Genomic DNA, 57,052 nt, shown 5'->3' on the forward strand with positions numbered 1-57,052 from the left:
CTCGCCGACGCGCCGGTCCGGGTGACCCTGGTCGACCGTCACGTCTACAACATGTTCCAGCCCCTGATGTACCAGGTGGCGACGGGCGGCCTGAACGCCGGCGACGTGACGTACTTCCTGCGCTCGCTCCGGGCCCGCCAGTCGAACGCCGAGTTCCGTCACGGCCTGCTCACCGGCATCCGCACCGACGAGCGCATCGCCGAGATGTCCGACGGCGAGCACCTGCACTACGACTACCTGATCCTCGCCAACGGCGTGAACACGAGCTACTTCGGCACCCCCGGTGCGTACGAGTACGCGTACTCGATGTACTCCCGCTCGCAGGCACTCCGCATCCGCGACGAGCTGTTCACCCGGCTCGAAGAAGCGGCGGCCAACCAGGGCCCCGACGAGATCCGCATCGTGATCGTCGGTGGCGGTGCCACCGGCGTCGAGATGGCCGGCGCGCTCGCCGAGCTCCGCGACCAGGCGCTCGTCGGCGCGTACCCGGAGATCGAACGCGGCAACATCTCGATCACCCTCGTGCACCGCAGCGGCGAGCTCCTCAAGCCGTTCGCCCCGCGCCTGCGCCGCTACGCCGCCAAGGTGCTCCGCAAGCGCGGTGTCGTGCTGCGGCTGAACACCGGCGTCTCCGAGGTCGAGCGCGACGGCGTGATGACCGCGGACGGCGAGTTCATCCCCGCGTCGCAGGTGATCTGGGCGACCGGTGTCGCCGCCCACAAGGAGGTCTCCGGCTGGGGCCTGCCGCAGACCCACGGTGGCCGCATCCAGGTGAACGACGACCTGAGCGTGAAGGGCGCCGAGCGGATCTTCTCCGCCGGCGACATCGCCGCCCAGGACGACGCCCTCGCCCAGCTCGCCCAGCCGGCGCTGCAGGGCGGACGGCACTCGGCGCGGCAGATCGTGCGCCTGCTCGAGGGCAAGGCCACCGAGCGCTTCAAGTACTTCGACAAGGGCACCATGGCGACGATCGGCACGAACGCCGCGGTCGCCCAGCTGCGCGGCGGGATCACGATGGTCGGCCCGGTCGCCTGGCTCGCCTGGGTGTTCGTGCACATCACGAGCCTGCTCGGCGCCGGCAACCGGATGTCGACCCTGACCCACTTCTTCGTCCGCTACGTGTGGTTCATGCGGAAGCGCTCGATCCCGATCGTCGGCGACGTCCGCCCGGTGCGCCCGAACGGCGACCGCGAGCCGGACCCCTGGCAGCTGCAGAAGGCCGAGTAGCCGCGCGCGTTCGCTCGCACGCTCGCTTGGTGAGCAGGAACGGTCGGGTCCGCACGTCGGACCCGACCGTTCCTGCTCACGATGTGTGTGCGGTGGACGCGGGGCGCGACGGCCTGGAGGCGCGGCGCGGGCCGGCCACGGGCCTCCCGGCCGGCGCGTGGTGCGCGGGGCTGGCGCCGACGCGTGGTGCGGACCCCGGGACCGCAGGGCAGGCCGACGAGCCTGGTGCGCGCCGCTCGTTGAGACTCCTCTTACCCGCGAGGAGGACCCTGGTCGGCGACACGCAACCGAGCAGCGCGGGGAGGGACCATGGCGACGACCACGCTGACCCACGCGCCGACGCAGGCGCAGCCACAGCACCACACGGCCGCCCCGGAGCGCTCCGGAGCGGGGACGCCGCAGGCTCCGCCAGCCCCGCTGACGCACCGCGCACCCGCGCTCGACGGACTCCGGACCCTCGCCATCCTGGTCGTCGTCCTGTACCACCTGCACGTGCCGCAGTTCGAGGGCGGCTTCATCGGCGTGACGGTGTTCTTCGTGCTGTCCGGCTTCCTCATCACGACGCTGCTGCTCGGCGAACGGCGTCGTACCGGGCGGGTGCGCCTCGGGACGTTCTGGGTGAAGCGGTTGCTCCGCCTGTACCCGGCACTGCTCGCGTTCGTCGTCGTCGGGCTGCTGCTCTGGAACTGGGTCGGTGACTACAAGGGCGCTTCGCTGCAGTCCGGCGAAGCGGCGTTCATCGCGCTGACCTACACGGGCAACCTGTTCCGCGCCTTCTGGGACACCTCGCAGGGCGTGTTCGCGCACACGTGGAGCCTGTCGATGGAGGAGCAGTTCTACCTGGTGTGGCCGCCGGTGCTGGTCCTGCTCGCCGCACTCCGGGTCCGCCGTCGCTGGCTGTTGACGGGGCTCGGGATCCTGGTCGTCGGGGCGTCGGCGGCGTCGTGGGCGAGCTACCGCAGCCCGAGCGGCGGTGCCACGCCCGACGTCTACTTCTCGCCCGTGCTCGGGGTCGTGCCGCTCGCGATCGGCTGCGGACTGGCCCTGGTGCTCGACGACGAACGGGTGCGCGTGCGGGCCGCCGGGGTCCTCGGGCACGTGGCGACCTGGCTCGGTCTCGTGCTGCTGGTCGGGGTGCTGCTCTGGATCGACGATGACTGGACGCAGCACGCGTCGACGTTCGGCATCGTGCTGCCGCTGACCGGGCTGATCGCGGCGGTGGCGATCGGCGGGTTGGTCTCGGTCCGCTCCCCCGTGTCCGCCGCCCTGGCCTGGACGCCGGTGTCGTGGTTCGGCCGCCGGGTCTCGTACTCGGCGTACCTCTGGCACCCGCTGGTGATCGCGCTGCTCGGGACCTTCGCGATCGGCCCCTGGGGCACGGTCGGCCTGGTCGGCGCGGTGGCGATCGTGTCGATCGGTGCCGCGTACGCCGTCGAGGTGCCCGTCGAGCGGTTCCGCGCACGGGTCCGCGCGGGTCGCGATGCCGCAGCGCCTGCCGCGCCCGCGCCCGCGCCCGCGCACGCGCCCGCGCACGCGCAGCGCATCGAGTGAGCAGAACACGTCGAGTACGGCCCGCTGACCCGACGTCTTCTGCTCGCTGAACGCCGCGGCGATCGGTCACCGTAGGCTCGCCCCGTGCCCATCGAACGCGTCGACGTCCTCGTCGTCGGCGGCGGCCCCGTCGGGCTGTTCCTGGCGGCACTCCTGGCGGCGCAGGGCGTCGACGTCCGGGTGTGGGAACGCCGAGCCGAGCCGCCGACCGGTTCCCGGGCCATCGGCATCCACCCGCCGTCCCTCGACGCGTTCGCCGCGATCGGCCTGGACACCGCCGTGCTCGCCGAGGCGTCACTGGTGCATGCCGGCGTGGCCCGGAGCCGCGGTCGGACCCTCGGCACCCTGCGCTTCGACCGCGCGTCGCCGACCCACCCGTACGTGGCCACCCTCGACCAGCACCGCACCGAGTCCCTGCTCCGCGACCAGCTCCGGGCCAGCGCACCGAGCGCCCTGCGGACCGGCACCACCCTGACGGCGCTGTCCCGGCACCCCGACCACGTCGACGCCACCGGGACCGGACCGGACGGCGACACCGTGACGGTCCGTGCGGCCTTCGTCGTCGGGGCCGACGGTGCCCGGAGCGCCGTCCGCGACCTGCTCGGCATCGGCACCACCGGCCGGGAGTACCCGGACCGCTACGTGATGGGCGACTTCGCCGATCCCGAGGCGCCGTCGGCCCGGTCCGCCGCGCTGGTCGACGTGGGCCCGGACGGCGTCGTCGAGTCCTTCCCGCTGCCGGGTGCGCGTCGCCGGTACGTCGCCCTGGTGCCGGACGACGACGCGTTCGCCTCGGCCGAGGGCAGCTGGACGGGCACGCCGGACCCCGCGGTCGTCGCACGCCTGGCCGCACTCGTCGCCGAGCGCACCGGTGTCGTCCCCGACCACGCGACCTGCTCGATGACCAGTGGCTTCCGGGTGCGCCGCCGCACCGCCGACCGCGTGGGCGTCGGCCGAGCCGTGCTCGTCGGGGATGCCGCCCACGAGATCAGTCCGATCGGCGGGCAGGGCATGAACCTGGGGTGGCTCGACGCCGCCGAGTTGGCGCCGCTGCTCGCCGGAGCGGTCCGCACCGGCACGGCCGGGCCGTGGCCGGGCTACGCCGCCCGCCGCCAGGCAGCCGCCCGCCGCGCGGCTCGGCAGGCCGAGGCGAACATGGCACTGGGCCGTCCGCTCGGCCCCGTCACGGCGACCGGCCGGGAGGCGCTGCTCCGAACCGCCCTGTCCCTGCCGACCGCGCACGGCCTGGCCCGGCTCTACGCGATGCGCTGGGCCTGACGGCTCGCGTCCGGCGCACCGGCGCAGTCGCGCAGTCTGTTCCGCGTCGTCAGGCGACGAGTCGCGCGCCCGCGAAGCCGAGCTCGACGACGAGCACGAGCGACGACGCGATGACCAGCCGGAACAGGGTGCGTGATGCGCGCCCCGCGAGCACCAACCGGACGCCGACGACGGCGAGCACGGCCACCACGACGGCACCGAGGACCGCGAGCACGACGCCGAGGCCCCGCACCGGGTCGTCGCCGAGGACCTGTCCGCCGAGCACCAGTGCTGCAGCGACGACGAGCGAGGCGAACGCGACGATCCCCGCGCCGCGGAGCCCGAGCCGGTGCGGGAAGCCCCGCACCCCGGTGGCGGCGTCGTCGACCAGGTCGGGCAGCACGTTCGTGCAGTGGATGGCGATCCCGAAGACGGCCCCCGTGGCGATCGCCCACCACGCCGGCCACTGTCCCTCGGGCCCGGCCGCGACGGACACGACGGGCAGCAGCCCGAAGGCGACGACGAACGGCGCCACCGACCACACCGAACGCTTCAGCCCGGCGTCGTAGGCCCACCCGGCGGCGACCAGCACGAGGTGCGCGACCGCGGCGACCGGCCCGAGGAACAGCGAGAGCACCACGGCGATCCCGGCCGTGACGTAGGCGGCGGTGCGGACGGTGCCGACGGCGATGAGGCCGCGGGCGACGGGCTTGTCGCTCCGCCCGACGGCCCGGTCGCGGTCCGCGTCGATCCAGTCGTTCGCCAGCCCGATGGACAGCTGCCCGGCGACGACCGTCAGCGCCACCAGCACCACGAGCCACACGGGGTGCCCCACCGCGGCGGCGATCACCGCTGCGAGGACGGTCACGGTGACCGTGGGTCCGGGGTGCGACGACGCGAACAGCAGACGCGCGGTCGACGGGGTGCGGCTGGCGGTCACCCGGTCAGCGTACGGATCGCCCCTGCGCGGTCGTGGGGCGGATCACGGAACCGCCGTCACCTCGACGCTGAACCGGTCGACGAGCTCGCGCTTGAGCACCTTGCCGCTCGGACCGAGCGGCAGCGCCTCGAGGACGTGCACCACCCGCGGGTACTTGTACGCGGCGATCTCGGCGGCGACGAAGTCGACCAGGACCTGCGGCTCGACGGACGCGCCGGCGTGCAGGACCACCGCGGCCTCGACCTCCTGCCCGTGCACCGCGTGCGGCACCCCGAACACCGCGGCCATCGCGACGTCGGGGTGCGTGGCGAGCACTTCCTCGACCTGCCGCGGGTACACGTTGTAGCCGTTGCGGATGATCATGTCCTTCGTGCGGTCGACGATCGTCAGGTACCCGTCGTCGTCCTTCGTGCCCAGGTCACCGGTGCGGAACCACCCGTCGACGATGGCCTCGGCGGTGTCCTCGGGCCGGTCGAGGTACCCGTTCATCAGGTTGTGGCCGCGGATCACGAGTTCCCCGATCTCGCCGTGCGGCAGCATGACGATCGCGTCGCGGACCTCGGGGTCGGCGATCTCCACGTCGATGCCCCACACCGCGGTGCCGATGGTGCCGGGCCGCGGCGGTTGCCCGACGTGGTTGAAGGTGGCGACCGGCGAGGTCTCGGTCAGCCCGTACCCCTCGTGGATCGGCGCGTCGAAGACCTGCTGGAACCGCTCGAGCACCGCCAGCGGGAGCGAGGCGCCGCCGGAGATCGCGTACCGGAGCGTCGGACGGGCCTCGGACCGGGTCGCGGCGTCGAGCAGCGCCATGTACATCGTCGGGACGCCCATGAAGATGCCGCAGCCGTGCTCGACCATCGCGGCGAGCGCCGTGTCACCGTCGAACTTCGGCAGCATGACGAGCGTCGCGCCGGTCCGGAACCCGGTGTTCATCGTGCAGGTCTGCCCGAACGTGTGGAACAGCGGCAGGGCGCCGAGCAGGACGTCCCCGCGGTGCATGTCGAACGTCGTCATCAGGTTCGTGTTGACCTGTTCGAGCAGCGCGAAGTGCGAGCCCTCGGCACCCTTGGGCTGGCCGGTGGTGCCGCTCGTGTACAGGATCGTGGCGGTGTCGAACGGGTGCCGCGGCACGTAGGTGTCGAGCGGTTCGCTCTGCGCGGCCAGGGCCTCGAGTCGGTCGGGGCCGGCCGCGGACCCGTCGTCGGTCGTCGCCGGTGCGAGCACGGTGACGACGTCGACCCCGGCGAGCTCGGCACCGGCGGCGCCCTCACCGAGCAGCGGGGCAGCACAGACGAGCAGCGTCGCGCCGCTGTCGCGCAGGACGTACTCGATCTCGCGGCGCTTCAGCAGCGCGTGCACGGGCACGGCCACCGCGCCGAGGGCCAGCGTGGCGTAGTAGACCCGGGGGAAGTCCGCGACGTTCGGCACGAGCATCGCCACCTTCGACCCCTCGGTCACGCCCCGCGCGCGGAGTGCCCCCGCGTAGGCCAGGGTCTGCGCCCACAGCTCGGCGTAGGTCGTGCGGACGTCGCCCACGATGACGGCGACGTCGTCCGGGTAGCGTGCCGCCGACTCGGCGAGGATCGCTGCGACCGACGCGGTCGCGCGGGTGGTGTGGGTGTCGTGCATGCCGGTCTCCGTCTTCGTCGACGACCTCGTCGTCGTCACCGCCGATCCTACGGCTCGACCCGGCGGACCGGTCAGGCGGCGGACGCCGCAGGTTCCCGCCGGCGCACGAGCACCCCGGACGCCAGGGCGATCCCGAGCAGGACGACGAGTCCGCCGACGGGCTCGTTCCACCGCACCCGCTCCCCCAGCACGAGCACACCGAGCGCCACCCCGACCACCGGCGTCAGGTACGTGACGGTGGAGGCGCGACCAGCGCCCCACGCCTGCACGAGCCGGGTGTTCCAGGCGTAGGCCAGCCCCGTGCCGACGCAACCGAGCGCGATCATCGCGGCCACGATCCTCCCGTCCAGCTGCACCGGACCGGTCGCGATGACGGGCGCGACCAGCAGGAGCATCCCGGAGGCCAGCGTCAGCTGGACCGTCGCCAGCGTGACCGGGTCGTACGCGCTCGCCACCGCGACCCGGCGCAGGTAGGCGAGCCCGATGCCGTAGGACGCGGTCATGCCGAGCAGCGCGACCTGCCCCGGCACGCTCGCCAGGACCTCCGGGTCGGTCAGCACGTCCCACGGGCCGACCAGCACGAGCACCCCGACGATGCCGAGCACGATCCCGAGCACCTGCCGTCCGCGCAGCCGTTCGGACGGCACGAGCACCGCGAGCGCGGCCAGCGTCATGATCGGCGTCGTCGCGTTGTAGATGCTCGCGAGCCCGGACGGCACCGTCTGCTCGGCCCACGCCATCAGCGACGACGGCACCGCGTTGAGGAAGACCGCGACGACCGCCAGGTGCGCCCAGGTCCGCGGCTCCCGGGGCCACCGCCGACGGGTCGCCAGGAGCACCACGACCAGCGTGACCCCACCGAGCACGGTCCGCACGGTGGCGACCTGCTGCGGGGCGAGACCGTCGAGTCCGATCTTCGCGAAGAGGAAGCTCGATCCCCAGGTCAGGGCGACGAGGGCGTAGAGGAGGGGGTTCACGTGGCCTAGTGTCGGACCACCGGGTGACATGCGGCAAACGCATGTTGCTCATGCTGCCATGAGGAGGACGCATGACCGTCTCGGTCCAGCAACTGCGCGCGTTCGTCGCCACGCTCGACGCCGGGTCCTTCACCGCGGCGGCCGCAGCGCTGGGCGTCGGGCAGTCCGCGGTGTCCCACGCCGTCGCCGGGCTCGAACGCGAGGTCGGCGGCCCCGTGGTGCGCCGCGGCACGGTCGCCGCCGCCACACCGCTGGGCGACCGCCTGCTGGCCCACGCCCGCAGCGTGCTCGCCTCGGTCGAAGCCCTGGAGGCGGTGGTCCGGCCCGCGACGGCGCGCGGCACCGTGCGCCTCGCCGCCGTCCCCACCGTCTGCCAGGGCCTGCTGCCGCGGCTCCGCGAACTGTGGGCGGTGACCCTGCCCGACGTCGACGTGCAGGTCTACGAGGGGGACGACGACGAGATGCCGGAGTGGCTCGAGGCCGGCACCGTCGACGCCGCCGTGCTCGTCGACCCCTCGCCGGTGCCCGACGGCGGCGTGGTCGTGGCGCGGGACGAGATGGCCGCCGTGATCCGCCGCGACCACCCCCTCGCCGAACTGCCCGCGCTCACCCTCGACGACCTGCACGAGGACGGTCTGGTGGCGGGCGGCGGTGGCTGCGAGTACCAGATCCAGAAGCTCCACGAGCTCGACGGCCGCCCGTTCCGGTACGCCCACCGGGTGCGGGAGATGAGCACGATGTTCGGGATGATCCAGCGGGGCGAGGGCGTGTCGATCGTGCCGACCCTGGGCCGCGGGATGCTGCCGCCGGACCTCGTGATGATCCCGATGACCCGGCGGCTCGAACGGACCCTGGTGCTGAGCGGGCCGTCGTCCCGTGCGTGGCACCCGTTGGCGCGGGCGCTGGTGGACGCGGTCTGAGACGGGTGGCTCCTGGTCAGGCTGCTCCGGCAGCTCCGACCTTCGGCGGATCCGCTCGTCCCGACGGCTCCCTAGGCTCGGGGCATGACCTCGACCACGCTCCCCGCCGTGCCGCTCGGGCAGCGTGTGTGGTCCCAGACCTGGCGTGTCGCCGTCGCGGCCCTGACCGGGCTGCTCACCGCGGGGCTCGTGTGGCCGACGATGGACACCCGTGGGTGGAGCGACCTGCACGTCGGCGCACTGATCCTCGGCGACGTGGGTGCCGGTCTGGCCGCCCTCGTCCTCCTGCCGTTCCGGCACCGGGCACCGCTGGTGATCACCGTCGTCATCGGTGCCCTCAGCTCGGTGTCGACGTTGGCGGTCGGGGCGGCCGCGATCGCCACGGTGTCGCTCGCCACCCGGCGCCGGGCTGTCGAGCTCGCCGTCGCCGGTGTGGTGCTGCTCGGTGCCACGGTGCTCTACGACGTCGTCCTGGCGCCCCCGGCGGACGACATGCCGCTCTGGCAGATCTTGATCGCGGGCGTCGTCGGCATCGCCTTGCTCGTGGTCATCGGCATCGCGATCGGGCAGCGCCGGGCGCTCCTGCTGTCGCTGCGTGAGCGGGCCGCCCTGCTCGAACGCGACCAGCAGCTGCGCGAGGACCGTGCCCGCGAGCAGGAGCGCGCCCACATCGCCCGCGAGATGCACGACGTCCTGGGCCACCGGCTGTCCCTGGTCGCGCTGCACGCCGGTGCCCTCGAGTACCGCGGCCCGGGGCTCACCCCCGACGAGACCGCCGCGGCGGCCGGGGTCGTACGGGCCGAGGCGCACTCCGCGCTGACCGACCTGCGCGACGTCCTCGGGGTGTTGCGCGACCCCGCGGCGACCGGCGGCGACGAGGTGACCGGCACCGCGCCTCCGCAGCCGACGCTCGTCGACCTGCCCGACCTGCTCGACCAGGCGCGTTCCGGCGGTGCGACCGTCCGGGCGCGCGTCGACACCGACGGCGCAGCAGTGCCGACGGCAGTCGGCCGGCACGCCTACCGGATCGTGCAGGAATCGCTGACGAACGCCCGTCGGCACGCCCCCGGACAACCCGTCGACGTGGTGGTCGAGACCGTCCCCGGTCCCGGGGTCCGGGTGGTGGTGTCGAACACACTGACCGACGGACCTGCGCACGCGGACGCGTCCGGGAAGACCGCCGGGCACGGCCTGCGCGGGCTCGCCGAACGCGCCCGGCTCGTCGGCGGGAGCTTCCGCGCCGGCAGCGACGACGGACGCGTGCACGTGGTCGAGGCGGTGCTGCCGTGGACTCCGTGACCGCTCCCGTCCGCGTCGTCCTGGTCGACGACGACCAGCTCGTGCGCGTCGGGCTCCGCATGCTGCTCAGCGGCGACGACGGCCTGGTGGTGGTGGGCGAAGCGGGCGACGGGCTCGAGGCCGAAGGCGTCATCGCCGCGACCGCGCCCGACGTCGTGCTCATGGACATCCGGATGCCCCGGTGCGACGGACTCGTCGCCACCGAACGCGAACTGCGCCGCCGACCCGACCTGGCCGTCCTGGTGCTGACGACCTTCGAGGGGGACGACCTCGTGCTCGGAGCGTTGCAGGCCGGCGCCCGCGGGTTCCTGCTCAAGGACACCCCGCCGCACGAACTCGTGCAGGCCGTGCGGACCGTGGCGGCCGGGCGCTCGATCCTGTCCCCGTCCGTGCTCGACCGGGTCATCGCGTTCGCGGCCGGATCCCGCTCGGGCCAGGCGGCCGGTGGTCCGGGCGGCGCACCGGCCGGGCCACCGGTCGATGCCGCTGCGGACGACACCGAGGCGCGCCGGCTGCTCGCCCTGCTGACCGAGCGGGAGCGGGAGGTCGCACTCGCCGTGGCGAACGGGGCGTCCAACGCGCAGATCGCCGCCGACCTGTACGTGGGCCTGGCCACCGTGAAGACGCACGTCGGGCACGTGTACGAGAAGTTCGGCGTCGAGAACCGGGTGCAGCTGGCACTCGTGGTGCACGCGGCCCGGCGGGGAGAGCCGACCGGGTGACCGGGTGACCGGGTCGCCGGGGCGCCGGGTCGCCGGGTGACCGTGGGCTGAACGGTCGACGGTGCCCCCTCGGCAGGATGGACCGATGGCCGAGACGCACGTGAAGACGTTCACCACCGCGGACGAAGCGGCAGCCGAAGCCGCCGGGCTCGCCTGGCTCGCCGAGGCCGAGGACACCGGAGGCACCCGCATCGCCCGCGTGCTCGGGCGCCCGACCCCGACCGTGCTCGACCTCGAGCTGATCTCCGACGGCTCCCCCACCGCCGCCCAGGCGGAGCGGTTCGGCCGCTCCCTCGCGCACACGCACGCCGCCGGCGCCGACCACTGGGGTGCGCCGCCCGCCGGCTGGACCCGCGGTGCGGCGCTGCGGATGGGCCGCTCGCGCACGCCGTTCGTCACGGCCGAGCAGGCACCGGCGACCTGGGGCGAGTTCTTCGCCGAGTACCGGATCCGCGACTTCGTCCGCCGCATCGTCGACGCCGGCGGGTTCGACCACGCCGAGGCCGCCGTGTTCGAGCGGGTCGCCGCACGCATGCAGGACGGCACGCTCGGGTCGCCCCAGCCCGCGCTCGTCGGGGACCGACCTGCACGCCTGCACGGCGACCTGTGGGCCGGCAACGTCCTCTGGCCGACGGACTCGTCCGAACCGACCGGCGCCGTGCTCATCGACCCCATCGCGCATGGCGGGCACGCGGAGACCGACCTGGCACTGCTCGGGCTGTTCGGGCTGCCCCGGCTCGAGACGGTGCTCGCCGCCTACGACCGGGAGTCACGGCTGGCCGACGGCTGGCAGGAGCGCGTCGAACTCCACCAGCTCGCGCCGCTGCTGCTGCACGTGTTCCTGTTCGGCGGCTCGTACACCGGGGCAGCACTCCGGGCAGCGCAGCGGTACGCCTGACCCCTCGCACCGTGCGGCTTCGCTCAACCCGTGCGAGGTTGCTCGCCCCGGTGCCGCCGCCGCACCGTGCGGCCTCGCTCAACCTGTGCGGGGTCGCCCGCCCCGTGCCGGCGCCGCACCGTGCGGCCTCGCTCAACCCGTGCGGGGTTGCCCGCTCCGTGCAGCGCTACAACCGCGCACCGAGCAGGCGACCCCGCACGGACCGAACAACAGCGCACCGTGCGCCGCGCCGCCGCCCGCCACGCCTCCGCCCGCCGGCCAACCGCGCACCGTGCGGCCTCGCTCAACCCGTGCGGGGTTGCCCGCCCCGTGCAGCGCTACAACCGCGCACCGAGCAGGCGACCCCGCACGGACCGAACAACAGCGCACCGTGCGCCGCGCCGCCGCCCGCCGGCCAACCGCGCACCGTGCGTCCTTAGCCCGCACATAGCCGTCGCAGTGCAGCAGTCGGGGAACGCCCCGGATGCTCATCGACATGACCACGTACCCGATACCCGTGACCGACCGACGCGACCCCGCGCGCAGTGCCGCCCGGGATCGGCGCCGCCCGCCCCTCGCCCGACTGTTCCTCGGCGAGCGCGAAGACGCCCGCTGGCTCCGGCCGGCGTTCTGGGCGCTCCTGGCCGTGACCGCCGTGGTGTACCTGTGGGACCTCAGCGTCTCCGGGTACGCCAACAGCTTCTACGCCGCCGCCGTGCAGGCCGGCACGAAGTCGTGGGAGGCGTTCTTCTTCGGCTCCCTCGACTCATCGAACTTCATCACGGTCGACAAACCACCCGCCTCGCTGTGGGTGATGGTGCTGTCGGCCCGACTGTTCGGCTTCTCGAGCTTCAGCCTGCTGCTCCCCCAGGCGCTGATGGCCGTCGGTTCCGTCGCCCTGGTCTGGGGCACGGTCCGCCGCACCGTGGCCCGACTCGGAGCCACCACCGCGAACGTCGGCGCACTGCTCGCGGGCTTCGTCGTCGCAGCGACCCCGGCCGCGGCACTGATGTTCCGCTTCGACAACCCGGACGCCCTGCTCGTCCTGCTGATGACCGCCGGGGCGTACTGCACGGTGCGGGCGCTGCCGAAGGGCAGCTGGAAGTGGATCGCGCTCGCCGGGGTCGCCCTCGGGTTCGCGTTCCTGACGAAGATGCTGCAGGGCCTGCTCGTCCTGCCCGCCTTCGGCCTCGTCTACCTGTTCGCCGCCCGCACCGGCTGGGGCCGACGGGTGATCGGTCTGCTCGTCGCCGCCGGTTCCCTCGTGGTGGCCGCGGGCTGGTGGGTCGTCGCCGTGTGGCTCTGGCCCGCCGAGTCCCGCCCCTACATCGGCGGCTCGACGAACAACACCGTGCTCGACCTGGTGTTCGGCTACAACGGCCTCGGCCGGATCTTCGGAGGCTCGGGCAACGGCGGCGGAGGCGGCGGCATGACCGGCGGCACCGCCGGAGGCTCGTTCGGCGGCTCGACGGGCCTGAACCGCCTGTTCTCGTCCGAGATGGGGCTCGAGATCTCGTGGCTCCTGCCCGCGGCGCTCATCGCCCTGGTCGTCGGGCTGGTCGTCGTCGGCCGTCGGCACCTGGCCGATCCCGCACGCGCCGGACTGGTCCTCTGGGGTGGCTGGCTCCTGGTCACCGGACTCGTGTTCTCGTACATGTCCGGCACGATCCACCCGTACTACACGGTCGCCCTCGCCCCGGCCATCGCCGGACTCGTCGGCACCGGCGGCGCCCTGCTCTGGCACGCACGAGCCCGCTTCGTCGGCCGCCTCGGCCTCGCTGCGATGATCGGCGTGACCGCGTTCTGGGGCTGGTGCCTCCTCAACGAGAACCCGACCTGGCTGCCGTGGCTGCGCTGGGTGATGCTCGCCGGCGGGCTGCTGTCCGCGGCACTGATCGTCATCGGCAGCGTGCCGTCGCTGCGCCGACTCGTCACGGTCGGCGTCCTCGCCGGCACCCTGTTCGGCCTGTCCGGCACCACCGCCTACGCCCTCGCCACGACGACCGTCGCGCACTCCGGTTCGATCCCGAGCGTCGGTCCGGCGGGCAGCAGCTCCGGTGGGATGGGCGGCGGCACCGGTGGCTTCCCGGGAGGCACGGGCGGACCGGGTGGGTCGACCTCCGGCTCCGACGACGGCGGCTCCGACAGCACGTCCGACTCCCAGCAGGGTCCCGGCGGGACCCCGCCGGACGGCGCCTCCGGCGAGGCGCCGGAGATGCCGGACGGCACGTCCGGTACGGCACCGGGCAGTGGGCAGGACGGCACGGACGACGCGACCTCCGAGGGCGGGTCGGGGACGGGCCTCCAGGCCGGGGGTGGTGGCGAGGGCGCGTCGACCTCGTCCGCACTGCAGGAGCTGCTCGAGGCATCCGACGCGAAGTGGGCGGCCGCGGTCAACGGATCGCAGTCGGCCGCGCAGCTCGAACTCGACACCGACACCGCCGTGATGGCGATCGGCGGCTGGTCGAGCGACCCGGCACCGACGCTCGCGCAGTTCAAGGCCTACGTCGCCGACGGCGACATCGGGTACTACGTGTCGTCCGGCTCCGGCGGCGGCATGGGCGGCGGCTCGTCGACCGCGTCGGCGATCCAGGAGTGGGTCGCAGCGAACTACGGGTCGACGACCGTCGGCGGCCAGACCGTCTACGACCTGAGCAGCACGGAGTGACCGGCGACGAGGGCGCGGTGGATAGGCTCCGGGACATGCCCGGCACCCCGCTGCAGCGCACCGACGGCTCCCCCGTCCGCGCCCTCGTCGTCGACGACGAGCACGCCCTGGCCGAGGCCGTCGCCCTGGCGTTCGCGGGCGACGGCTGGGCCGTGCGGTCGGTGCACCGCGGGCGCGACGTGCTGTTCGCGGCCCGGGAGTTCCAGCCCGACGTGATCGTGCTCGACGTGATGCTGCCGGACATCGACGGGTTCGAGGTGCTCGAACGGCTCCGCGACGCCCGCGACGGCGTGCGGGTGCTGTTCCTCACCGCACGCGACGCCCCCGAGGACCGGCTCGCCGGGCTGACCGGCGGCGGCGACGACTACCTGACCAAGCCCTTCGGCATCGAGGAGCTGCTCGTCCGTGCGCGGATCCTGGCGCGCACCTCGGCCCGGGTCGCCGCGGCCGGGGCGAGCGCCGAGGTCGTGGTCGGGGACCTCCGCCTCGACGAGGACGCCCGCTCGGTCAGCCGTGCCGGGGACCGGATCGAGCTCACGCCGACCGAGTACGAGCTGCTGCGGCACCTGGCCCGGAACGCCAACCGGGTGCTGTCCCGCGAGCAGCTGCTGGCGAGCGTGTGGGGCATGGACTTCGGCACGTCGTCGAACCTGGTGGACATGTACGTGTCGTACCTGCGGAAGAAGCTCGACGCCGGACGAGAGCCGATGCTGCAGACCGTCCGTGGGGCGGGGTACGTGCTCCGGCCGGCGACGTGAGCCGCCTCGGGCGCACCGGGCGTGTGCCGTCGCTGCGCTGGCGGATCGTGGCGGCCGTGGCCCTGCTGCTCGTCGCGACCAACGTCGTCGTGGGGGCGGTGACCGTCGTCGCCTTCCGGGGGTACCTGGTCGACCGGCTCGACGCGGAGCTGTCGACGGCGGCGATGCGGACGGTCGGCGGACGGGACGGGGCCGAACCGCCGCCCGGGGCCTCCGGGCCGCCGCCGGGGTCGTCGTCCTCGTCGTCGTCGTCGTCCTCGTCGTCGTCCTCGTCCTCGTCGTCGGACTCGGATGATCTGCCGGATCCCGACAACGCCTTCATCGGTGCGCCGGGGCAGTCGGCGGGCACGGTCATCGCCATCGTCCGAGACGGCGACCTGGTGCTCGGTGGCTACACCGACGGGGACGGTGACCAGCGCCGCCTGACCGCGGCGCAGCAGCGGACGCTCGCCGCGGTGCAGACCGGCGGCGACCCCGTGACGGTCGAACTCGGCGCGCTCGGGGACTACCGGGCGCAGGCGGTCAGCGACGACGGCGACGTGTTCGTCACCGCGCTCCCCCTCGGTGACCTCGACGCCGCGATCGCCCGGTTGCTGCTCGTCATCGGGGTCGTCACGGTGCTCGGGCTCGCCGTCGCCGCGTGGGCGCTCACGGTGCTCGTCCGTCGATCGCTCCGTCCGCTCGAACGCGTCGCCGCGGTGGCGTCCGGCGTGACCGCACTCGACCTGGAACGCGGAGACCCGGACATCCCCGTCCGCGTCTCCGACGCCGACCTGCGCGCGAACCGCGAGGTCGCGCAGGTCGGCAACGCGCTGAACCGGCTGCTGGGCCACGTCGTCCGAGCGCTCACCGTGCGTCGTGACGCCGAGGCCGGCATGCGGACGTTCGTCGCCGATGCCTCGCACGAGCTGCGGACCCCGATCGCCACCGTCCGGGCGTACGCCGAGCTGTCGGAGCGGACCTCGAACCTGGACGCCGTGCACCGCAACGTCGAACGGATCGGACGTGAGGCCGTCCGGATGGGCGACCTCGTCGACGAGCTGCTGCTGCTCGCACGGCTCGACGCCTCGGCCCTGGCGTCGGGGGCGCCGGCGTCGCAGGTCGTCCGCGAGCCGGTCGACCTGACGTCGCTCGTCGTCGACGCCACGATGGACGCCCGCGCGACGGCGCCGGACCACCGGTGGACGCTGCAGATCGTGGACGACCAGCCGGTGCTCGTGGCCGGTGACGAGGTGCAGCTCCGACGGGTGGTCACGAACCTGTTGACCAACGCCCGGACGCACACGCCGCCGGGGACTGCCGTCGTGGTGTCGTTGCAGTCGGTGCCCGGGTCGCGGTCGGCGTCTGCGTCTGCGTCTGCGTCTGCGTCGGACGGTGCCGTCGTCCGCTTCGTCGTGGCGAACGACGGGCCGCCGATCCCCGCCGAGTCCCTGCCGACCCTGTTCGACCGGTTCACCCGGGGTGAGGCCTCGCGCTCACGGGAGCACGGCACGAGCGGCCTCGGGCTCGCGATCGTGCGGGCCGTGGTCGTGGCGCACGGCGGCATCGTGCGGGTCGCGTCCGAGCCCGGCCGGACCGCGTTCACCGTGGACCTGCCGGCCTCGGGCGCTTCGTGAGCAGAAGACGTCGGGTGCCGGGACCGCACTCGCCATCTCCTGCTCACCGAGTGCCGTCAGGGTCGCATACTGGTCGGAGAACACCGGACGAGGAGGCCCCGTGACGAACGCGTACGACAAGCTCCCGGGCCGCCCCGACCCCGCCGACCTGGTGGTCGAGGTCCCGGCGTTCGAGGACGACCGCCCCCAGCCCGAGCCCGCACCGCCCGCCGCGGCGCCGGAGCTCGTGGCCGCGACCGAATTCGCGCGCTCCTCGCACGCACCGCCCACGATCCGCCGGACACAGATGCGGGCGGGCGCCTGGATCGCGGGCGTCCCGATCGCGGCGCTCGTGGTCGTCGCGATCGTGCAGATCCTGCTGCCCCGCTGACCGAGAGCGTCACTGATATGTAGAGCGGTACGCCGTGGGGACGCGGTGGTGACGACAGCGACGAACGGGTACCGAGAGGTCTTCGTCGATGAGTCGAAGGTCAAGGACTACCTCCTCGTCGCCGTCTGCCTCGAACGCTCATCGACACGGGCCGCACGGTCGGCACTCACCGGCCTCGTCCTGCGTGGGCAGTCGCGCCTGCACATGCGGAAGGAGAACGACGCCCGTCGCCGGCTGATCCTCAGCACGATCGCGTCCTTACCGGTGGAGGTCACGGTCTTCCGTGCCGTCAAGGACGGGCGATCCGATACAGCACGCCGCGCTGCGTGCCTCAGACGACTCGTCGCCGCCACCGCGGTGTCCCCGCGCGTCAGCGTGTGCTTCGAACGGGACGAGACACTCATCCGCAAGGACCGACAGTGGATCGTCGAGGCGACGCGGGACTCGGGTGGCGCCCGTCTGGTCCACCGCCACGAGACGGCTGCACACGAGCCGCTCCTGGCCCTGCCGGATGCAGTCGGGTGGGCGTGGGCGAAGGGCGGCGACTGGAGACGTCGTTGTCCTCCGGAGATCACCGTGATCGACGTCTGAAACGCGCAGAACCCGAGCGCCCAACCGTCCGGATGGGTCTCGGGTCCACTTCTCGAAGCTCAACGCAACGAGCACGATCACGCTACCACCGTGCCATGTCACACGCCAGGACCGGCAGACGATGGCACGGCGATCGGGCGTCGTCCGGATCGTCAGACGATCGACCAACGTCGAGGCGCATCGCGTGCATCCGCGTCGGAGCGCACGCAGGCTGGGTCCTGTCCGAGCAAGACGACCCGAACGGGTCACCACTGCAGAGATGGGAAACACGATCATGAACTCGTTCAAGCGCAAGTCCGTGAAGCTCCTCGCCGGCACCGCCCTCGGCGGCGCCGTCATCGCCGGGGCGTTCGTCGCAGCCCCCGCGCAGGCCGCCGAGCCGGCGCCGCCCAGCACCTCGTCGTCCGTCGGCGGCAGCGTCAACGTCAACCTCGACCCGGTCGCGATCGTCAACGCGATCAAGGACGCGGTCAACGACCAGAGCGACCGCGGCGGTGCCGTGCAGGCGGCGCTCGACGTCGGCTACTGGAACGCCGGCAACCCCGACCGCCTCACCGTCGCGGTGGTCAACAAGAACCAGGACATCACCGTCGAGGGCGACGTCGCGGACGCCCAGTCGATCGACATCAAGGGTGGCAACTACGTCATCTACTGGTTCAAGGGCCCCGGCAAGGTCACCAACAACGGTGACGGCGGCTGGCTGAACTGGGGTGTGTTCGGCAACATCGAGCGCATCGACAACGTCATCCACGTCAACGGCGGCTGACTCCTCCGTTCGTCGGCGACGCCCCCTGGGACCTCGGTCTCAGGGGGCGTCGCCATTCGACCGCGCCGCTTCGATCGCCGACGGCCGGTTGCGTGCAGCCAGCATGAAGTCCCGCCGAGACCGGATCCAGCCCCGGACGAAGGCGACCGACACCAGCGCCGTCCGGTTCGGTGCGTTCCAGGACTTCATCAGCCGGCCGAGGTGCCAGGCGACGGCCTGCCGGCTGTAGGCGGTCTCCTTGGCGATGGCGTCGTTCGACAGACCACGGGCGGCGAGCGCCAGCATCCGTTCCTCGGTCTCGTCCAGGCCGGGCGCCGATGCCACCAGGTCGATGTCGTCGGTGCCGAGCGCTGTCGTCGCGTCCGCCGACGCCCCTCCGCGGTGCTGCGCCCAGGCCTCCGCCCAGCACGAGCCGAGTTCGTGCGCCACGAGTGATGCCCGGCTCATCGCGAGCATCGTCCGGCCGGCGTGGTCGATCGTCGTCGCGTGCTCGCGGGTGGCCGTGTGCATGACGAGGGCGAAGACACGGATCGCGGGCAGGGCGCCGCGGAGCACGACCGAGACGTCGACCTGCGGGTCGTCGGCGCTGGCGGCTGCGACCTCGCGGAGCCGCACGAGGCACTCCGGGTCGAGCGGCTCCCCACGCTCGACCGCGCGCAGTGCCGCGGGGAGCACGAGCGGGACGATCTGCTCGTACCGACGCCGGAGCCAATCGTGCCCGTCGGGTCGGATGCCGTGCAACGGTGGCGCGAGCAGCAGCTCCGTGAACTCCGGGCACCGCTCGTCGAGCGCCAGCCCCAGCCGCTCCCCGGGGAGCAGCACGGCCGTCCGTCGTGCGTCGTCGCGCTCGGTCGTCATCGTGCGTCGAACGTATCCGGACAACAGGTGTCGTGTCCGCCCCGTTCACGTGGTGTTCGTTCTTACCCGGGCCACAGCGCCCTGCCTCGGCCCCCGTAGCCCCGCTGCCGAGCATGAGCGGCATGACGGAGACGAACCAGCCCCTCGACATCGACATCGACATCGACATCGTCGTCCCCTGCTACAACGAGCAGGACACGCTCGCCGCCCACGTGCGACGGCTCCACGCCTTCTGCCGGACGTCGTTGCACCACTCGTGGCGGATCACGATCGCGGACAACGCCTCGAGCGACGACACCGCTCGGATCGCCGACGACCTCGCCGCGATGCTCCCCGGCGTGCATGCGGTGCACCTGCCCGAGAAGGGCCGGGGCCGCGCGCTCAAGGAGGTCTGGGCGGCATCGCCGGCGGCCGTGCTCGTCTACGTGGACGAGGACCTGTCCACCGACCTCGCCGCGCTCGAACCACTCGTGGCACCCCTGCTGTCGGGGCATTCGGACCTGGCGATCGGCACCCGGCTCGCCGGTTCGTCGCGCGTGGTGCGCGGCAGCAAGCGGGAGTTCATCTCGCGCTCCTACAACCTGCTGCTCCGGACGACGATGGGGGTGTCGTTCTCGGACGCGCAGTGCGGGTTCAAGGCGGTCACGAAGGCCGCCGCCGACCACCTGCTGCCGTTGTGCGAGGACGACGCCTGGTTCTTCGACACCGAGCTTCTCGTGCTGGCCGAGCACGCGGGACTCCGCATCCACGAGGTCCCCGTCGACTGGGTCGACGACGTCAACTCCTCGGTGCACATCGCGTCGACCGCGACCGAGGACCTGAAGGGCATGTGGCGGGTGTCGAGGAACATCGCCACCGGGCGGGTGCCGATCAGCACGGTCTACGCGGCGATCGGTCGGCAGCCGTTCACCCCACCGAGCGTGGGGTTCCTGGGGCAGGTCCTGCGGTTCGGGGCGATCGGGGTGCTCTCGACCCTGGCGTTCGCTGCCCTGTACGCCCTGTTCCGGCCGGCGATCGGTGCCCAGACCGCGGACTTCCTCGCGCTGCTGGTCACGGCGATCGGCAACACCGCACTGAACCGGCGGTTCACGTTCGGGGTGCGGGGCCGTGCGGGAGCCGGTCGGCACCACGTGCAGGGTCTGGTCGTGTTCGGCATCGCCTGGGCCATCACGTCGGGGTCGCTCGTGGTGTTGCACGCGTCGGTGCCGGGAGCCTCGCACGGTGCGGAGATCGCGGTGCTGACGGCAGCCAACCTGGTTGCGACCGGCGTGCGGTTCGTGTTGTTCAAGGCGTGGGTGTTCCGTGGCCGCCGACGCCCGGAGCTCATCCGCCCCGGCACCACCCCGGCGGCCGACGCCAGCACGGCGGTCACCGAACCGATCGCGACCCCCGAGCGCACCGGCGAGCGAGCAGCCTGACACTGTGCCGGGTCACCCACCCGGTGCAGGGTTGCACGGCGCCCGCGGCATGCCGCACCGTGCGGCGTCGGCCATCCCGTGCGAGGTTGCATGCTCCGTGCAGCGCTACGAACTCGCACCGAGCGTGCAACCTCGCACCAGCCGAACAGACCCGCACTGTGCGACACCATCACGCCCCACACCACCCGTGTTGCACGGTCGGTATACCAAGCCGTAGCATCGCCCTACCGCACCACCACCCCACAGGGCCCGACTGCCACCATCGGTCTGCCCGCGGCGAGCGCTCCATCGATGCAGCCCGCGCCGTCCGCTGCCGGCAACGCCCCACTGGACCCGCACGTGAACCCCACCTCTTTCGGTCTCTACGACCCTGCCCGCGAATCGAGCGATTGCGGCGTCGGTTTCATCACCCGTCTCGACGGGACGCCGAGCCACGACGTCATCCGCAAGGGCGACGAAGCGCTGTGCTCCATCCCGCACCGCGGCGGCAAGTCCGCCGAGGGTGTCGGTGACGGCGCGGGCGTCAGCATCGACCTGTCGGTGGAGTTCTTCAGCGCCATCACCGGCGAGCAGCTGCGCGCCGGGCACTTCGGCGTCGCGAACTGCTTCGTGCCGAGCAGCGACGGAGCCGACGGCACCGACGAGCGCGCCCGCGCCGAGCAGACCGTCACGGACGCCATCACGAACGAGGGCTTCGAGCTGCTGCTGGTCCGTGACGTCCCGGTGGACCACTCCGTCGCGCGCCCCGAGGCCGAGCAGTACCAGCTGCCGATCGTGCAGTGGGTCTTCCGTGCTCCGTCCGACTGGGACCGCACCGAGGTCGACGCCGCCGCGAACCGCGCCCTGCTCGCCATCGAGGCGGTCTCCTACGCCCAGGCCGCCGCCGAGCGCGCCGAGCACGCCGCCCTGTACCCGCTGTCGCTCAGCGCCCGGACCCAGATCCTGAAGGGCCGGCTGAACTCCGGCGAGGTGATCGGGTACTTCACCGACCTGCGCGACCCCCGGCACTCGGTGCGGACGCTGTACTTCCACACCCGGTTCTCGACGAACACCGAGCCGCACCCGACGATGGCGCAGCCGTTCCGCCTGATGGCGCACAACGGCGAGCTGAACACCGACCGCAAGAACCGGCTGTCCGACGAGGCGCTCGCGCGGGCCCGCACCCGGAGCATCGTGCGTCCGCCCGGGCAGTCGGACTCGAGCCGACTCGACCAGACCCTGCAGAGCCGTGTGTTCGACGACGGGCTCGAGATCATCGAGGCCGTGGTCTCGCTCATGCCGCCGGCGTGGGAGAACGACCGCACCCTGACCCCGGACGTCCGGGACATGCTCGAGTACTTCTCGCTGTACGAGGAGAAGAACGACGGTCCCGCCGCCGTGATCTTCAGCGACGGCGACGTCGTCGGCGCCCGCCTGGACCGCCTGGGCCTGCGCCCGCTGCGCACCGTCGAGACGGCCGAGTACCTGATGGTGTCGTCCGAGGCCGGCCAGGTCGAGTTCGACGCCGACGAGGTCGTGCACCGCGGCCGCATCGAGGCCGGCGGCATGCTCGTCGTCGACCACCGCACCGGCACCCGCATGCGTACGGGCGAGGTGCTGCACATGCTCGCGGCCCGCCGTGACTACGGCACCCTGCTCGACGCCGCCCGCGTGAACCTGGACGACGTGCCCGCTCCGGACTACGAGCGCACGACGTCCACCCTGGGCTACGACGGCGACCTGTCGCTCGCGGGCAGGTACGTGGCGTACTCGCTGAACCAGGAGAGCTTCCGGTTCATGCTCGACCCGATGCTGCAGAACGGGTCGGAGCGCATCTCGGCGATGGGCTACGGCAACGCGATCAACGCCCTGAGCGACACCGAGGGCGGCATGGCGAAGTACTTCTCGCAGCGCTTCGCCCAGGTGACGAACCCGCCGCTCGACTCGATCCGCGAGGCCGACGGGATGTCGATGCGCGTGGCACTCGGCGCGAAGCCGGACGGCACGGGCACCACGGGGCGTCAGCTCGTCGTGCAGTCGCCGATCCTCGGGCACCTCGACATGGTGCGCCTGCGCGAGCAGGACATCGTGCCGCTCGAGCGCTTCGACATGCTCTACGTGCCGGTGCCCGCCGACGAGCAGGCCAACGCCGACGCGATGCGCGGCGCGCTGGACGCCCTGTGCGACGCGATCGAGGCGTTCGCGGCGCGCGGTGGCGGGATCGCGGTCGTGACCGACCGCGAGGTGTCGTCGACCCATGCGCCCCTCCCCGTGATCCTGGCGGTGGCCGCCGTCAACCAGCGGCTCATCGAGACCGGTCTGCGCCTGCGGGTGTCCGTCGTCGCGGAGAGCGGTCAGCTGCCATCGTCACACCACGTCGCGACCGCGCTGGGCTTCGGTGCCGCCGCTGTGTACAGCTTGAGCGCTCGTCTGCGTGCGGAGGAGAAGTACCCCGCCGCACCCGCACCCGCCGGTGAGCTGACCGCGACCGACCTGGCGCTCAAGCAGTTCCGCAAGGCCGCCGAGAAGGCCCTGGCGAAGACCATGGGCCGTGTCGGCCTGTGCACCGCCGAGAGCTACATCGGTGGCGAGTTCTTCGAGCCGAACTACCTCGACACCGGCGACGACGTGCTCGCGCGGATCTTCCCGCACATGCAGGCCCCGGTCGGCGGCGTCGGCTTCGCGCGCATCGCCCAGGCGGCGACGGACTGGCACGAGCGTGCCCGCTCGGTGGCGTCCGAGGGCCAGGTCCCGCTGCTCGGCCTGTTCAAGGAACGCTCCGACGGCGCCGGCCACTCGTTCGGCGTCGCGAGCGTCCGCGGGTTCGGCGGCATGACCGAGGAGCGCCCGGCCTTCGAACGCTCCGGCGACTCGGACGCGCTGCGCCTGCTCACGCTCGGCCAGCTCGACGACTCGTTCGGCATCACCGACGCCGCGTACCGGAACACCGGGTACGACCGGCTGAGCGACGCCGAGATCGACGCGCACCGCATCACGCCGGGCTACGTCACGTTCCTGCAGACGACCCACGACGAGCGGTCCCGCCGCCCCGCCGCGCTCCGCGACGTGCTCGCGCTGCCCGCGGACGTCACCGGCATCGACACGGCCGAGGACTTCGCACGCGAGCTCGGCCGGTTCTCGACGAGCGGCAACGCCAGCGTCACCGTGCGCGGGCTCTCCGGCTCGCGTCCGTCGGACGACCAGGACCTGCCGGGAGGCACGGAGCGGTTCCGCCTGGAGCTCACGTCGACGGGGACCACGGGTGCACTGCGCCACGCGGCCCTCGCGGACGGCCTCGCGCTGCTCCACCCCGGACAGATCGACGTCGACGCCGTCGACGACAGCGCGGTGACGCTCCGCGCCACCGGTGCGGCGGTCGCCCTGCTCGCACTGCTGCAGAGCGCCCCGGCGAGTGTCGAGCTCGCCGAGGTGCAGCCGGCCCACGAGATCACCCGGACCCTGGCGTCCGGCGCGATGAGCCACGGCGCGCTCGTCGCCACCGCCCACGAGGCCGTCGCACACGGGACGAACATGGTCGGCGGCATGTCGAACAGCGGTGAGGGCGGCGAGCACCACTCCCGCTACGGCACCATCCGCGGCTCCCGCATCAAGCAGTTCGCCTCGGGCCGGTTCGGCATCTGGGCCGGCTACCTCGCCGACCCCATGCTCGAGGAGCTCGAGATCAAGATCGGCCAGGGCGCGAAGCCCGGCGAGGGTGGTCAGCTGCCCGCACCCAAGGTCACGGTGGACATCGCCGCGGCCCGCGGTGGCACGCCCGGCGTCGAGCTGATCTCACCGCCGCCGCACCACGACACGTACTCGATCGAGGACCTCGCGCAGCTCATCCACGACTGCAAGGCCGCCCGCGTCCGGGTGATCGTGAAGCTCGTCTCGTCCGAGGGCATCGGCACCATCGCGGTCGGCGTCGCGAAGGCCGGCGCCGACGTGATCAACGTCGCGGGCAACACCGGCGGCACCGGCGCCGCGGCCGTCACCAGCCTGAAGTACGCCGGCCGTTCCGCGGAGATCGGCGTCGCCGAGGTGCACCAGGCCCTGGTCGCGAACGGCCTGCGCCAGAAGGTCACGCTCCGCTGCTCGGGTGCGCACCAGACCGGCAGCGACGTCGTCACGAGCGCCCTGCTCGGCGGCGACAGCTTCGAGTTCGGCACGACCGCGCTCATGATGCTCGGCTGCGTGATGGCGAAGAACTGCAACGTGAAGTGCCCGGCGGGCCTGACCACGAACGCCGAGGCGTTCGAGGGCGACCCCCGCGCGCTCGCGCAGTACCTGCTCAACATCGCCCACGACGTGCGGCAGATCCTGGCCCGGCTCGGCCTGCGCTCCCTGCGCGAGGCCCGCGGCCGGACCGACCTGCTGCAGCTCCTGGACCACCCGGCGAGCGTCGGCCGGCTCGACGCCCGTGCCCTGCTCGCTCAGGTGCCGGAGAAGTTCGTCGCGGACCCGGAGTACCTGGAGAAGGACTTCCACACCGACGACGCCCTGCTCGAGCGCGTCCGCACCGCCCTCGTCGACCACGCGCAGGAGCACGTGCTCGTGCACGGCGTGCTGCTCGGCAACGCCGACAAGTCGGTCGGTGGCCAGCTCGGCATCGACCTCGAGCGCCTGCTCAACCACGAGCTCCGCGCCGAGGACGTACAGGGCCTGCCCGCCGTGACGACGGACGACCGCGGACGCCGCCGGCTGGTGGACGGCGCGGTCACGATCCGCACGCAGGGCTCGGCCGGGCAGTCCTACGGCGTCTTCAACAACGACGGCGTCGTGCTCGAGCACACCGGCACCGCGAACGACGGCGTCGGCAAGAGCCAGAGCGGCGGACGGATCATCGTCCGCGCCCCCGGTGGCGGCAGCGCCGAACAGGGCGGCAACGTGCTGGTCGGCAACTTCGCGCTGTTCGGGGCCACCGGCGGCCGCACCTTCGTCGAGGGCGAGGCCGGCGACCGGTTCGCCGTCCGCAACTCCGGCGCGACCGCCGTCGTCGAGGGCGTGGGCGACTTCGGCTGCGAGTACATGACCGGCGGCGCCGTGTTCAACCTCGGCGCGTTCGGCAAGGGCCTCGGCAACGGCATGTCCGGCGGATTCCTGTACCAGTACGACCCCTCCGGCCAGGTCGCCGAGCGTGCCAGCACGGACTCGCTGCTGGTGTTCCCGATCACCGACACCGAGCGCGGTGCGTTCCACGAGGCCGCCGCCCGCCTGCTGCTCGAGTGGCACCTCGAGGCGACGGGTTCGGCCCTGGCCGAGCGGCTGCTCGCCGAGTGGGACACCGCCCGCGCGCACGTGTACGTCGGCATGCCCCGTGCCCTGCTGCTCACGCAGGACGCCGGCGAGATCCTCGCGGCGGCGACCCGGCCCGAGCTCCTCGACGAGCTCGCGACCTCGATCGCCACCGACAAGCTCCGCGCGTTCAAGCTCGACTACCGCGACCAGCGCACGGTGCTCGACGGCCGTGCCCCGGCGCTCGGCGACCAGGGCGAGGACATGTTCTCGCTGCTGTCGTCGTACACGGTGCTCGGGGTCGCCCAGGACGTCGCCCTCGAGCGCGTCCCGGGCGCGTTCGGCACCGCCGACCCGCGAGTGGCCGAGGCCGTGAAGAACCTCGTGCTCACCGAGGACTTCTCCGTCAAGCAGCGCGTCGTGAAGTACCTGCGCGGCACGCTCGACCGGTTCGCCGACGACCAGCTCGCGACGCTCATCGCGATCAAGCGGCTCGACGACTACAAGCGCGCGCTCACGCAGCGGAACAACCGCAGCATGGACGCGCCGGGCACCACGGGGTGGATCATGCACCAGAACGCCAAGAACGACGGCCGCGTCCGCGAGGCCCGCTTCGACGAGCTGCTCGCCACCGCGGCGCTCGAGGACATCGCCCGCCGTGCACCGCAGGCGCCGGCCGAGGCGGTGACCGCGTGAGCCTGCTCCCCCCGACCGGGTCGCTGATCCCCGTCGACGCACCGTTCTCGGCCGCCCAGGAGTCCTGGCTCGCCGGGTTCATCGCGGGCATCGCCGCCGCCGGCAAGAAGGTCGCAGCCAGCGCGCCCACGACGACGATCGACGTGCTCTTCGGCACCCAGACCGGCAACGCCGAGTTCCTGGCCGACGAGCTCGTCGCCGGCGCGAAGGCCCGCGGACTCGGCGGTCGTGCCAGTGCGCTCGACGCCGTCACCCCCGAGCAGCTCGCCGAGATGTCGCACGTGCTCGTCGTCACCTCGACCTACGGCGAGGGCGAGATGCCCGACAACGCCGGGCTGTTCTGGGACGCGATCCAGGCGAGCACCGTGCCGCGGCTCGAGGGGCTGCAGTACGCCGTCCTGGGCCTCGGCGACACGAGCTACGACGAGTTCTGCCAGGCCGGCAAGCTCCTCGACACCCGGTTCGAGCAGCTCGGCGCGACCCGGATCCACGACCGCGTCGACTGCGACGTCGACTTCGAGGACCCGGCCGCGCTGTGGACCGCGGCGGTCCTCGACCGCCTCGCCGCCGAGGCCGGCGCGACGGCTGCACCCGGCGCGACCACGGGCGGTGGTGCCGGCGACGGTGCCGCCGCGACCGGCGGGGCGGGCGCGAGCCGTGCCTCCCGGCCGGGGTCGCAGTGGAACAAGCGCAACCCGTACCCGTCACGCCTGGTCGAGAACCGGCTGCTCTCCTCGCCGCGCAGCGCGAAGGAGATCCGGCACTACGAGTTCGACCTCGGTGACTCGGGCATCGAGTACGCGGCCGGCGACGCCCTGGCGGTCGTGCCCGTGAACGACGAGGTCTTCGTCGCGGACCTGCTCGAGCAGGTCGGCGCGAACGGCGGCGAGGCGTTCGACGGCCGGCCGATCACCGAGGTCCTGCGGACCGACCGTGAGATCCGGACGCCCTCGAAGGACCTCATCGCCGACCTGGTGCAGCGCGCGCCGTCGAGCGAACTCGCGGCCGTCGTGGCGCACGGCGACAAGCACGAGCTCGACCGCTGGCTCTGGGGACGCGACGTCCTCGACCTGCTCCGCGACGCCGGCCCGGCCGCTCCGGGACTCGACGAGCTGCTGCCGAACCTGCGGCCGCTGCAGGCGCGCCAGTACTCGATCTCGTCGAGCCCGCTGGCGCACCCGGACCGCATCCACCTGACCATCGCGTCGGTGCGCTACGGCGACCCGCACCGGATGTACGCCGGTGTCGCGTCGACGTTCCTGGCCGACCGGGTCGACCCGGACGGCACCGTCGACGTCTACCTGCAGCCGAACGCGTCGTTCGGGGTGCCGGCGGACGAGTCGGCCCCGATGATCATGATCGGACCGGGCACCGGAGTCGCGCCCTTCCGCGGGTTCCTGCACGAGCGCGCGGTGTCCGGGGCGACGGGGCGAAACTGGCTGTTCTTCGGTGACCAGCACCGGGACACCGACTTCGTGTACCAGGACGAGCTCACCGAGCTGCAGGAACAGGGCGTGCTCGACCGCCTCGACCTGGCGTTCTCGCGCGACCAGGCCGAGAAGGTCTACGTGCAGACGCGGATGCTCGAGCGCTCGGCGGAGCTCTTCGCCTGGCTCGAGGACGGCGGCCACGTGTACGTCTGCGGCGACGCCTCACGCATGGCGAAGGACGTCGAGGCTGCGCTGCTCCAGGTCATCCGGATCGGACGCGCGCGCGGCGAGGACGACGCACAGGCGTACCTGGCCGACATGCGTCGCGCGAAGCGGTACGTGCGCGACGTCTACTGAGCCGCGTGCAGATCTGATGAGTCCGCCCCGGCCACGGAACCCGAATCCGATGGCCGGGGCGGTCCCGGAGGAGCGCCGGTCGATGGGGGCGGACCGGCGGGCCCTGCAGCGTGACGCACGCATCACCGACGCGTGGCGTCGGTGACCCGAGCAGGGAGTCCCCTGATCCGGGACTCACGTCCCTCGCTCGTCTCGGTCACCGGTGGTTGGTCGGCACCGGACTCGCTGTGCGTCACGGGCTGTTCGGGTTCCCCTCCTGCCGCGGACGCTGCCAACACCGGTGCCCTAGCGCCGGTGCGGGGGACGACAGCGAACCGCGGTGACGCCACAGTACGATCCGAGCAACCTGGGTGGAACCCGTTGACCCGGATCAGCGCGTTGTGCTACCACTCGGTGTCCCGGATGCGTCGTCCGCGTCGCCGGGTGCCACCGCCCGCGACCACGCCGAGTCGGCCGCCGTGCTGGTGTCCGCCGGCTCCGGCGTCAGCACGAGCCCCGACCCCGAGGTGGCCGAGGCGTAGAGGTCCTCGAGCCAGCTGCGGTTGATCGACGGCACCCGGCTGCCGGTGAACTTGAAGTGCAGGCTCACGTTGGGGTGCAGCCAGATCGTGCTGCGACCGTTGCCGTGGACGACGTCGTCCTTCCACGAGAACGCGAAGCGGTGGTCACGCCGGAGCATGTTGACGATGACGATCTGCAGGTGCGTGAGCGCGCGGTCGTCGATCCGCAGGTCGAGCGGTCGGCCGTCGTAGATGAGCTGCCCCATGGCTCCTTCTACTCCTGCACGCCGGTGTGCGCGAGACCGGACGCCCAGGTGGTGATGGTGCGGTCGAACCAGACGGCGTCGACGTTGCGCTCCCAGGCGTGCTCGGCCGGCTCGCTGACCGCCAGTGTCACCGTGCCGGGGTGGGCATCGGCGAACTCCTGACTGGCCGAGAACGGCACCGTGGTGTCGCCGGTGGAGTGGATGAGCAGGGTCGGTGGCAGCGGCCGGGGTGCGCGCAACCACGACAGCGCGCGCACGTCGACCGGCGACCGCAGCCCCACCGTCCGGCAGAGGACCGGCGTCGCCATCGCCCCGAGGGCAGCACGCACCACGAAACCCGGCAGTCCCGCGCGGCGGGCCTGGGACCGGACGGTGACGGCCCAGTCCAGCGCCGGGGCGACGAGCACGATCCCGGCGAGGCGGGCACGGTGCGCCGAGCGGGCGAGGAGCTCGTGCGTGATCGTCGCGCCCATCGACCACCCCACGATGACGAGCCGTTCGGCGCCGTTCGCGACGGCGTGGTCGAGCGCCACTTCGACGTCCGCCCACTCGCGGGCTCCGAGGTGTGAGGCCCGGCCCTCCCACGGTGCCTCGCCGTCGCCGCGGAACGACGGGACGATCGAGGTCCAGCCGAGTTCGAGCGCCGCGGGGACGGTCCGGAGCGCGGTGACCCGGGTCGTCCGGATCCCGTGCACGTGGACGGCCCAGGTGCGGGCGGCCACGGGGTCGGGGCGCCCAGCGCCGCCGGGCCCCGGCCGCACCACCCACGCGGGCGCCGGCCCCACCGGCGTCGACAGCGACACCTCGGACCAGTCGACCTCCATCGCCGCCGGGTCCGGGTGCACGTGCCCGCTCCACCGCACCCGCGACGACACGGCGCCGGTCGTCCGCACCACGGCCCGGCGCACGAACCCGGCGGCTTCGTCGACCTCGAGCACCGGCCCGACGGTGGTGTGCCCCGGGCCGTCGTGCCACAGCCCGTACTCCCCCGGCCGCACGGTGTCGTCGGTGATCGGCAGCCGGACGGAGTCCGCGTCGGACTCGAGCACGGGCGTCCACCGGTCGCCACCGGGCAGCACGATCCTGCCGACGACCTTCCGCAGGACGACCAGGACCACCAGCCCGACGAGGCACACCGCCGCCAGCACCACGAGCGCTCCGAGCACCCACCACACGATCGTCACGCCGTCATCCTCCGAGGCTCCGGGTCAGGGTCCGTTCGGCCGACCGCACCTGCGCGAGTTCGGCGTCGTCGAGGGTCCGGCCCTGCACCTCGGCGTCGCGGATCGCGATGACCAGGTCGTAGGTCCGGGCCTGCGGGTCCCCCGGCCGCTCGACCGCTCGCACCGCGTGCCGACGGGCGATGCGGCGCAGGCGTCGGTGGTGCCCGCGGTGTCGCAGGTCACGGCCCCACCGCCGGAAAGTCAGCGAGGCCATCGCAACGACGATGAGCACGATGCCGAGGTAGAACGGCGGGTCGAAGGCCAGGCGCAGGCCGTCCCGCACCCCGGCCGGGAAGAGTCCGAAGTGGTCGGCGGTGAGCGAGGCGACCTCGTCGACGCTCGCCACGACGACCAGGGCGAGCCCGACGCGGAACACCACGAGCGCCACCGGGTTCTGCAGCACGCCACGGCGCAGGGTCGTCGCGGCGATCAGTCCCACGCTCACCATGTAGACCGTCCCGTAGAGCCACATCGGGGTCTGCTCGATCTCGCGCACGATGAAGTGGAAGTCGGTCCCGCCGCGCTCCTCGACCAGCAGGAACGGCACCGTGAAGGCCACGACCACGACGAGCAGCGCCACCGGCCTGGCGAGCACCGGGCGCTCCGGCAGGTCGTCGGTGCTCGCGCGCAGCATCAGCCAGAACGCGACGGTCGCGCAGACGTTCTGCACCAGGTTGATGAGGTTCGAACCGCCCAGGGCACCGTCGAGCACCGGCTGCGGCACGACGCTGCCGAGGGTCAGGAGCCCCAGCGCCCCGACGCCGGTGGCACCCCAGGCCGCCCGACCACGGGGGTTCCGCAGCACGTACGGCGTGCGGGCGAGGAAGATCAGCGCCGCGAACCAGAAGGCCGCGGCGTGCAGGACGGCCATCAGCCGTAGGCCCGCTCGTCCGCGCCCGTGGCCCCGGCGAGCAGGACCGTCGCGAGCTCGTAGGCGAACCGTTCGGCGAAGTGCTCGTCGTCGTCGGAGATGCTCACGAGCCCGGAGTCGGCGTCGAGCGCGCGGCGGCAGACGTGGCCCCCCGCGGCGAACTCGGCGACGGACGACGCGGTCGGTGTGCCGACGTCGCCGTGCACCAGGTGCCCGAGCTCGTGCAGCACGCAGTGCATGCGGTAGAGCGGCGGTGCGTCGGCCGGCACGAGCACCAGGTTCTCGTGCTCGAACTGCGACACGAGCGCGGTGAGCGGACCCCAGCTCGGCCCGTCGGCGTCGACGACGCGCGTGGGCTTGCCGACCATCCGACCGACGCCGGTCACCACGTCGGACAGCTGCGGCGCACGGGGCAGGGTGGCGACGAGGGCACGGACGGCACCGGACGCACCCAGCTGCTCCGCCATCGCCCCTCCGATCTCCGCGGCAAGACTACCGGCAGGTCCCCCTTGTGGACGAGACCAGCCGGACGTAACCTACAACCAAATGGTTGTACGAATCGAACTGTCCGACGCCGAGGTCGACCGGGTGTTCCACGCACTGGCCGACGCGACCCGTCGTGACATCGTCCGGCGCACGCTCGTCGGGTCGTCGTCCGTGAGCGAGCTCGCGGACGCCTACTCGATGTCGTTCGCCGCCGTCCAGAAGCACGTCGCCGTCCTCGAGGGAGCCGGACTCGTGAGCAAGGAGGCCCGCGGCCGCACCCGCATCGTGCGCGCCGAGCCGGAGCAGCTCGACCGGGTCCGTGCCCTCCTCGACGCCTACGGCCGCCTCTGGCACAGCCGGATGGACCGCCTCGGCGACGTGCTCGACGGCGACGCGTCCGGACACCCAGCACCAGACGACACCCGACGACACCAGGAGCGATGATGCCCACCACGTCCGTCCACACCGATCCCGACACCCTCTCGATGACCCTCGTCGCCGAGTTCCCCGTCCCCGTCGAACGCCTCTGGGCCGCCTTCGCCGACCCACGCCAGCTCGAGCGGTTCTGGGGACCGCCCGGGTTCCCCGCGACCTTCACGACGTTCGACCTGCGCCCCGGCGGCCGTGCCGACTACCGGATGACGTCCCCGCAGGGCGAGCGGTTCCACGCCGTCTGGCAGGTCACCGAGGTCGACGAGCCCCGTCGCATCGTCTTCCGCGACCTGTTCACCGACCCCCAGGGCACCGTCGACGAGTCACTGCCCGCGGGCGAGACCGTGTTGTCGTTCGGCCCGGCCGACGACGGCTCGCGGGTCACCGTGGTGTCCTCGTTCGCCTCGGCCGCCGACCTCGACGCGATGCTCCAGATGGGCATGCTCGAGGGCTACCAGCAGGCGTTCGGCCAGCTCGACCGGGTGCTCGCCGACCTGCGCGAGTGGGCCCTCGGTGCGGGCACCGAGACCGAGGTCCTCGACGACACCCACGTCCGGATCACCCGGGCGTTCGCGGCGCCGCGGCACCTGCTCTGGCGGGCGCACACCGAGCCCGACCTGGTGCGCCGGTGGCTGCTCGGCCCCGACGGGTGGGAGATGACGGTGTACGAGAACGACCTGACCCCGGGCGGCGTGTTCCGGCAGGCCTGGGCGCCGACGGGTGACACCGAGGGCGAGCCCTTCGGGTTCGAGGGCGAGAACCTCGTCGTCGAACCCGAACGCCGGATGGTGTCGACCGAACGCATGACCGGGGCGCCCTTCCCGCCGAACACGAACGACCTGCAGTTCGACGAGGCCGACGGCGTCACGCTCATGACGCTGCTCGTCACCTACCCGGACCGGGAGCAGCGGGACATGATCCTCGCGACCGGCATGACGGAGGGCATGGAGGCCAGCTACCAGCGGCTGGAACGCGAGGTCCTGTCCGCAGCATGACCGGCAGACGGACGGGAGGCCCGTGGCGGCGCCGCCACGGGCCTCCCGTCCGTCCCGAGCAAGCGACAGATCCCGGCGCACGATCCGGGTCCGGTCCCCGAGAGCGACAGATCCCCGCGGATGTTCCGCGGGGATCTGTCGCTTTCGCGAGGGGCTGGTGGGCGCAGGCCGGCTACTCCGGCTGCGCCGACGCCTCGTAGTGCCGCGCGCCGCCGCGCACGCCCGCGAACCGGAACGGCGCGGTCGTGACGCGCGGACGCTCGACGTCCTCGCTGGTGGCGGCACCCGCTGCGTGGAGCGCGCGGTAGGCGTCGACCGTCAGCGGGACCCGTGCCTCGAGCAGCGACCGCACGCGACCCGCACGGCGGTGCTCGCGGTAGTCGGGCCGGACGACGCCGGTGATGAGCTCACCGACGCTGCCGGAGCCGTAGCTGAACAGGCCGAGCCGCTCCCCCGCCAGGTCGTCGTCCAGGTCGAGCAGTGCTGCGAGCCCGATCCAGAGCGACGCCGTGTAGGTGTTGCCGGTCTGCCGGTTGTAGGTGAACCCGATCGCCAGGTCGGCCTCGTCGAAGGGTGCGCCGACGTGCTGGGTGAGCTTGCGGTGCGCCTTGATCGCCATCTTGGTGAAGGGCTGGTGGTGCACGAACCGGGCGATGTCGTCGTACGCCGGGCCGCCCTGTTCCGCCAGGTCGTCCCAGGCGCCGACGAACGCGTTGACGTACGCGCTCACCGAGAGCCGACCGTCGACCAGTGCGGTGGAGCGGTCGTTCGGGCGCCAGAAGTCGTCGACGTCCGCCGTGTAGACGCCCGCCGCCGGCTCGATCTCGATCAGGTCGGGGTCGGCGGACACCAGGATCGCGGCGGCACCGGCACCCTGGGTCGGCTCGGCCGGGGTGTCGACGTCGTACCGGGCGACGTCGGCGGCGATGACGAGCACCCGCTCGTGCGGGGCGCGGGCGACGATGCCGAGTGCGAGCTGCACCGCGGCCATCCCGCCGTAACAGGCCTGCTTCAGCTCGACCACGCGGACGGCCTTCGGCAGCCCGAGCAGGCCGTGCACGTACACGCCGGCGGCCTTCGACTGGTCGACGCCGGACTCGGTGGCGAACAGCACCGTGCGGATGCCCTCGACGCCGTGCCGGTCGATGAGCTCCTTCGCGGCGGCGGCGCCCATCGTGACGATGTCCTCGTCGGGCGCGGGCACGCTGAAGGCGTCCTGCCCGATGCCGACGTGGTACTTCGCCGGGTCGACGCCGAGCCGCTCGGCCAGGTCGTCGAGCTCGAGCACGTGGTGCCCGGTCGCGATCGCGATGTCGTGGATGCCGACGCCGGTCATGCGGCACCCCCTGCGGGCTTCGTGCCACGGCGTTCCATCGCGACGTGGGCGGCCATCAGCTCGCCCGGGTTGGTCTGTGCGGCGAGGAGCGAGAGCTCCCCGCACAGGACGGTCGCGGCGCACAGGGCGGCGAGGCGGCGGGCGTTCCCGCCCGGCTCGCGGTCCTCGCGGCAGCCGAGGCGCACCAGGGCGTCCTCGACGACGGGCAGGTCCCCGCCCTTGCCGTTGCCGACCGTGCCGACGATCAGGTGCGGCAGCGAGGTCGCGAAGTACAGGTCGCCGTCGCGGTCCTCGGCGCTCGTGATGCCCTGCGAACCCTCGACGATGTTGGCGGCGTCCTGCCCGGTGGCCAGGTAGAAGCCGAGCAGCATGTTCGCGTAGTGCGCGTTCGCCGAGCGGATGGCCCCGGCGATCGTCGACCCGATCAGGTTCTTCGCGATGTTCAGCTCGACGATGCGCGCGGTGCTCGACCGCAGGCGCTTCTCGACGACCTCGCCCGGGATCACGATCTCGGCGATGGTGTTGCGGCCGCGGCCACGGATGCCGTTCACCGCGGTGGCCTTCTTGTCGGTGCAGAAGTTGCCCGACACCGAGACGTACCGCAGGCCCGGCTGCCAGTCCAGGATCGCCGGCAGCAGCTTGTCCGCCGCCTGCGTGACCATGTTGTGGCCGGAGGCGTCGCCGGTGGTGAACGCGAAGCGCAGGAACAGCAGGTCCCCGACGATCTCCGGGTGCACCTCGATGAGCTTGGCGAACCGGCTCTGTCCGGACACGATCGCGGCGAGTTCGTCCTGGCGCGCGAGGATCTGGCCCGCGGCGACGTGGGCCGCGGCGGCGCTGTCGGCACGGACCACGACGGAGCGGGTCATGCGCTCGTCGACGACGGTCGCGACGATGCCGTCCTCGACCATCCGCGAGATGCGGGCGCCGCGGCCGACGGACGGCCAGAGCGGCGACTCGTAGGTGGCGAGGGGGACCTCGTGCTCCCCCTGCACGGCGTTGCCGCTGACGCGGATCGGGCCGACCCACTTGGTGGGGATCGGTGTGAGCAGGTCACTCATCGAGGGCTCCTTCTGGTGCTCGCACCGCGACGCTGAGGTGTCTGATGTCGTGCGCCTCCCAGGCGCGGTGGATGCCGGCGGGGTCGGTGTCCGCCGGGACGAGCGCGATGCCGCAGTCGCCGCCGCCGGCACCGGACGGCTTCGCCGCCCCGCCCGCCGCCTCGACGACGTCGCACAGGGTCGCGAGACGCTCGGTCTCGATCTTCGACCCGACCGAGTCGCCGAGACGCTGCAGCAGCCCACGGGCGCGTCGGAGGGCACCGAGCGTGCGCTCGGCGTCGCCGGTCTGGAGGCCCGTGGTCAGGTCGTCGACGGCGCTGCGGCTCTCGTCGAGGAACGCCTGGTACCCGCCGTTGCGGTGCCGACGCACCACGTCGACGAGCTTCGTGGTGGACGCGGGCGAGCCGGTCCAGCCGACGAGCAGCTGCAGGTTCTCGGGAGCAGGCAGCCGCTGGACGTCGAAGCCGTCCCAGGCGTCGGCGTCCGTCAGGATCGCGGACACGGCGTGGTCGCCGAGCATCGCGGCGAGGCGCTCGCGGTCGGGGGCGCTGTAGCGCAGCCAGCCGCCGAACGTGCTCGCGGCGAGGTCGCCGCCGGAGGCCCGGGGGTTCACCCGGATGGTGGCGAGCAGCGCGACCTGGAAGCGCTGGCGCTGCGTCAGGCCGATGCCGTAGAAGCGGTCGAGAGCACCGACCGTGGCGACGGTGACCGCGGCCGAGGACCCGAGTCCGAACTTCCGGCCGCTGGCGTCGTCGAGCTGGCTCTCGATGCGCAGGTCGTGGAACCGCGGGGCGATGCCGTGCTCGGCGCGGAGCTTCTCGACCAGGTCGATCGTGGCCATCACGTAGTCGTAGGGGTGGTGCTCGCGGTCGAGCGCCAGGCCGTCCTCGGCACGGGTCCACGTGAGCGGCAGGTGCCCGTACTCCTCGGAGTGCACGCTGCCCGCGCCGTGCCCCTCGCGCACCTTCGCCGTGATGGCGCGGTCGAGGGCGATCAGGACGGACGGCTGGCCCGGCTCGACGACGGCGTACTCGCCGGCGACGAACAGCTTGCCGTGTGCACGGAACTCGATCACTGCGCGGACTCCTTCTGGTCGGGATTGCTCCCGGTCTCTTCGGAGCGGAGCACCCGCGCGGCAGGTCCGGTGCCGGACTCGATGACGTCCCCCAGCGACGCGAGCGCCCCGGCGACGGCCGACCGGTCCTGCGGCTTCGTGAGCACGACGACGTTCGGGCCCGCGTCGGCCGTGGCGTAGGCCTCGGTGCCGCCGGCACGCAGCTCGGCGACGGCGTCGAACACGGCGACGCTGCGGGCGTTGAGGTAGCGGATCGGCGGGAACGCGCCCTCGATCGTCGCGTGCATCCGGAGCGCGTTGCTCTCGGTGATCTCGCCGATGCGGGTGAAGTCGCCGGCCGCGCAGGCCGTGAGCATGTCGCCGACGGTCTCGGTCGTCGAGGTCACCCAGGCCGGGTAGAAGGGCGACGTCGCGATGGTGCGGCGCATGGCCTCGCGCGACCCGATCGGCTTCGGGCCGGCGTCGATCGTGACCACGACCATGGCCATCGGCGGGGCGGGGATCGGCTCGGCGAAGGAGCCCTGGTCGTCGCCGGCGTGCCAGACGGCGACACCGCCGGGGATCGAGCGCGTGGCCGAGCCGGAACCGCGACGTGCCAGACGGGACAGGTCGCGCGGCGACAGGTCGAGGCCGTAGGCCGCGGCCGCCGCGGTCGCCAGGGCGGCGAAGCCGGACGCGCTCGAGGCCAGCCCGGCACCGGTCGGGACGGTGTTCTCGGACACCACCGACGCCCGCTCGGACGACCCGGCGAGCTCGCGCACCAGGTCGAGGAACTGCTGCACGCGCACCAGCGCACCGTCGTCGACGACGTGACCGTTCAGCGTGAACGCGTCACGGGCCTCCCGTCCGCCGTCCACCGTGACGGTGGTCGTCGTCGGGAACACGTCCAGCCCCATCGAGACGCTGCCCGTGGCGGGCAGCGCGAGCTGCGCGTCCGCCTTCCCCCAGTACTTGACGAGGGCGATGTTGGGGTGCGCGACGGCGGTGGCTGTCAGCAAGCGCGGGCTCCGATCGTGGTGGTCCAGGTGGCTGCGGCCCCTGCGCCGCGGAGTGCGGCCGCGATGCGGTCCGCGTGGTCGTCGTCCGTGGCGAGCGCGAGGACGCACCCGCCCCGCCCGCCGCCGGTGAGCTTCGCGCCGAGGGCGTCCGCAGCACGTGCGGCGTCGACGAGCCGGTCCAGGTCGTCACTCGACACGTCGAGTGTGCTGAGCAGGTCGTGCGCGGCGTCCATGGTGGCACCCAGAGCCTGGGCATCGCCGTCCTCGAGTGTCCCCCGTGCCCGACGGGCGAGCGCACCGATCCGGTCGATCACGGCGCCGACACCGACCGGGTCCTGGTCGTGGCGGGCGCGGACGGCCGAGACGGCCTCGCGGGTGTGCCCGGGCACGCCGGTGTCCGCGACGACGAAGGTGAACCGGGCGCCGAGCGTGACGGGTTCGATGTGCCCGCCCTCGAACCAGACCGGCGCGGACGCGACGACGCCCCGGGCGTCGAGGCCGGACGGTCGGCCGTGGGCGACGCGTTCGCACTCCTGGATGAGCTCGTGGTGGGTCTCGACGTCGAGGGTCTCGCCCAGGGCGTCGGCGACGGCGGCGGTCACTGCGGCGGCGACCGCGGCACTCGAGCCCATGCCGCGGGCGGTCGGGACCTCGCTGTCGACCCGGACGTGGAAGTGGCGGTCGGTGACTCCGAAGTGGCGCAGGGTCGCGGTGACGGCGGTGACGGTCGGCAGCACGGCCGCGGGTGCGAGGTCGAGGGGGCCGGTGTGCACGGTCGACTGCAGGCTGTGACCGGGCTGCTCGGCGTCGGCGGCGACCGGGGTGACCGTCGCCACGACCCGTGCGTCGAGCACCGGCAGGACGAGAGCGGGTGCGCCGTAGACCACGGCGTGCTCACCGATCAGGATCGTCTTGCCGTGGGACGACGCCGATCCGTTGCCGGGGGTCGTGGTGTTGTCGAGGTCGCTGCTGCTCATCTTGGGTCACGTCAGCCTAACCGTCCGGGTCGTCGGCGTGTTCGTCAGCTGGGCATCCGCTGCATCGAGTTGTGCACAACTGGGTTGCGTGACAGTGTGGACGCATGCCCGTGACCGACGAGATGGTGTGCTTCTCCCTCTACGCGGCGTCCCGCGCCACCACGCAGGCGTACCGCACGATGCTCGAACCCTGGGGTCTGACGTACCCGCAGTACCTGGTGCTCGTGACCCTGTGGGTCGAGGGCGACCAGACCGTCTCGAGCCTCGGGGAACACCTGCAGCTCGACTCCGGCACCCTCTCGCCACTGCTCCGCCGCATGGAGCAGAGCGACCTGGTCCGCCGCGAGCGCCGCAGCACCGACGAGCGCGTCGTCACCGTGATGGTCGGTGACCGAGGCCGCGAACTGCGGTCCGAGCTGAGCGGCATCCCCGCGCGCATCGCCGCCGGGATGGGCCTGGCCGACGAACGTGCAGCCGCCGAGCTCATCGCGACGCTGCACCGGCTGACCGAGACGATGCACGCGGCGGCCGACCCCGAGCACGACGCCGCTGGCGCTGACGCCGGCGCCGTTTCGCGCTGAGCGACACCCCACGGCCACGTGTGCCCATGAACTGTCGCTGAGCGCGAGAGCACGCCGCACACCCCCGAACTTCACGATCCGCCCCACAAGGAAGGAACCCCATGGAAACCCTCTACACCGCCGAGGCCCTGGCCACCGGCGAAGGCCGCAACGGCCACGTCGCCACGAGCGACGGCACGGTCGAGTTCGACCTCGCCATCCCGAAGGAGATGGGTGGCTCCGGCAACGGCGCCAACCCCGAGCAGCTCTTCGCCGCCGGCTACGCCGCCTGCTTCCACTCCGCACTGCAGGGCGTCGCCCGCAGCCAGAAGGTGAAGATCACCGACTCGTCCGTCGGCGGTCGCGTGTCGATCGGCCCGAACGGCAACGGTGGCTACCAGCTCGCCGTCATGCTCGAGGTCGTCATCCCCGGCCTGGAGCACGACCAGGCGCAGGCCCTCGCCGACGCGGCCCACCAGGTCTGCCCGTACTCGAACGCGACCCGCGGCAACATCGACGTCACCATCGTCGTCTCGGAGGACTGACCCATGAGCACCACCACCCCCACCACCATGCGCGCCGTCGTCCACGAGACGTTCGCCGAGCCCGCCGACGTCCTCGAGGTGCAGGAGCGCCCCGTCCCGACGCCCGGCGCCGGCGAGGTCCTCGTCCGCACGGTCCTCTCCCCCATCCACAACCACGACCTGTGGACCGTCCGCGGCACCTACGGCTTCAAGCCGGAGCTCCCCGCCGCCTCGGGCACCGAGGCACTCGGTGTCGTCGAGGCCCTCGGCGAGGGCGTCACGAACCTGCAGGTCGGCCAGCGCGTCGCCGGCGGTGCCTTCGGCGTCTGGGCCGAGTACTACACCGCCAGCGCCGCCGGGCTCGTCCCGGTGCCGGACGCGATGACCGACGAGGCCGCCGCCCAGCTCGTCTCGATGCCGTTCAGCGCCATCAGCCTGCTGCACTCGCTCGACCTGCACGAGGGCGACTGGATCATCCAGAACGCCGCCAACGGTGCGGTCGGACGCATGGTCGCCCAGCTCGGCGCCGCCCGTGGCATCAACGTGATCGGACTCGTCCGTCGCGCCGCCGGTGTCGACGAGCTCCGCGAGCAGGGCATCGAGCGCATCGTCGCCACCGACGCCGACGACTGGCAGGACCAGGTCGCCGCGATCACCGGTGGTGCCCCGATCATCGCGGGCGTCGAGTCGGTCGGTGGCAAGGCCGCCGGCGACATCGCCTCCGTGCTGGGCGAGAACGCCACCCTCGTCGTCTTCGGCGCGATGGCGTCGCCGACGCTCGAGATCCCGTCGGGCAAGGTCATCTTCGGCCAGCTCACCGTGAAGGGCTTCTGGGGCTCCGTCGTCAGCAAGACGATGCCGGCCGAGACGAAGGGGCAGCTCTTCGGTGAGCTCATCACCCGCGTGCTCGACGGCTCGCTGACGCTACCCGTCGCCGAGACCTTCGCCTTCGAGCAGGTCCGCGACGCCGTGCGCGCCAGCGACACCGCCGGTCGCGTCGGCAAGGTGCTCCTGCGCCCGTAACGCGACCACAGAACGGACGGGAGGCCCGGTGCCAGCTGGCACCGGGCCTCCCGTCCGTCCGCTGGTCCGTCACATGGCCTCCTTGATGCCCCGACGCACCAGCCACACGTTCACGGGGTAGGAGCAGACGAAGCCGGCCACCATCGCCAGCTGCATCGCCACCCAGAACTCCGGCGAGAAGACGCTCGCGCGCCCGCCGACGAGTGCCGGGAACACGACCAGCTGCCACACCGCCATCAGGCCGTACATGCCCACCTGCCACGCGATGATCGACAGCGTGTCGGCCTTGAGCGCGGCGACGAGCCCCGCCCGGACGCCGAGGCCCCGCATCGGCGCGATGGCGAAGTACTGGAACGCGATGCCGAGCACGAACGCGATGACGAAGTCGACGATCCACCCGGCGACCATCCGGTCCTGGTAGAGCGACCCCAGGCCGACGGCCACCCCGAGCGCCGGGAACGCCGCGAGCCCGAACTCGCCGATCAGGTCACCGAGGGCGCAGCCGGCCCCGCAGTGGCTCGTGTCGATCGCGGTGCCCGCCCACCGTCCGTGTCCGGGCGCCGAGGCCCGCCCCCGACGCAGGTAGAAGACGAGCCACACGACGCTGCCGAAGAGCATCGTGAGCGGCCACACGAACGCCATGACGCGCATGTGCGGCGGCCGACGCACCACGTCGACCGCCACGAACACCGCACACCCCACGGCAACCACGAGCAATGCAGAGCACACCACGTTCAGGGTGACCGGGAAGTCCTGCAGCACCAGTTCCGTCACGCCTCCATGCAACCAACCGGGCGGCGACCGTGGATCCAGTGAGCAGAAGACGTCGGGTGCCCTGGGGCGACCCGACGTCTTCTGCGCACTCGGTGTGGTGCGGACTAGCGGCGCGACGCTTTCACGGGGACGGTGAAGATGTTGCCGGTGGTGACGCCCTCCTCGACCTCTTCGAGGGTGCGACCGCGGCTCTCCGGCACGAACTTCCAGATGAAGAGCAGCGCCAGCAGCCCGACGACCCCGAAGCCGAAGAACGTCCCGGTGATGCCGGTCGCAGCGACGATCGTCGGGAAGTACAGCCCGAGGAACGCGTTCGCGATCCAGAGGCAGAACACCGAGATGCCCATGCCGAGCGCACGGATCTGCGTCGGGAAGATCTCGGACAGGACGACCCACACGGCGATGTTGAGGAAGGTCTGCATCGAGCCGACGAACGCGACGACCAGGAACAGGATGACCCACGGGCGGGCCGGGTTGCCCTCGGGCAGCGCCACCGACGCGATGCCGATGAGGAAGTGGCAGATCGTCGTCAGCGTGAACCCGAGGATCAGCGTCGTGCGGCGGTTGATCTTCTCCATGTTGTACAGCGCGATGACGCCACCGACGACGGCGATCACGCCGGGGGCGATGTTCGCGATGAGGGCGGCCGACGCCTGGAACCCGGACTCGATGAGCACGGTCTGGCCGTAGTACATGATCGAGTTGATGCCGGTCAGCTGCTGCGCGACGCCGAGCCCGGCACCGATGAGCACGATGCGGATGAGCCACTTGTTCCCGCGCAGCGTGTGCCAGCCACTGACGCGCTCGACCTTCGCTTCGAGGTCGTTGCTCCGCTTGATGTCGTCGAGCTCGGCGCGGGCCCGATCGGTGGTCCGGACCTGCTCGAGGACCGAGAGCGCCTCGTCGTAGCGGTCCTTCGACGCGAGCCACCGCGGCGACTCCGGCACCCGGAGCATGCCGACGAACAGCGCGATCGCGGGGAGCGCGCAGACGGCCAGCATGACGCGCCACACCCCGTTGCCCTCACCCCAGACGTTGCCGATGATTGCGTTGACCACGAACGCGGCGAGCTGGCCGATCACGATCATGAGCTCGTTGCGGCCGGACAGCGACCCGCGGATCTCGTACGGCGCGAGTTCGGCGAGGAACACGGGCACCACCGTGGAGGCGCCACCCACCGCGAGGCCGAGGAGGACACGACCGACGACGATGACCTCGAACGTCGGCGCGAACACGCAGATCAGCGTGCCGACGAAGAACGTGACGGCCAGCAGGATGATCGTCTTGCGGCGACCCCAGCCGTCGGCGATGCGGCCGCCGAGCATGGCGCCGATCGCGGCACCGAAGAGCAGCGAGCTGGTGACGACACCCTCGGTGAAGTTCGTGAGGCCGAGCTCCGCCTTCATCGGGTTCAGGGCACCGTTGATGACACCGGTGTCGTACCCGAAGAGCAACCCGCCGAACGTGGCGACGAGGGCCAGCACGCCGAGTCGTCGGCGGTGCGGCCCGGTCCCCAACGGGGGCAGTGCGACAGTCGGGGCTGTCGGTTTGATGTCGACCATTCGGTGACTCCTTCGTCGGTGATCGCGCGTCAGTGCGTGGACCGATCGTAACCCGAATCCATGTCCTGTCAATTGGACATTCTGTCGTCAGGTCGTTTGGATCGGTCCACAGAAGGCCTGATGAGGACGGGAGCGGTCCAATCTGTGGGTCGGGCTCAGCGCTCGTCGTCGACGGGGCCGTCGCCCAGGACGTCCCCCAACGAAGCCATGTCGGCGCCGTGGTCGGTGTAGCGGCGCACGGTCCGTCGGGCGGCGGCACTCGCGGCGCCGGACAGGGCGGGGTTGCGTCGGGCGGCGTCGGCGACGCGTCCGGCGTGCCCCGCGGTGGAGAGCAGCACGTTGGCCAGGGCTCGGGCGTCGCCGCGCTCGGGGACCCCGGTCACGGTCCACGCCGTGCGGACCTGTGCGTCGGGGGTGACGCCACGGCGGGTGCCCATCCGGTGCCAGTCCGACAGCACGCCCTCGGTGCGCGAGGCGGCGCGGTCTGCCTCTCCCGCGCGACGGCGTGCGGCGTCACGGGCGTCGGACTCGGTGTCCGAGCCCTCGACCGTGTCGTACCGGTCGGTGAGCCCGTCGGCCCGGCGCCGGACGCTGTCGGCACGTTCACGCGCTGCGACGTCGTCACCACCCGCCGCTGCGATGCGGGCGGCGTGCGCGGCGGCAGCCGCGGCGAGGATCTCCGAACGCTCCATGCCCTCGACCGTAGCCGCTCCGACCGACACCATCTCGCCCCCTCGGCGGCTGGACTGCGTCCCGGGACACAGTCCGCCGGCGACGACGACCGTGTGTACGCCATCGCGTTACCCTCGACCTGAGGGGGCATCATGAAACGGACCGGCGGAATCGCCATCGTGCTGGCGGCCGGCGTGGTGCTGTCCGGCTGCTCGCTGCTGCGGGGACCGGACGGTGCTCTGCCCGCTCCCTCCAGTCCGCCGGCGTCCAGCCCGACGGCGAGCGAGACCCCGGCGGCGACCCCGACCGGCGAGTCCGCATCGGACCTGATCGAGGCGTCGGCGAACCCGCGCACACCGACCCCGGTGCCGACGGAGGCCGCCGCACCCGCACCGACGCTGACACCGATCCCCGCCGGGACCGTCCTGGCGCAGGGGGACGTGGCCTCGCCGAAGGGCAGCGTGCACTTCCACTTCCGGGTGGTCGCGGACGGCGACGACACGTTCACCGCGCAGTACTCCGGGATCACCTCGACGCTGCCGGTGCCGATCGGCGTCGCGTTGTTCGACCTGCCCCGTGCGGTGGGCGACGGGCTCACCTACCCCGGTGTCGGTGACCGGACCCTCGGCGGTCCGACCAGCACAGCGGCCGCGGTCGACGTCCCGTTGGACGGATCCGGGGTCGACCCGTCACACCTCGGCACCCTCGTGACCTACTCCGCCGCGGCACCCGGACAGGACGTCCCCGTCGAGATCTCCGCCGGCAAGGTCCTCGCGGTGTCCACCGTGCGGTGGTCCGTCCCCGCGCGGCAGACGAACGTGCACCCGAAGGACGCCGGACGACGGGCGAACGCGACCGGGACCGTCACCGCGACCACGTCCGCCGGCGCGCCGAGGTCCTACGGCGTCGCACCGGACGACCTGATCGGGGACGTCGCGGCGCGGTTCGGCATCACCGTCCGCGACCTGGTCTGGCTCAACGAGGGCGTCCAGGTGTTCGGCGAGGACCAGCACCTGTACGAGGGCACGTCCCTCAACCTCGACCCGCTCGCCCGCTGAGCGGGCGGCCCGGCGCCGAGCCCCGCGGCGTCGCAGCGGGCCCTCGCGAAAGCGACACTTCTCCGCGGAAGATCGGCGCGCATCTGTCGCTTTCGCAGGCCTGACGGCGGCCCGTCGGGCGCAACTGTCGCTTTGGCAGTGCCCGACACGACGGACGGGAGGCCCGTGGCGGATCCGCCACGGGCCTCCCGTCCGTCAGGTGGGGGCGTGCGTTACTTCCGCAGCTCCAGGTACTTCGCGATGAGCGCCTTGGTCGACGGGTCCTGCGCGTCGAGCGCGGCCTGGTCGCCCTCGACGGCCGGCGTGACCTGCAGCGCCAGCTGCTTGCCGAGCTCCACACCCCACTGGTCGAACGAGTCGATGCCCCAGATCGTGCCCTCGGTGAACACGATGTGCTCGTACAGGGCGATGAGCTGGCCGAGGACGCTCGGGGTGAGCTCCGGCGCGATGATCGACGTGGTCGGCTTGTTGCCCGGGAACGTGCGCGCCGCGACGATGCCCTCGTCGGTGGTGCCCTCGGCGCGGACCTCGTCGGCGCTCTTGCCGAACGCGAGCGCCTTGGTCTGCGCGAAGAAGTTCGCGAGGAACAGCGTGTGCACGTCGGTGCCGGGCGCGACGCCCTTGCCGTCGCCGGTCTCGTCCTTGAGCGGACGGGCCGGGTTGGCGACCGTGATGAAGTCGGCCGGGATCAGGCGGGTGCCCTGGTGGATGAGCTGGTAGAACGCGTGCTGGCCGTTCGTGCCGGGCTCACCCCAGAAGACCTCGCCGGTCTCGGTGGTGACGGGCGAGCCGTCCCAGCGGACGCGCTTGCCGTTCGACTCCATCGTGAGCTGCTGCAGGTACGCGGCGAAGCGGTGCAGGTACTGCGTGTACGGCAGGACCGCGTGGCTCTGCGCACCGAGGAAGTTCGTGTACCAGACGTTGAGCAGGCCCATCAGGACGGGGACGTTCTGCTCGAGCGGCGTGGTGCGGACGTGCTCGTCGATGGCGTGGAAGCCGGCGAGGAACTGCTCCCAGTTCTCCTTGCCGATGGCGATGACGACGCTCGTGCCGATGGCCGAGTCGACCGAGTAGCGGCCGCCCACCCAGTCCCAGAAGCCGAAGGCGTTCTCGGGGTCGATACCGAACGCCTCGACCTTGTCGAGCGCGGTGGAGACGGCGACGAAGTGCTTGGCGACGGCGTTCTTCTTCTCGTCGTCGGCGGTGTCGGTCAGGCCGAGCTTCTCCCACAGCCACTGGCGTGCGAGGCGCGCGTTCGTCAGGGTCTCGAGCGTGCCGAAGGTCTTCGACGCGACGATGAAGAGCGTGGTCTCGGGGTCCAGGTCCGCGGTCTTCTCGTAGATGTCCGCCGGGTCGATGTTCGACACGAAGCGGGCCTCGAGGCCGGGCTGGACGTAGGGCTTGAGTGCCTCGTAGACCATGACGGGGCCGAGGTCGGAGCCACCGATGCCGATGTTGACGACGGTCTCGATGCGCTTGCCGGTGACACCGGTCCAGGCGCCGCTGCGGACCTGCTCGGCGAAGCCGTAGACCTTGTCGAGCGTCTCGTGCACGTCGGCGTCGACGTCCTGGCCGTCGACGGTCAGGGGCGCCGCCGGCACGAGGCCCTCGGTCGCCTTCGGGCGGCGGAGCGCGGTGTGCAGCACGGCGCGGTCCTCGGTGACGTTGATGTGCTCACCGGCGAGCATCGCCTGGAAGCGTTCGGCGACGCCGGTGTCCTTCGCGACCTGCAGCAGCGCGGCGAGGATCTCGTCGGTCACCAGGCCCTTGGAGAGGTCGACGGTCAGGTCGGCCGCCTGGAAGGTGTACTGCTCGGCACGACCGGGGTCGCTGTCGAACCACCCTCGCAGGTCCGGGGTGAAGTCGGCAGCGATGCTGTCGAGCTTCTTCCAGCCTTCGGTCGATGTGGGGTCGACGGGAGCGGATTCGGTCACTTCGGTCCTCCTGGGGATCACGTTCAAGACGTACAGCCCGCGGGTCACGCAGCGCTGCGTCGCGGACCGTCTTTGAGCGTAGTGCGCTCCGGCAGGTGGTGCGCACAGTCGGCCGGGAGGCGCGGCTCGCGTTCGCTGCGCGCGTCACGCCTCCCGGCCGGTCGCGTTCAGGGCCGCGGTCGGCTCGCCCGGTTCAGGGCTGCGGTCGGTTCGCCCGGTTCACGGCTGTGGCCGGCTTCACGGCTGCGCCGCGAAGCGACGCAACCGCAGGCTGTTCGTCACGACGAAGACCGACGAGAACGCCATCGCCGCACCGGCGAGCACCGGGTTCAGCAGCCCCGCCATCGCGAGCGGGATCGCCGCGACGTTGTACGCGAACGCCCAGAACAGGTTGCCCTTGATGACGCCGAGCGTCGCGCGCGACAGCCGGATGGCGTCGGCCACCACGGTGAGCCGACCGCTGACGACCGTGATGTCGCTCGCCGCGATGGCCGCGTCGGTGCCGGCACCCATGGCGATGCCGAGGTCGGCCGCGGCCAGTGCGGCGGCGTCGTTCACGCCGTCGCCGACCATCGCGACGCTCCGCCCCTCGGACTGCAGCCGGCGGACGGTCTCGAGCTTCGACGCCGGGGTCGCGCGGGCGTGCACCTCGTCGATGCCGACGCTCGCGGCGACCGCACGTGCGGCCCCGTCGTTGTCGCCGGTGAGCAGGACCGGGTGCAGGCCGAGCGCACGGAAGCGGGCGATCGCGTCGGCGGCCTCGGGCTTCAGGGTGTCGCCGACGACGACCACGCCCAGGGCCGTGCCGTTCCGGGCGACGACGACCGCCGTGCCCCCGTCGGCCTCGGCGCGGTCGACGGCGTCGGACAGCACCGGTGGCAGGGTGATCGACCACGAGTCGGCGAGCCAGCGGGTCGTGCCGACCAGGACGACGTCGCCGTCCACGACGGCCTGCACACCGGCGCCGGCGGTGGCGGTGAACTGCTCGGCCTGGGGCAGGCCAGCGCCCCGGGCACGGGCCGCGGTGGTCACTGCGCGGGCGACGGGGTGTTCGGAGCCGTCCTCGACCGCGGCGGCGAGGCGCAGGACGACGTCCTCGGTCTCGTCGACGGCGATGACCGACCGCAGGGTCATCGACCCCGTGGTGACGGTGCCGGTCTTGTCGAGCACGACGGTGTCGACGCCGCGGGTGCGCTCGAGCACCTGCGGACCGCCGATCAGGATGCCGAGCTGGGAGCCGCGACCGGTGCCGACCAGCAGCGCGGTGGGCGTGGCGAGCCCGAGAGCGCACGGGCAGGCGATGATCAGGGTGGCGACGGCCGCGGTGAAGGCCGCGGTGACCGAGCCGCCGAACACGAGCCAGCCGACGAAGGCCAGCACGGCGAGCACGATGACGATCGGCACGAAGACCCCGGACACGCGGTCGGCCAGACGCTGCACCTCGGCCTTGCCGGTCTGGGCGTCCTCGACCAGGCGACCCATCCGGGCGAGCTCGGTGTCGGCACCGACGCGGGTGATGCCGACGACGAGCCGGCCGCCGACGTTGATCGTGGCACCGGTGACCCGGTCGCCCGGGCCGACCTCGACCGGCACGGACTCACCGGTGAGCATGCTGAGGTCGACGGCCGAGGAGCCGTCCTGCACCAGGCCGTCGCTCGGGATCCGCTCACCGGGTCGCACCACGACGACGTCGCCGACGACGAGGGACGAGGTCGGCACGCGGTGTTCCGCGCCGTCGCGCAGGACGGTGGCGTCCTTCGCACCGAGTTCGAGCAGTGCCCGGAGTGCGGCACCGGACTGTGTCTTCGCGCGGGCCTCCATGTACCGGCCGGCGAGGATGAACACCGTCACGGCCGCCGCGACCTCGAGGTACAGGTCGGTGGCCTCGGGGTCCGTGGCGAACCACGAGAACGTCATGTGCATGCCGGTCGTGCCGGCGTCGCCGAAGAACAGGGCGTACAGCGACCACCCGAAGGCGGCGAGGACACCGACGCTCACCAGGGTGTCCATGGTGGCGGCACCGTGCCGGGCGTTGACCCACGCGGCACGGTGGAACGGGAGCGCCCCCCAGACGGCGACAGGCGCCGCGAGCGTCAGGGCGAGCCACTGCCAGTTCGGGAACTGCAGCGCCGGCACCATCGAGAGGACCACGACGGGCACCGCGAGCACGGCGGACACGACCAGGCGTCGGCGCAGTGGGCCGGTCGGGTCCTCGTCGACCGCGGGGTCGGCGTCAGCAGCGGCGGGCGGGGCCGGCACCGTGGCGCCGTAGCCGGCCGACTCCACCGCGGCGATCAGCGCCTCGGGGTCGGCGGTGCCGTCCGCGGCGACCTGCACCTGCGCCTTCTCGGTGGCGTAGTTGACGGTGGCGGTGACCCCGGGCAGCTTGCCGAGCTTCCGCTCGATGCGGTTCGCGCACGAGGCGCAGGTCATCCCGGTGATGTCGAGTTCGACGGTGCGGTCGGTCACGAGCGCACGACCTCGTACCCCGCCTCGGTGACGGCGGCGCGGAGGGCGTCCGCGTCGACGGGTACCGCCGAGCTGACGGTGACCTCGGACGATCCGCCGGGGACGAGTCGGACGTCGACGCCCGACACCCCGTCGACCTCGGTGAGTTCCTCGGTGACGCTCATCACGCAGTGGTCACAGGTCATGCCCTCGACGAGCAGCGTTTCGGTGGTCATGGTGTCTCCTTCTCGGTGGTGGGTCGTCGGGGTCAGGAGCGGACGAGCCGGGCGATCGCCTGGCTGGCCTCGCGCACCTTCTCGTCGGCAGCGTCCCCGCCCTCGGCGACGGCCTCGGCGACGCAGTGCGCCAGGTGGTCCTCGAGCAGCGACAGCGCGACGCGTTCGAGCGCCCGGTTCGCCGCCGAGATCTGGGTCAGGACGTCGATGCAGTACGTCTCGTCCTCGACCATCCGCGCGATGCCGCGCACCTGCCCCTCGGCGCGACGGAGTCGCTTGAGCAGGTCGTCCTTGTCGCCGATGTACCCGACGTGTTCGTGCATGTCTGCCTCCACCGTTCTCAATACGGTACCCCCCTAGGGTATTCCGATCTCGTCCGGGCGCAACCGGTGGCATGATCAGCGCATGGACCCCTCGACGACGAACGGATTCCGCCGGCTGCGGTTCTCCGACGGCGAGGGTTCCGACTACTCCGAGATCTTCGCGGCCGAGTACGGCGGCTCGGACTTCGCCTCCGAGACCTTCGCCACCAACGACACCCGGTACGAGTACACGGTCGTGGGCGACGACGACCTGTCGCTGCGCACCATGCGGGCCGAGGGCGGTCGGCGGGGCGGGGTCATCGGCGTGCGGGACGACCACGTGGTGTTCTGGCTGACCAAGGGCCGGCTCGAGATGCACTTCGCCGACCGCACCCGCGTCGTCGAGCCGGGCAGCCCGTACATCGCCTCGGCGTCCGAGGCCTACCGGTTCGAGTCCGACGGCACCGTCTACAACGGCGTGCACGTGTCCGACCGGTTCCTGCGGAGCGTCGGCCGCGACCTCGGCTACCGCCTGCCCGACGGCCCACTGCTGTTCGACCAGCAGGACGAGGTCGTCGCCCGGCGCGAACCGCTGCGGCACCTGATCCGTGAACTCGGGCCGGCCCTGGTCGACGACCGCGTGCTCGGACCGATGCGGACCGCGCTGAACCGCCGGCTGGCCGTCGTCATCCTCGACACGTTCCCCATCCGGAACCGCGGTGACGACGTCCCCGTGGCGAACCGGCTCCGCGACGCGATCCGCTTCATCGAGCTGCACGCCGCCGATCGCCCCTCGGTCCCCACCATCGCCGCGGCCTGCGGACTGAGCCAGCGCGGGCTGCAGGACGTCTTCGCCCGGACGCTCGACACCACCCCGCACCGGTTCCTCCGCGACCACCGCCTGGACCGGGTGCGCGAGGAGCTGCTCCGCGCGGACCGGGGCGGCCTGGTCGCCCCGGCGGACTGTCCGCTCGTGTCCTCCGGCATCGCCGCGATCGCCCGCCGCTGGGGCTTCACCAACCCGGGCCGGTTCGCCGAGACCTACCGCGACCGGTTCGGCGAGGACCCCGCCGTGACGAAACGCGCGTCGCTGGCCGCGCAGCCGGAGGCCGGCAAGGCGTCGTGGCGTGTCCGTCGTGCGGTGTCGTACATCGAGCAGCACCTCGACGACCCGCTCACGCTCGACGACATCGCGGCCGCTGCAGGGGTGCTCCCCAGACGGCTGCAGCAGCTCTTCCGCGAGGAGCGCGGCGAGTCCCCGATGGCCTGTGTGCGGGCCATGCGGGCCGCTGCCGAGCGCAACGGCGCGGCCGGAATCGGCTGAACGGCCGGACGGAACACCCCGGGGGTACACCCACATCCCCGGTTTTCCGGGGATCCCTGGACATCACCCGAATCCGAGAAGTCGTGTGTGACGAATCTCTTCCACAGCCCGTCTCATCCGTGAACAGCAACCGCTGGGAACGCCCGGCGGGTCAACGGAAGGAACGAACATGGCTGACACCACCACCCCCACCCCGGCCACCACGGCGACCCGTGCCACCTCGCACGCCGGCACCAGCGGCGTCACCGGCAAGACCGTCATCGACGACACCGTCGTGTCGAAGGTCGCCGGCATCGCCGCCCGCGAGGTCAACGGCGTGCACTCCCTCGGCAACGGCGCGGCCCGTGCCATCGGCGCCATCCGCGACGCCATCGGCCAGCGTGACTTCGGTCAGGGCGTCAAGGTCGAGGTCGGCGAGAAGCAGGTCGCCGCGGACATCGTGATCGTCGCCGAGTACCCGGTGTCGCTCCAGCAGGTCGCCGACGGCGTCCGTGCCGGTGTCGCCCGCGCCCTCGAGCAGATCGTCGGCATGGAGGTCGCCGAGGTCAACGTGACCGTCCAGGACGTCTACATCCCGGGTGACGACGACGACAACGAGGACGAGAAGAAGGAAGCCCGAGTCGCATGAGCAACACGCTGATCGGCGCCCTCATCGGCGCAGTCCTCGCCGTCGTGGCACTGCAGTTCGGGTTCTGGGGCTTCGTGCTCGTCATCGTGTTCGGTGCGATCGGGGCCCTCGTGGCCGCACTCGCCACCGGTCGCATCGACCGCGGTGCCCTGACCGACGTGCTGACCGGACGCCGGAGCTCCCGGTGAACGCCGGCCCGGACGTCCCGGGCCGCGTCGAGATCACCGCACGCGCGCTCACCTCGCTGGCGCGGGCCGTCGCAGCCGAAGGGCTCGGCGCCCCCGCCAAGCGGGTGCGCGTCGGACTCGGCGACGCGGCGGGAGCACTGTCACTCGACATCACCGGGCCGATCGCCGCCAGCGACGACATCGTCTCCGGGTCGATCCGGATCGCGGACCAGGTCAAGGGCCGCGTGAGCGACCTGACCGGGCGTCGCGTCGGCAGTGCCCACATCGAACTCACCGGGATCGTGCGTGAGCACGAGTCCCGGGCCCGCTAGGAGGCCATCATGAGCAACGGTTCCGTCGAACGACGCATCCGTCGTCGGAGCGTGCACCGCTCCCGCTCCACAGCAGTGGCGGTGGCACTCGTGGTGCTCGCTCTGGTGGCCGCCTGGATCGGCACCGAGGCGGTGCTCAGCGCCATCGGACGCCCGCCGCTGGTCGCCGACCCCCAGACCGTGGTCGACACGGCGCTCCGTCCGGACGCCGCGTTCGTCACCGTCGTCGAGGTCATCGCGGGTGTGCTCGTCGTCCTCGGCGTCGTGCTGGTCGTCCTGGCGCTCAAGCCCGGCCGGCAGCACCGATCGGTCGTCGAACACGAGCGTGGTGCGGTCGTCATCGACGCCCGCATCGTCGCCTCCACCGCGGCGAACGCTGCCGGCATGGCGGCCGGTGTCCCCGAGGGGAACGCCTCCGCCACCGCCCGTGGCCGTTCCACCGAGGTCCGCATCGTCCCCGTCACCGGTGTGCCGGTCGACGAGGCGAGCGTCCGCGCCGCCGTCGTGGAGCGTCTGAGCGGTCTCGACGAGCGCTTCGGCCGACGCGTCCGCGTCCGGGTCGAGGAGAAGGGAACCCTCGCATGACCAAGAGCAACCGGACCCTCAACCGGATCATCCTGTTCATCCTCGGCCTCGTCGCCGTGGTCGTCGGGATCGCGATGGGCGCGGGCGTGCTGCCCGCCGTCCAGGACGCCGTCAAGCCGTACGTCGACCTCCCCCGCAGCCTCGACGTCCCCGCGTCCGCGCTGTGGATCGTCGCCGGGGCCGCGGCCCTCGTGATCGTCCTGTCGCTCGTGTGGGTGTTCACCCGCGGTGGTGGCGGCACGTCCGTCGCCGTCCGGGAGCACTCGGGCGACGATGCCGTCACCGTCAACGTCGCACTCGTCCGGGACGTCCTCGAGCACGAACTCGCGGGTGTCCGCGACGTGGTCGGCTCCCGGGTCGACACCTACCTCGTCCGCCGGCAGCGCGCCGCCCGGATCCGTGTCGCGGTCCGCCGCGGCGGAGACGCCGTCAGCGTGCTCGACGCCGTCGACCGAGCCGTCGCGGTCCTCGACCGCACCCTCGGCCGTCCGGTCCCGGTGCTCGTGCACCTGACCGGCGGTACCCGCTCCGCGCTCGCGAAGTCGACCCGCGTCCACTGACACCCGTCAGCCGGACGCACCCCGGGCCTCCCGGCCCACCACCACACCACCGGGCGTACGCCCACCCACGAAAGGACCCGTCATGGGACTCGACGACAAGATCAAGAACGCCGCTCAGGACCTCGCCGGCAAGGCGAAGGAAGCCGTCGGCAACCTGACCAACGACGACTCGAAGGTCGCCGAAGGCAAGAAGGACCAGGCCGCTGCGAGCGCGAAGCAGACCGGCGAGGACGTCAAGGACGTCTTCAAGAAGTAGGTCGCACGACCGCATCGGGGCACCCGTCGAACGGGTGCCCCGATGCGTCCCCGCGCAGATCCCGAACGAGGAGGAACCATGCAGCACGACCCCCATGCGAACACGCAGGTCACCGAGGTGGCCCTGCCCGCAGCACTGACGGAGCCGCTGCCCGACGACGCGAGCACCGCGACGATCGTCGCGCGCACCGCGGCGGAGACCGCGCTCGGCGTGCCCGGCGTGCACCACCTCGGCGGGATCGCCGCCCGTGCCGCCGACCAGCTGCGGAAGCAGCTCGGCCGTTCGGCGGGCACCACCGGCGTGCAGGTCGACGAACAGGACGGCGTGCTCAGCGTGCAGGTCGCCGTCGTCGTCAGCTACCCGCACCCGGTGCTCGACGTCGCCGCCGAGGTCCGGCAGCAGGTCACCGCAGCGACGCGGCAGCTGTCCGACCTCCGCACCTCGGTCGACGTGCTCGTCCTCGACGTGCACGGTCCGTTCGACGACGAGCAGTCCCCGCTCGGCCGGGCCGCCGAGCAGGCGACCGATGCGGTCAAGCAGGCGGCCGAGTCGACCGGCGACGCGGTCAAGCGGGCCGCCGAGACCACCGCCGACGCGACCAAGCGTGCCGCGACGGCCACGGCGGAAGCGACCAAGCAGGCAGCGTCGGCCACGGCGGACGCGACGAAGCAGGCTGCCGACGCCACCGCCGACACGACCAAGCGTGCCGTCGACACCGCCACTGAGACGGGCGAGCGTCTGCGTGACGCCGCCTCGGAGTCGCTCGCCCGGGCATCCGAGCAGGCCGCCGACGCGGCATCGTCCGCGAAGGACGCCGCCGAGCAGGCCCGCGACGTCGTCGTCGACACAGCCGGCACGACCCGCGACCGGGCAGCCGACGCTGCCGATGCCGCGGCGGACGCGGCCGACGACGCAGCCGTCGCCGCCGATGCAGCAGCGGATGCCGCAGTGGCTCCCCGCCACCGGGACCAGCCGTGACCACCGCCTGGTCCGGAGGGCGCCGGCCCCGTGCCCGGCGCCCCCGACCCCGCGGCGTCTGGATCGCCGGCGGCATCGGGGTCTTCCTCGTCCTCGCCGTCGCGGTCGGCGGCTTCCTGCCGCTGGTCGGGTTCCTCGGCGGGGTCACCGCCACCACCGCCGGTCTCGTGCCGTTCCCGTTCGTCCGGGTCACCCTGATCGCCCTGCTCGGTGCGGTCGTGGTGCTCGCCCTGCTCCTGCTCGCCCTGACCCGCCGGCACACCGCGACCGCGACGACCGCCGTCGTGCTCGCCGTCCTGGTGAGCCTGGCCGTCACCCTGGTCCCCGTCGTCCTGGTCGCCGTCGGCTCCGCCGACCGCGCCGGCGATGTCTGGCCGATCGTCACCGAGCTCTGGGCCCGCTTCACCGGCTGACGTCGTGCACACGGTCCCGGCCGGGAGGCCCGCCCCACCCGACCAGGCCGGCCCACCCGGGTGGTCCCGGAGTCCACTGTCCGTCCGCTAGCCTCGCGACGTGAAGCGTCTCTCCCCCGGCCAGCGCTGGGTCATCGGTCTCGGCGCGTTCGCGCTCGTCTGTCTCGTCGTCGGCGTCATCGGGCTGGTGGTCGGGATCACGAACCGGTACGGGTGCCTCTCCGATTCCGAGATCTGGCCGCAGTCCCGCTGCCTCGGCGACGACTCCGGGATCTACTGGGGCAGCGCCCTCGGCATCATCGGGCTGCTGCACCTCGGCCTGACCGGCCTGGCCGGTGCACTCGTCTGGACCTCGACCCCGGCGGTCGCTCCGCGTCCCGTCGGGCGTCCGACGCCGCGCCCCGGCGAGACGCACCGGGTCTTCTCGTACGGCACGCTCCAGCAGCCGCTCGTGCAGGAGTCGCTGTTCGGCGACCACGTCCCCACCACCCCGGACTCCCTGCCCGGCTGGCGGCTCGACTGGGTGACGATCACCGACCCGGACGTCGTCCGGACGAGCGGCTCCGACCGGCACCCGATCCTGCGCCGCGGCTCCGCGGGCGACGTCGTCGAGGGTGTGGCCCTGACGCTCGGGTACGAGTGGCAGCTCCGCGCGGTCGACGGCTACGAGGTCGCCGACTACCAGCGCATCCGGGTCACGCTGGCCTCGGGCTCGACGGCCTGGGTCTACGTGGCGGCCGACGAGGCCTGAGCCGCAGCACGCAGCCGTTCGAGCCCTTCGTCGATCGACACCGACGGGGTCCACCGCAGGTCGCGCCGGGTCCGTCGCTGGTCGAACCAGTGCGCCGTCGAGAGCTGTTCGGCCAGGAACCGGGTCATCGGCGGCTCGTCCTCGCCCGGTCGGACGCGCCAGACGGCCTCGACCACGGAGCCCGCGGCCCGCGCGACCGCGGCCGGCACGTGCCACTGCGGCGGTCGGACGCCCGACGCCGTGCAGATGCCGGCGAGCAGGTCGGCGACCGGTCGGGGCTCACCGTTCGTGACGACGTAGGCGTTGCCGTGGACGCCGTCGTCCGTGACGTGCTCGAGTGCCGCGACCATCGCCGTCGCGGCGTTGTCGACGTAGAGCGTGTCGATGAGCGCGGCGCCGGAGTCGAGCAGCGGGAGCCGTCCGGCGCGGGCACGCTCGACGATCCGTCCGACGAGTTGCGTGTCGCCCGGACCCCACACCAGGTGCGGCCGGACCGCCACGACGGCGAAGTCCGGGGCGTCGGCGTCGAGTGCCAGCAGCTCCGCCGCGGCCTTGGTGCGGGCGTAGTGGCCTCGGGCACGGGACGGCTCGGCCGGACCGGCGTCGGCCCCGACGAGCGACGAACCGGTGTGCGCGACCGACGGCGACGACACGAAGACGAAGCGCCCGACCCCGGCTGCACGGGCGGCCGCCAGCAGTGAGCGGGTTCCCTCGATGTTGACCCGGGCGAAGTCGGCCGGGTCCCCGGCGAGTGACACCTTCGCGGCCAGGTGCACGACGGCCTCGACCCCGTCGACCGCGCGGGCGATCGCGGCGTCGTCGGTCATCGTCCCGGCGACGTCCTGCACCCCGGCTACGCCCGAGGGACGGCGCTGGAACGTCCGGACCTCGTGGCCGGCGTCCCGCACGGCGGCGGCGGTGGCCTGTCCGAGGAACCCGCTGGCCCCGGTGACCAGGACCTTCACGGGCGGACCATCCGTCCGCCGGACAGCACCGAGCCGGCCCAGCGGGACAGCCGGGTGCGGTCGACCTTTGAGTTGTGCCGGATGTCGGTCGGCAGCACGGGCACGACGAGCACCGCGGCGAGCGGCACCCCGGCGGCGGCACGGATCGCTGCGGCGAGCGACGGCGACGCCAGACCCGGCCGGCGCACGGCAGGGTCGGTCTCGACGACCGCCACCACCTGCTGTGTGCCGACCGGCCCGATGCCCGCGACGCCGGCGCGTTCGACACCGTCGACGCCCTCGATCCGCTGCTCCGGTCCCACCGGCGTGACGACCCCGTCCGGAGTCACCAGCACGTGCTGCAGTCGGCCCTCGACCCAGATCCGTCCCGCGGCGTCCAGGTGTCCGACGTCCCCGGTGCGGTGCCCGCGCGGGTCGTCGACGCCGAGGCGCGAGACCCGATCGGTGCGCCAGAGCCGGTCGTAGTGGTCGCGCACATGGGGTGCCGCGACGACGATCTCCCCGGTGATCCCGGGCTCGTCCGTCAGGGCTCCGGTCGAGCGCCCGGAACCGTCGAGCGGCGCGATGCGGACGCGGACGTTCGCTGCCGGCACCCCGACGCAGATCCCCTCGTCGTCGGACCGACCGGCGGCACGGACC

General features: G+C 72.5%; 54 protein-coding genes (2 of these 54 cut by a window edge). 32 read left to right on the forward strand and 22 right to left on the reverse strand.

From position 1 onward, the window contains the following. The 3 genes from DEJ11_RS14465 to DEJ11_RS14475 all read left to right on the forward strand — a co-directional run. Positions 1–1,227: the 3' portion of an NAD(P)/FAD-dependent oxidoreductase gene (locus tag DEJ11_RS14465; protein ID WP_111104027.1), read on the forward strand. 72 nt of this gene lie to the left of the window's left edge; 1,227 of the gene's 1,299 nt are visible here — the last part of the coding sequence; its start codon lies off the left edge, out of view; its stop codon occupies positions 1,225–1,227. A gap of 309 nt (positions 1,228–1,536) precedes the next feature. After that, positions 1,537–2,778, forward strand: a complete 1,242-nt coding sequence (locus tag DEJ11_RS14470) for an acyltransferase family protein (RefSeq protein ID WP_111104025.1) — start codon at positions 1,537–1,539, stop codon at positions 2,776–2,778. Positions 2,779–2,862: 84 nt separating this feature from the next. Next, positions 2,863–4,056 carry an FAD-dependent oxidoreductase gene (locus tag DEJ11_RS14475; protein ID WP_258375452.1) on the forward strand — a complete coding sequence of 398 codons (1,194 nt, stop codon included), beginning with the start codon at positions 2,863–2,865 and terminating at the stop codon, positions 4,054–4,056. A gap of 49 nt (positions 4,057–4,105) precedes the next feature. On the opposite strand, the gene DEJ11_RS14480 is transcribed toward DEJ11_RS14475, so the two are convergent. The 3 genes from DEJ11_RS14480 to DEJ11_RS14490 all read right to left on the reverse strand — a co-directional run bounded on the left by DEJ11_RS14480 (position 4,106) and on the right by DEJ11_RS14490 (position 7,581). Then, positions 4,106–4,975, reverse strand: coding sequence for a UbiA family prenyltransferase (locus DEJ11_RS14480; RefSeq protein ID WP_111104024.1), 870 nt, complete (start codon positions 4,973–4,975; stop codon positions 4,106–4,108). Between the two features lie 42 nt (positions 4,976–5,017). Continuing rightward, positions 5,018–6,604: a long-chain-fatty-acid--CoA ligase gene (locus DEJ11_RS14485; RefSeq protein WP_111055111.1), complete on the reverse strand. Its 1,587-nt coding sequence runs from the start codon at positions 6,602–6,604 to the stop codon at positions 5,018–5,020. Positions 6,605–6,675: 71 nt separating this feature from the next. Beyond that, the gene (locus tag DEJ11_RS14490; RefSeq protein ID WP_111104023.1) at positions 6,676–7,581 is read right to left on the reverse strand and encodes a DMT family transporter; all 906 of its coding nucleotides are present in this window, start codon (positions 7,579–7,581) and stop codon (positions 6,676–6,678) included. Between the two features lie 71 nt (positions 7,582–7,652). On the opposite strand from DEJ11_RS14490, the gene DEJ11_RS14495 reads away from it, so the two are divergent. The 10 genes from DEJ11_RS14495 (at position 7,653) to DEJ11_RS14540 (ending at position 18,168) form a co-directional block, all read left to right on the forward strand. Next, entirely contained in the window at positions 7,653–8,501 is an 849-nt protein-coding gene (locus tag DEJ11_RS14495; protein WP_111104022.1) for a LysR family transcriptional regulator, read from the forward strand. An 84-nt stretch (positions 8,502–8,585) separates the two neighbouring features. Continuing rightward, positions 8,586–9,800, forward strand: coding sequence for a sensor histidine kinase (locus DEJ11_RS14500; protein ID WP_111104021.1), 1,215 nt, complete (start codon positions 8,586–8,588; stop codon positions 9,798–9,800). After that, the gene (locus DEJ11_RS14505; protein WP_111104019.1) at positions 9,788–10,522 is read left to right on the forward strand and encodes a response regulator transcription factor; all 735 of its coding nucleotides are present in this window, start codon (positions 9,788–9,790) and stop codon (positions 10,520–10,522) included. The genes DEJ11_RS14500 and DEJ11_RS14505 overlap by 13 nt, the downstream gene beginning before the upstream one ends. An 85-nt stretch (positions 10,523–10,607) precedes the next feature. Continuing rightward, positions 10,608–11,420 carry a fructosamine kinase family protein gene (locus DEJ11_RS14510; RefSeq protein WP_111104018.1) on the forward strand — a complete coding sequence of 271 codons (813 nt, stop codon included), beginning with the start codon at positions 10,608–10,610 and terminating at the stop codon, positions 11,418–11,420. Between the two features lie 475 nt (positions 11,421–11,895). Next, the gene (locus DEJ11_RS14515; RefSeq protein ID WP_258375450.1) at positions 11,896–14,067 is read left to right on the forward strand and encodes an ArnT family glycosyltransferase; all 2,172 of its coding nucleotides are present in this window, start codon (positions 11,896–11,898) and stop codon (positions 14,065–14,067) included. A 35-nt stretch (positions 14,068–14,102) separates the two neighbouring features. Then, the gene (locus DEJ11_RS14520; RefSeq protein WP_111047288.1) at positions 14,103–14,825 is read left to right on the forward strand and encodes a response regulator transcription factor; all 723 of its coding nucleotides are present in this window, start codon (positions 14,103–14,105) and stop codon (positions 14,823–14,825) included. Continuing rightward, a complete protein-coding gene (locus DEJ11_RS14525) occupies positions 14,822–16,441 on the forward strand; it encodes a sensor histidine kinase (protein ID WP_111104017.1) in 1,620 nt (539 codons plus the stop codon). Before DEJ11_RS14520 ends, DEJ11_RS14525 begins: the two co-directional genes overlap by 4 nt. 100 nt (positions 16,442–16,541) lie before the next feature. After that, positions 16,542–16,811, forward strand: coding sequence for a hypothetical protein (locus DEJ11_RS14530; RefSeq protein WP_071406090.1), 270 nt, complete (start codon positions 16,542–16,544; stop codon positions 16,809–16,811). A gap of 48 nt (positions 16,812–16,859) precedes the next feature. After that, positions 16,860–17,402: a hypothetical protein gene (locus DEJ11_RS14535; protein ID WP_146250073.1), complete on the forward strand. Its 543-nt coding sequence runs from the start codon at positions 16,860–16,862 to the stop codon at positions 17,400–17,402. A gap of 259 nt (positions 17,403–17,661) precedes the next feature. Then, positions 17,662–18,168, forward strand: a complete 507-nt coding sequence (locus DEJ11_RS14540; protein ID WP_245165815.1) for a hypothetical protein — start codon at positions 17,662–17,664, stop codon at positions 18,166–18,168. A gap of 39 nt (positions 18,169–18,207) precedes the next feature. Here DEJ11_RS14540 and DEJ11_RS14545 read toward each other — a convergent pair whose 3' ends face one another. Then, complete coding sequence (locus DEJ11_RS14545; protein ID WP_111104013.1) at positions 18,208–19,026, reverse strand: helix-turn-helix transcriptional regulator; 819 nt, start codon at positions 19,024–19,026, stop codon at positions 18,208–18,210. A gap of 113 nt (positions 19,027–19,139) precedes the next feature. Between DEJ11_RS14545 and DEJ11_RS14550 the strand changes: the two genes are divergently transcribed. The 3 genes from DEJ11_RS14550 (at position 19,140) to DEJ11_RS14560 (ending at position 28,141) form a co-directional block, all read left to right on the forward strand. Further along, positions 19,140–20,444: a bifunctional glycosyltransferase family 2/GtrA family protein gene (locus DEJ11_RS14550; RefSeq protein ID WP_111104012.1), complete on the forward strand. Its 1,305-nt coding sequence runs from the start codon at positions 19,140–19,142 to the stop codon at positions 20,442–20,444. Positions 20,445–20,783: 339 nt separating this feature from the next. Then, positions 20,784–26,354: a glutamate synthase-related protein gene (locus tag DEJ11_RS14555; RefSeq protein ID WP_111104061.1), complete on the forward strand. Its 5,571-nt coding sequence runs from the start codon at positions 20,784–20,786 to the stop codon at positions 26,352–26,354. Further along, positions 26,351–28,141 carry a sulfite reductase subunit alpha gene (locus DEJ11_RS14560; protein WP_111104011.1) on the forward strand — a complete coding sequence of 597 codons (1,791 nt, stop codon included), beginning with the start codon at positions 26,351–26,353 and terminating at the stop codon, positions 28,139–28,141. Before DEJ11_RS14555 ends, DEJ11_RS14560 begins: the two co-directional genes overlap by 4 nt. 370 nt (positions 28,142–28,511) lie before the next feature. Here the strand turns inward: DEJ11_RS14560 and DEJ11_RS14565 are convergent, their stop codons facing one another. Genes DEJ11_RS14565 through DEJ11_RS14580 form a run of 4 tightly spaced genes read right to left on the reverse strand, consistent with a single transcriptional unit; the run spans position 28,512 to position 31,468 of the window. Beyond that, positions 28,512–28,907, reverse strand: a complete 396-nt coding sequence (locus tag DEJ11_RS14565) for a DUF7882 family protein (RefSeq protein ID WP_111032766.1) — start codon at positions 28,905–28,907, stop codon at positions 28,512–28,514. A gap of 8 nt (positions 28,908–28,915) precedes the next feature. Continuing rightward, positions 28,916–30,091, reverse strand: a complete 1,176-nt coding sequence (locus tag DEJ11_RS14570) for an alpha/beta hydrolase family protein (protein WP_111104010.1) — start codon at positions 30,089–30,091, stop codon at positions 28,916–28,918. Between the two features lie 4 nt (positions 30,092–30,095). Continuing rightward, positions 30,096–31,001: a hypothetical protein gene (locus tag DEJ11_RS14575; RefSeq protein ID WP_111030740.1), complete on the reverse strand. Its 906-nt coding sequence runs from the start codon at positions 30,999–31,001 to the stop codon at positions 30,096–30,098. Then, complete coding sequence (locus DEJ11_RS14580) at positions 31,001–31,468, reverse strand: hypothetical protein (protein ID WP_111104009.1); 468 nt, start codon at positions 31,466–31,468, stop codon at positions 31,001–31,003. The genes DEJ11_RS14575 and DEJ11_RS14580 overlap by 1 nt, the downstream gene beginning before the upstream one ends. Positions 31,469–31,547: 79 nt before the next feature. Here DEJ11_RS14580 and DEJ11_RS14585 point away from each other — a divergent pair, with 79 nt between their 5' ends. Then, complete coding sequence (locus tag DEJ11_RS14585; RefSeq protein ID WP_111024440.1) at positions 31,548–31,931, forward strand: ArsR/SmtB family transcription factor; 384 nt, start codon at positions 31,548–31,550, stop codon at positions 31,929–31,931. After that, complete coding sequence (locus DEJ11_RS14590) at positions 31,931–32,914, forward strand: SRPBCC family protein (RefSeq protein ID WP_111104007.1); 984 nt, start codon at positions 31,931–31,933, stop codon at positions 32,912–32,914. The genes DEJ11_RS14585 and DEJ11_RS14590 overlap by 1 nt, the downstream gene beginning before the upstream one ends. 172 nt (positions 32,915–33,086) lie before the next feature. Here DEJ11_RS14590 and DEJ11_RS14595 read toward each other — a convergent pair whose 3' ends face one another. The 5 genes from DEJ11_RS14595 to mvk are packed head-to-tail and all read right to left on the reverse strand — an operon-like array spanning position 33,087 to position 38,361. Beyond that, positions 33,087–34,250 carry a hydroxymethylglutaryl-CoA synthase gene (locus tag DEJ11_RS14595; RefSeq protein WP_111087894.1) on the reverse strand — a complete coding sequence of 388 codons (1,164 nt, stop codon included), beginning with the start codon at positions 34,248–34,250 and terminating at the stop codon, positions 33,087–33,089. Continuing rightward, the gene (locus DEJ11_RS14600) at positions 34,247–35,311 is read right to left on the reverse strand and encodes a hydroxymethylglutaryl-coenzyme A reductase family protein (RefSeq protein WP_071406099.1); all 1,065 of its coding nucleotides are present in this window, start codon (positions 35,309–35,311) and stop codon (positions 34,247–34,249) included. Before DEJ11_RS14600 ends, DEJ11_RS14595 begins: the two co-directional genes overlap by 4 nt. Beyond that, the gene (locus DEJ11_RS14605; protein ID WP_071406100.1) at positions 35,304–36,386 is read right to left on the reverse strand and encodes a phosphomevalonate kinase; all 1,083 of its coding nucleotides are present in this window, start codon (positions 36,384–36,386) and stop codon (positions 35,304–35,306) included. The genes DEJ11_RS14600 and DEJ11_RS14605 overlap by 8 nt, the downstream gene beginning before the upstream one ends. Continuing rightward, on the reverse strand, positions 36,383–37,384 hold the full coding sequence (gene mvaD, locus DEJ11_RS14610; RefSeq protein WP_111104006.1) for a diphosphomevalonate decarboxylase: 1,002 nt from the start codon (positions 37,382–37,384) through the stop codon (positions 36,383–36,385). The genes DEJ11_RS14605 and mvaD overlap by 4 nt, the downstream gene beginning before the upstream one ends. Then, positions 37,378–38,361, reverse strand: a complete 984-nt coding sequence (mvk, locus tag DEJ11_RS14615) for a mevalonate kinase (RefSeq protein WP_111104005.1) — start codon at positions 38,359–38,361, stop codon at positions 37,378–37,380. Before mvk ends, mvaD begins: the two co-directional genes overlap by 7 nt. Positions 38,362–38,465: 104 nt before the next feature. Here mvk and DEJ11_RS14620 point away from each other — a divergent pair, with 104 nt between their 5' ends. The 3 genes from DEJ11_RS14620 (at position 38,466) to DEJ11_RS14630 (ending at position 40,468) form a co-directional block, all read left to right on the forward strand. Next, positions 38,466–38,942 carry a MarR family winged helix-turn-helix transcriptional regulator gene (locus DEJ11_RS14620; RefSeq protein WP_181440861.1) on the forward strand — a complete coding sequence of 159 codons (477 nt, stop codon included), beginning with the start codon at positions 38,466–38,468 and terminating at the stop codon, positions 38,940–38,942. 101 nt (positions 38,943–39,043) lie between these two features. Then, positions 39,044–39,466, forward strand: a complete 423-nt coding sequence (locus DEJ11_RS14625; RefSeq protein WP_071406102.1) for an organic hydroperoxide resistance protein — start codon at positions 39,044–39,046, stop codon at positions 39,464–39,466. A gap of 27 nt (positions 39,467–39,493) precedes the next feature. Further along, positions 39,494–40,468: a zinc-binding dehydrogenase gene (locus DEJ11_RS14630; RefSeq protein WP_110864227.1), complete on the forward strand. Its 975-nt coding sequence runs from the start codon at positions 39,494–39,496 to the stop codon at positions 40,466–40,468. Positions 40,469–40,537: 69 nt separating this feature from the next. On the opposite strand, the gene DEJ11_RS14635 is transcribed toward DEJ11_RS14630, so the two are convergent. From DEJ11_RS14635 to DEJ11_RS14645, 3 genes are all read right to left on the reverse strand, one after another. Further along, positions 40,538–41,242, reverse strand: a complete 705-nt coding sequence (locus DEJ11_RS14635) for a DUF4396 domain-containing protein (RefSeq protein WP_258375449.1) — start codon at positions 41,240–41,242, stop codon at positions 40,538–40,540. 104 nt (positions 41,243–41,346) lie between these two features. Continuing rightward, positions 41,347–42,804 carry a sugar porter family MFS transporter gene (locus DEJ11_RS14640; protein ID WP_111047300.1) on the reverse strand — a complete coding sequence of 486 codons (1,458 nt, stop codon included), beginning with the start codon at positions 42,802–42,804 and terminating at the stop codon, positions 41,347–41,349. A gap of 155 nt (positions 42,805–42,959) precedes the next feature. Beyond that, complete coding sequence (locus DEJ11_RS14645; protein WP_071405966.1) at positions 42,960–43,496, reverse strand: hypothetical protein; 537 nt, start codon at positions 43,494–43,496, stop codon at positions 42,960–42,962. 132 nt (positions 43,497–43,628) lie between these two features. On the opposite strand from DEJ11_RS14645, the gene DEJ11_RS14650 reads away from it, so the two are divergent. Further along, positions 43,629–44,534 carry a LysM domain-containing protein gene (locus DEJ11_RS14650; RefSeq protein ID WP_258375448.1) on the forward strand — a complete coding sequence of 302 codons (906 nt, stop codon included), beginning with the start codon at positions 43,629–43,631 and terminating at the stop codon, positions 44,532–44,534. A gap of 212 nt (positions 44,535–44,746) precedes the next feature. On the opposite strand, the gene pgi is transcribed toward DEJ11_RS14650, so the two are convergent. The 4 genes from pgi to DEJ11_RS14670 all read right to left on the reverse strand — a co-directional run bounded on the left by pgi (position 44,747) and on the right by DEJ11_RS14670 (position 49,475). Then, a complete protein-coding gene (gene pgi, locus DEJ11_RS14655) occupies positions 44,747–46,468 on the reverse strand; it encodes a glucose-6-phosphate isomerase (RefSeq protein ID WP_111104004.1) in 1,722 nt (573 codons plus the stop codon). Between the two features lie 237 nt (positions 46,469–46,705). Further along, a complete protein-coding gene (locus DEJ11_RS14660) occupies positions 46,706–48,937 on the reverse strand; it encodes a heavy metal translocating P-type ATPase (RefSeq protein WP_111104003.1) in 2,232 nt (743 codons plus the stop codon). Further along, positions 48,934–49,152 (reverse strand): heavy-metal-associated domain-containing protein, encoded by a 219-nt coding sequence (locus tag DEJ11_RS14665; protein WP_181433179.1) that lies wholly within the window; start codon positions 49,150–49,152, stop codon positions 48,934–48,936. The genes DEJ11_RS14660 and DEJ11_RS14665 overlap by 4 nt, the downstream gene beginning before the upstream one ends. 32 nt (positions 49,153–49,184) lie before the next feature. Beyond that, positions 49,185–49,475 (reverse strand): metal-sensitive transcriptional regulator, encoded by a 291-nt coding sequence (locus tag DEJ11_RS14670; RefSeq protein WP_027466001.1) that lies wholly within the window; start codon positions 49,473–49,475, stop codon positions 49,185–49,187. Positions 49,476–49,557: 82 nt separating this feature from the next. Between DEJ11_RS14670 and DEJ11_RS14675 the strand changes: the two genes are divergently transcribed. From DEJ11_RS14675 to DEJ11_RS14720, 10 genes are all read left to right on the forward strand, one after another. Then, the gene (locus tag DEJ11_RS14675) at positions 49,558–50,778 is read left to right on the forward strand and encodes an AraC family transcriptional regulator (protein WP_111104001.1); all 1,221 of its coding nucleotides are present in this window, start codon (positions 49,558–49,560) and stop codon (positions 50,776–50,778) included. Between the two features lie 169 nt (positions 50,779–50,947). After that, positions 50,948–51,406 (forward strand): Asp23/Gls24 family envelope stress response protein, encoded by a 459-nt coding sequence (locus DEJ11_RS14680; RefSeq protein ID WP_071405961.1) that lies wholly within the window; start codon positions 50,948–50,950, stop codon positions 51,404–51,406. Continuing rightward, the gene (locus tag DEJ11_RS14685) at positions 51,403–51,594 is read left to right on the forward strand and encodes a DUF2273 domain-containing protein (protein ID WP_017885412.1); all 192 of its coding nucleotides are present in this window, start codon (positions 51,403–51,405) and stop codon (positions 51,592–51,594) included. Before DEJ11_RS14680 ends, DEJ11_RS14685 begins: the two co-directional genes overlap by 4 nt. After that, positions 51,591–51,905, forward strand: a complete 315-nt coding sequence (locus tag DEJ11_RS14690) for a hypothetical protein (RefSeq protein WP_111030730.1) — start codon at positions 51,591–51,593, stop codon at positions 51,903–51,905. Before DEJ11_RS14685 ends, DEJ11_RS14690 begins: the two co-directional genes overlap by 4 nt. A 9-nt stretch (positions 51,906–51,914) precedes the next feature. After that, on the forward strand, positions 51,915–52,490 hold the full coding sequence (locus tag DEJ11_RS14695) for a DUF6286 domain-containing protein (RefSeq protein ID WP_110864127.1): 576 nt from the start codon (positions 51,915–51,917) through the stop codon (positions 52,488–52,490). Continuing rightward, positions 52,487–53,050, forward strand: a complete 564-nt coding sequence (locus DEJ11_RS14700) for an Asp23/Gls24 family envelope stress response protein (RefSeq protein ID WP_111030729.1) — start codon at positions 52,487–52,489, stop codon at positions 53,048–53,050. Before DEJ11_RS14695 ends, DEJ11_RS14700 begins: the two co-directional genes overlap by 4 nt. A gap of 82 nt (positions 53,051–53,132) precedes the next feature. Continuing rightward, positions 53,133–53,306 (forward strand): CsbD family protein, encoded by a 174-nt coding sequence (locus DEJ11_RS14705; RefSeq protein WP_071246087.1) that lies wholly within the window; start codon positions 53,133–53,135, stop codon positions 53,304–53,306. A gap of 78 nt (positions 53,307–53,384) precedes the next feature. Next, positions 53,385–54,284 (forward strand): Asp23/Gls24 family envelope stress response protein, encoded by a 900-nt coding sequence (locus tag DEJ11_RS14710; protein ID WP_181440860.1) that lies wholly within the window; start codon positions 53,385–53,387, stop codon positions 54,282–54,284. Beyond that, a complete protein-coding gene (locus tag DEJ11_RS14715) occupies positions 54,281–54,697 on the forward strand; it encodes an MFS transporter permease (protein ID WP_111103999.1) in 417 nt (138 codons plus the stop codon). Before DEJ11_RS14710 ends, DEJ11_RS14715 begins: the two co-directional genes overlap by 4 nt. Before the next feature lie 100 nt (positions 54,698–54,797). Next, the gene (locus DEJ11_RS14720; protein WP_258375446.1) at positions 54,798–55,448 is read left to right on the forward strand and encodes a gamma-glutamylcyclotransferase family protein; all 651 of its coding nucleotides are present in this window, start codon (positions 54,798–54,800) and stop codon (positions 55,446–55,448) included. Here the strand turns inward: DEJ11_RS14720 and DEJ11_RS14725 are convergent. Further along, a complete protein-coding gene (locus DEJ11_RS14725; RefSeq protein WP_111103998.1) occupies positions 55,424–56,413 on the reverse strand; it encodes an NAD-dependent epimerase/dehydratase family protein in 990 nt (329 codons plus the stop codon). The genes DEJ11_RS14720 and DEJ11_RS14725 overlap by 25 nt on opposite strands. Then, positions 56,410–57,052, reverse strand: partial view of an alpha/beta fold hydrolase gene (locus DEJ11_RS14730; protein WP_258375444.1) — the final stretch only. It continues 2,075 nt past the right edge of the window; the window shows 643 of its 2,718 coding nt (coding positions 2,076–2,718); the start codon falls outside the window, past its right edge; the stop codon is at positions 56,410–56,412. Before DEJ11_RS14730 ends, DEJ11_RS14725 begins: the two co-directional genes overlap by 4 nt.

This window comes from Curtobacterium sp. MCLR17_058 (assembly GCF_003234705.2).
Classification (GTDB): domain Bacteria; phylum Actinomycetota; class Actinomycetes; order Actinomycetales; family Microbacteriaceae; genus Curtobacterium; species Curtobacterium flaccumfaciens.

Coding starts and splice junctions, on each gene's coding strand:
- DEJ11_RS14470 (WP_111104025.1), top strand. CDS start 1,537: ATGGCGACGACCACGCTGACCCACGCGCCGACGCAGGCGCAGCCACAG.
- DEJ11_RS14485 (WP_111055111.1), bottom strand. CDS start 6,604: ATGCACGACACCCACACCACCCGCGCGACCGCGTCGGTCGCAGCGATC.
- DEJ11_RS14495 (WP_111104022.1), top strand. CDS start 7,653: ATGACCGTCTCGGTCCAGCAACTGCGCGCGTTCGTCGCCACGCTCGAC.
- DEJ11_RS14500 (WP_111104021.1), top strand. CDS start 8,586: ATGACCTCGACCACGCTCCCCGCCGTGCCGCTCGGGCAGCGTGTGTGG.
- DEJ11_RS14510 (WP_111104018.1), top strand. CDS start 10,608: ATGGCCGAGACGCACGTGAAGACGTTCACCACCGCGGACGAAGCGGCA.
- DEJ11_RS14515 (WP_258375450.1), top strand. CDS start 11,896: ATGACCACGTACCCGATACCCGTGACCGACCGACGCGACCCCGCGCGC.
- DEJ11_RS14520 (WP_111047288.1), top strand. CDS start 14,103: ATGCCCGGCACCCCGCTGCAGCGCACCGACGGCTCCCCCGTCCGCGCC.
- DEJ11_RS14540 (WP_245165815.1), top strand. CDS start 17,662: ATGGGAAACACGATCATGAACTCGTTCAAGCGCAAGTCCGTGAAGCTC.
- DEJ11_RS14545 (WP_111104013.1), bottom strand. CDS start 19,026: ATGACGACCGAGCGCGACGACGCACGACGGACGGCCGTGCTGCTCCCC.
- DEJ11_RS14550 (WP_111104012.1), top strand. CDS start 19,140: ATGAGCGGCATGACGGAGACGAACCAGCCCCTCGACATCGACATCGAC.
- DEJ11_RS14565 (WP_111032766.1), bottom strand. CDS start 28,907: ATGGGGCAGCTCATCTACGACGGCCGACCGCTCGACCTGCGGATCGAC.
- DEJ11_RS14575 (WP_111030740.1), bottom strand. CDS start 31,001: ATGGCCGTCCTGCACGCCGCGGCCTTCTGGTTCGCGGCGCTGATCTTC.
- DEJ11_RS14580 (WP_111104009.1), bottom strand. CDS start 31,468: ATGGCGGAGCAGCTGGGTGCGTCCGGTGCCGTCCGTGCCCTCGTCGCC.
- DEJ11_RS14585 (WP_111024440.1), top strand. CDS start 31,548: ATGGTTGTACGAATCGAACTGTCCGACGCCGAGGTCGACCGGGTGTTC.
- DEJ11_RS14590 (WP_111104007.1), top strand. CDS start 31,931: ATGCCCACCACGTCCGTCCACACCGATCCCGACACCCTCTCGATGACC.
- DEJ11_RS14595 (WP_111087894.1), bottom strand. CDS start 34,250: ATGACCGGCGTCGGCATCCACGACATCGCGATCGCGACCGGGCACCAC.
- DEJ11_RS14600 (WP_071406099.1), bottom strand. CDS start 35,311: ATGAGTGACCTGCTCACACCGATCCCCACCAAGTGGGTCGGCCCGATC.
- mvk (WP_111104005.1), bottom strand. CDS start 38,361: ATGAGCAGCAGCGACCTCGACAACACCACGACCCCCGGCAACGGATCG.
- DEJ11_RS14620 (WP_181440861.1), top strand. CDS start 38,466: ATGCCCGTGACCGACGAGATGGTGTGCTTCTCCCTCTACGCGGCGTCC.
- DEJ11_RS14625 (WP_071406102.1), top strand. CDS start 39,044: ATGGAAACCCTCTACACCGCCGAGGCCCTGGCCACCGGCGAAGGCCGC.
- DEJ11_RS14630 (WP_110864227.1), top strand. CDS start 39,494: ATGCGCGCCGTCGTCCACGAGACGTTCGCCGAGCCCGCCGACGTCCTC.
- DEJ11_RS14640 (WP_111047300.1), bottom strand. CDS start 42,804: ATGGTCGACATCAAACCGACAGCCCCGACTGTCGCACTGCCCCCGTTG.
- DEJ11_RS14645 (WP_071405966.1), bottom strand. CDS start 43,496: ATGGAGCGTTCGGAGATCCTCGCCGCGGCTGCCGCCGCGCACGCCGCC.
- DEJ11_RS14650 (WP_258375448.1), top strand. CDS start 43,629: ATGAAACGGACCGGCGGAATCGCCATCGTGCTGGCGGCCGGCGTGGTG.
- DEJ11_RS14665 (WP_181433179.1), bottom strand. CDS start 49,152: ATGACCACCGAAACGCTGCTCGTCGAGGGCATGACCTGTGACCACTGC.
- DEJ11_RS14670 (WP_027466001.1), bottom strand. CDS start 49,475: ATGCACGAACACGTCGGGTACATCGGCGACAAGGACGACCTGCTCAAG.
- DEJ11_RS14675 (WP_111104001.1), top strand. CDS start 49,558: ATGGACCCCTCGACGACGAACGGATTCCGCCGGCTGCGGTTCTCCGAC.
- DEJ11_RS14680 (WP_071405961.1), top strand. CDS start 50,948: ATGGCTGACACCACCACCCCCACCCCGGCCACCACGGCGACCCGTGCC.
- DEJ11_RS14685 (WP_017885412.1), top strand. CDS start 51,403: ATGAGCAACACGCTGATCGGCGCCCTCATCGGCGCAGTCCTCGCCGTC.
- DEJ11_RS14695 (WP_110864127.1), top strand. CDS start 51,915: ATGAGCAACGGTTCCGTCGAACGACGCATCCGTCGTCGGAGCGTGCAC.
- DEJ11_RS14700 (WP_111030729.1), top strand. CDS start 52,487: ATGACCAAGAGCAACCGGACCCTCAACCGGATCATCCTGTTCATCCTC.
- DEJ11_RS14705 (WP_071246087.1), top strand. CDS start 53,133: ATGGGACTCGACGACAAGATCAAGAACGCCGCTCAGGACCTCGCCGGC.
- DEJ11_RS14710 (WP_181440860.1), top strand. CDS start 53,385: ATGCAGCACGACCCCCATGCGAACACGCAGGTCACCGAGGTGGCCCTG.